This is a genomic window from Parabacteroides timonensis (assembly GCF_900128505.1).
Taxonomy (GTDB): Bacteria; Bacteroidota; Bacteroidia; order Bacteroidales; family Tannerellaceae; genus Parabacteroides; species Parabacteroides timonensis.
The window spans coordinates 1,778,891-1,836,561 of record NZ_LT669941.1; the positions used below are offsets into that span (position 1 = coordinate 1,778,891).

The window sequence follows — 57,671 nt, forward strand, 5'->3', positions numbered from 1 at the left end:
GAGGATTTCACACGGCAGACCAGCGAGTTCAGCGGTGGCTGGCGGATGCGTATCGAACTGGCCAAATTGTTGCTGAAGAAGCCCGACGTGTTGCTGTTGGACGAGCCGACCAACCATCTGGACATCGAGTCGATTCAGTGGCTGGAGGATTTCCTGATCGAGAACGGACAGGCGGTGGTTGTCATCAGCCACGACCGTGCGTTTGTCGACCACATCACCACCCGCACGATCGAGGTGACGATGGGTCGCATCTACGACTACAAGGTGAATTACAGCAGTTACCTGCAACTCCGCCTCGAACGCCGCGTACAGCAGCAGAAGGCTTTCGACGAGCAGCAGAAGATGATTGCCGAGACGAGGGAGTTTATCGAACGTTTCAAGGGGACTTATTCGAAGACTTTGCAGGTGCAGAGCCGCGTCAAGATGCTTGAGAAGCTGGAGATACTGGAGGTCGACGAGGAGGATACCTCGGCTTTGCGGTTGAAATTCCCGCCTTCGCCCCGCTCCGGTTCGTATCCGGTGACGATCGAAAACGTGGCGAAGTCGTATGGTGACCACACGGTGTTCCGCAACGCCAACCTGACTATCGAGCGGGGCGACAAGATTGCCTTTGTCGGTAAGAACGGCGAGGGTAAATCGACCCTGGTGAAATGTATCATGAAGGAGATCGAACACGACGGCACGCTGACGATGGGGCATAACGTGATGATCGGCTATTTTGCCCAGAACCAGGCTTCGATGCTGGACGAGAACCTGACGGTGTTTCAGACGATCGACGACGTGGCGGTGGGCGACGTGCGCAACAGGATAAAGGATTTGCTGGGCGCGTTCATGTTCGGCGGCGAAAATTCGGCCAAGAAGGTGAAGGTTCTGTCGGGAGGCGAGCGCACACGTCTGGCGATGATCAAGCTATTGCTCGAACCGGTCAACCTGCTGATCCTCGATGAGCCGACGAATCACCTGGACATGAAAACGAAAGACATCCTGAAGCAGGCGTTGCTCGATTTCGACGGTACGCTGATCGTGGTGTCTCACGACCGTGACTTCCTCGACGGCTTGGTGACCAAAGTCTACGAGTTCGGCAACCAGCGGGTGACGGAACATCTGGAAGGTATCTACGAGTTCCTGCAACGGAAGAAGATGGAAAACCTCAACGAGTTGGAACGTTCGAAAAAGAACTGATACGGTACGCCGCCTCCCCTCCCCGACGTATGACGGGACGGGCGGCAAAAGATACGGAAGGGCCGCGAAGCCCTTTCACACATGATGCCTACCTTTTCCGGAAGAGGATGCATGCTTTTTACGAAGCGGGTGCATGCTTTCGCGGAAAAGGCAGGCATCTTTTTTTTCGCCCGACGGAGGCCCGGCAGATCAGATCTTCACCCCGATGCTGAGACGCAGGTCGTAAGTGGAACGGTTCACGTCCTCGTGATAGCTGTAATGGGTGCGGCGGGAGAAATAACGGTTGGACAGGCTGATGTTCCACTTCTTGTCGGAAAGGTAGACGAGCCGCACCTCCATGACCGTCAGGCGCGAATGTCCCTTGTCGCCCTGCACGTTGAAGGTATGCGGGTCGACGGTCGAAAGATCCACGTCCGGGTCATATCCCTTCCAGGTGAAGATATGGTAGTTCTCGAGGTTCAGGAGGAAACCCCAGCGACCGTTGTAAGTCAAGCCCGAGAAAGCCTTTGCACTGTAACCGCTTCCCATGTTGTAATCGCGGTTGTCGAGGCGGAAATAGTCGGACGAGCCGCCCCCGAGCGCGACGCCGTTGAGGTAGAACGCACCGAAAGCATCCACCTTGTCGGCCGGTTCGGCACGTTTATAATAGATGATCCCCCCTCCCACGGCAGCGGCTTCGGAGATGCGGTAAGGCGAGACCTTGCCACCTTCGCTCGAACGCAGTTGCGAGTCGTAATAATCAAAGTGCTGGAAGATACCGGCGGTGAGCGTACGAGGGCCTTTCTCCCAGACGCGCTTTCCCCAGAGGGCACCGATGGCGTTCACCTGGGTGATGACGGGCTGGCTCGAAAAGAAGTCGAAACCGGCACGCAACTGGAACCACTCGTAGGGCGAATAGAACTTGTCTTCGAACGGGTCGCCGTAATCCAGCCGGAGGCCGACATGCATGCTCGTCGTCCCGTGACGCGAATGTTCCTGCTCGGCGAGGAAACGCGGGCCGGCGGTTACTATGAAGTTCACCGGGACATAGGCGTAGGTTCTCCCCTTGTGCGGCCTGTGCTTCCACGCCTCCCCTGTTATCACGCGGTTGATTCCCCTGATCGGTGAGATCAGGCCGGAGAGGATCTCGCGCCCCACACGTTCCGCGCCGCTCGAACGGTCGTCGATGAAAAGGTCGGACAAGCGGTAGGTGATCTCGCCCAGCTCCACGCCGCCAAAGGTGGTGGCCAGCAGATCGTTGATCGAAGGGGGTTCGTTCTCCATGAAGAATTCCCACATCAGGCTTCCGCCGGCCGCATAGGGGATCGACTGCCAGAAGTTGAGCCCGTTGCTACGGGCGGCATTGAAATACAATGATCCATGATAGGGATGCGCCACGAGGTTGGTCGAAAACATATCGGTGTCCCAGACCGGCCCGGTCTTGAAATTGCTCTTTATCGTATGTCCGTTGATACGTGCAAAGTCGGCGTTCAGCGCGAAACGGTCGAACGCCCAGATCCCCATGTTCAGGCCGAAGACTTCCGCGGCTGCCAACCAGGGCTTCTTCGGCATAAAATACGTGGAGTCACTCACGTAGTTTCTTGTATCCATTTTAGGGAAATGCTGGCCCCACATCCACTGGAGCGGAAGCAGGAGGAACAATCCCATCCATATAATCTTCTTCATTATCCTACAATCTTTTAGCCTGAGCCTGCATCATCCGTGCGATGCAAACTTATACATAATTAACAGTACAGCATTCGTTTGGTTTAAATTATTCTTTGGTTGTGTCACTAGAAAACACCCACAATCCAAAGGAAATACTTATTTTTGCAGAAAAAACAAAATGATAGATTTTATCACCTTTTGCGACTATACCGGAACTTTTGCGTTTGCAATTAGCGGTATCCGCCTCGCCTCCGCCAAACAATTTGATTGGTTCGGGGCCTACGTGGTCGGGTTGGTCACAGCCGTTGGCGGGGGTACGGTGCGCGATATACTACTCAACGCGACACCGTTCTGGATGGAACAGACTTCTTATTTAACAGTATCGGCGCTGGCTTTATTATTTGTTATCATTTTCCGGAAATACGTTATCCGGCTCAATAATACCTTCTTTATCTTCGACGCGATCGGTCTGGGGCTGTTCGTGGTGGTGGGTATCGCCAAAACACTCGAGTTCGGCTTCCCCATGTGGGTGGCTATCGTGATGGGGACTATCACCGGTTCGTTCGGAGGGATGATACGAGACATATTAATCAACGAGGAACCGTTGATTTTCCGGAAAGATATCTATGCGCTGGCCTGCGTCTTCGGCGGGCTTGTCTACTACCTCTGCATGCTGATCGGGCTCAGTCCTGCCGTCACGCAGTTCTCGTCGGCACTCGGAGTATTCCTGATGCGCATAATAGCGGTTAAATATCACATAAGCGTCCCGGTATTGAAGGGAGAAGAATAATTTATTACCTTTGCAGTATGACAGTAAACATGAACGATCAACGTGACAAGGCATCGATCCTGCTAATCTATACAGGCGGTACAATCGGAATGATTGAAAACCCTGAAACCGGAGTACTTGAATCTTTTAATTTCCAGCACCTCAGAGACAATATGCCGGAACTGAAGAAACTGGGCTACTCGGTGTCGACCATCCAGTTCGACCCGGTGATGGACTCGTCGGAAATGGGCCCGGAATCGTGGATGAAGATTGTACGGATTATCGCCGACAACTATACCCAGTACGACGGCTTTGTCATCCTGCACGGTACCGACACCATGTCGTTCACCGCCTCCGCCCTGAGCTTTATGTTGGAGAACCTGAGCAAACCGGTCATCTTCACCGGCTCACAGCTGCCCATCGGAATGCTGCGGACCGACGGAAAGGAAAACCTCATCACCGCCATCGAAATAGCCGCAGCCAAGGAGAACGGTGTGCCCATCGTGCCCGAAGTATGCATCTTCTTCGAAAACGACCTGTTGAGAGGCAACCGGACAAGCAAAATCAATGCCGACAATTTCAACGCGTTTCGTTCGTACAATTACCCGGCTCTCGCGCACGCGGGGATCTATATAAAGTATGATACCGGACAGATTTATCACTCGGTATCACGCAAACCGCTGAAACCTCATTACCTCTTGGACAGGAACATTGCGATACTTAAACTCTTCCCCGGGATCTCTCCCCAGGTAGTGGAAAGCATACTCAATATACCCGATCTGAAAGGGGTCGTGATGGAAACCTTCGGGAGCGGCAACGCACCGAGCTACGAGTGGTTCCTGACCATGCTCAAAGAGGCCGTCGACCGCGGAATTGTGATTGTTAATGTCACCCAGTGCAGCGCCGGCAGCGTCGAGATGCACCGTTACGAGACTGGGCATAAACTGCTGGAGGCCGGCGTGATAAGCGGGTTCGACAGCACGACGGAGAGTGCCGTCACCAAGTTAATGTTCCTTTTCGGCCACGGACTGACTCCGGAGGAAGTGAAGGATCACATGAACTGTTCGCTGATCGGGGAAGTGACGATCCCGGATGCGTTCCGTTCGTGATAATACTATGTAAAACAGAATGTGCCGCGAGGCGGAATAGAAAAACATGAAACTATCATTTCTTAGCTTAGCAAGTGGAAGCAGTGGCAACTGCTATTATCTGGGTACTCCCGAATTCGGGATACTGATTGATGCGGGTATCGGGATCCGAACCATAAAGAAGGTGTTGAAAGATAAAGCGATCGACTTTTCCAAAATCGTGGCCGTCCTTATCACTCACGACCATGCAGACCATATCAAGACGGTAGGCTGCCTGGGAGAAAAAATGAACCTGCCGGTCTACACCACCGCCGCTGTTCACCGTGGGATCGAAAAGAGCCGTTATGTGGAGGAGACGCTGTCTACCTCCCGCCGGGTTATCGAGAAGGAAGTGCCTTTCAGCATCCGCGATTTCAATATCATCGCCTTTGAAGTTCCCCACGACAGTACCGACAACGTGGGCTATTATATAGAATATGGTGAGCATAAGTTTACCTTCGCCACCGACGTAGGCCATATCACCGACACGGTGACCCGCTACATGCGCATGGCCAACCACCTGATTATCGAAGCGAACTACGACGAGGAGATGCTCCGTTTCGGAACCTATCCCGCCTTCCTGAAGGAACGTGTCGCCAGCCCGACCGGCCACCTCAGCAACCGCGAAGCCGCCGAGTTCCTGGCCGCCAACTACGATCCGAAACTGAAGGATATCTGGTTGTGTCACCTCAGCCGCGACAACAATCACCCGGAGCTCGCCTTCAAAACGATCGATATACGTCTTTTTCAGGAGGGAGTGCGCGTAGGTAAAGACGTCTCTCTCATAGCGCTTAAGCGTACTACTCCGTCCGATATTTTTGAATTCGAGTAAAATTCCTTCGAAAAAACCGGATGAAAAGTTTGCAAAGAAAAATTAAACCTCTATCTTTGCACCCGCAATCAGGAAACAACCTATTGCATGAATGACTTGGTAGCTCAGCTGGTAGAGCAAATGACTCTTAATCATTGGGTCGAGGGTTCGAGCCCCTCCCAGGTCACTCTATAAAGAAACCAACACATGTTGACTCGGTAGCTCAGCTGGTAGAGCAAATGACTCTTAATCATTGGGTCGAGGGTTCGAGCCCCTCCCGGGTCACAAAAGAGGAAAGGATAACAGCATTTATCGGTAAAACGGTGAATGCTGTTTTTGTTTGCAACCCAGCGTTACCTTCCCTTCCGCTTAATTCAAGTTGTGCCCATGTAATCCAACTTTTAGATTGATTTGTTGTTATATTAATATAACTAAAGGACATTTTTATGAAAACATTCATTATAACTCTAATTGCAATAATAATGACAACAACAATCAACGCACAGCAAAAAAGTTTTTATGACTTCACTGTGAAAACAATCGACGGAAAGGATTTCCCACTTTCCTCTTTAAAAGGGAAGAAAGTATTAGTTGTCAATGTGGCTTCCAAATGTGGCTTCACCCCACAATATGCCAAACTTGAAGAATTATACACCAAATATGAGAAAGATAACTTCGTAATAATCGGCTTTCCCGCCAACAACTTCCTCGGACAGGAACCCGGCAGCAACGAAGAAATCAAAAAGTTCTGCACATTGAATTACGGGGTCACATTCCCCATGATGGCGAAAATATCCGTGAAAGGAAAGGACATCGCCCCCCTTTACCAGTGGCTCACGCAGAAAAGCGAAAACGGTGTCGCCAATGCCAAGGTAGGCTGGAACTTCCACAAATTCCTGATCGACGAAAACAGCAACTGGGTCGCCTCCTACGGCTCGCCAACAGATCCGCTATCCGAAAAGATTGTGGACTGGATTGTGGAGTAAGTCATAGAAGTATATTTGCGTTTAAAACGCAATCTATTGCCATGTTGTTTGCAATGTTTTGCCATGTAGGTGGCAGAGTCCTGCCATAGGCATGGCAGAGGTCTGCCAATAGGGTGGCAAAGCTCTGCCAATACGATGGCAAAACCTTTTGCTTATGGTACCCACAAACAAAAGCCGCCCTATTCTCACGAACAGAGCGGTTGTTTGCCCTCTAAAGGGCTTGGGATACAACGTTATTAGATATGAGGATTAACGTTATAGAGTAAAAAGTATGATTTCACCAATTACATTCAAAAAAACTATTCTTACTTTTAATTTTTCCAATCTACAATAAAATCTGTTCCCGTTTTGTTACCCTTTTTCGGGGTATGCATTTCAACGGGAACTTCCCAGTCCGTTATAAAACCACCCGTATAATCCGGCTTGTAACTCGCCTCCTGGTCCTCTTTTTTACCTTTGGCAGAGTCTTCGCAAGCCCACTCTGGTGAAACACCACGTTTCCGTTTACCGGAAACCAACACTGATCTTTGTACTCTTTCGCCCCAGCCCGATAGCGGTGGAAAGAATTCGGTTTTAGTAAAAATCATTTCAACTATAATCATTTTTTAAACATTACTCAGCATGGCTGATAACAATCTCAAAAACTTTGATGTAAAGATATCCCCCTGAAACCACTATTTTACTACCATCTTCAACTATTTCAGTTACGATATTTATAAAAGCAGGCCTACCCTGCTGCAAAATCCTCCCAAAAAGACAAAACGACTCCCCGAACCTAAAATTTACTCATTTCATAACAATCTCGTTTTTATATTGCTGAAAACTGCCTATTTTTGGTTACCGGGAAAAACAACCCCAAACGGCTTCCAACATTTCCCGCATACCCGTTGTTCTATTGATATAAAAATAAATAGTATGAAGAATAAGACACACCAGAAAAGAGTTGCAGCTATACACGACATTTCCGGTTTCGGAAAATGCTCACTGACAGTAGCCTTACCTATTTTATCGGCCGCCGGCATCGAAACATCGGCACTCCCCACCGCCGTCCTCTCCACCCATACCGGAGGGATCAGCGGATACACCTACCGGGATCTTACCGACGACATGCGGCCGATCATGCAACACTGGAAATCACTCGACATCAAGTTCGACGCCATCTATACCGGCTTCCTCGGATCGTTCGAGCAACAAGATATCGTAAAGGAGTTCTTCGAACTGTTCAGGACAGACGACAACCTCATCCTGGTCGACCCCGTGATGGGCGACAACGGTGAACTGTATACCATCTTCACCCGCGAGTTCGCCGCCGGAATGAGGTCGGTTTGCGAGAAAGCCGATATCATCGTACCCAACCTGACGGAGGCGGCCCTGCTGCTCGACGAGCCGTTCAACGGCGGCCCTTATACCCACGCCTACATCGAGAGCACGCTGCGTAAGCTGGCCGACCTCGGGCCCAAACGGGTGGTACTGACCGGCGTCTTCTTCAAGGAGGATGAACTCGGCGCCGCCACCTACGACCGCGAAACGGACACGATCGAGTACGTTTTCACCCGCAAGATACCCGGCTACTACCATGGTACGGGCGACGTCTTTGCCAGTGCCTTACTTTCGGGTCTGGAAAACGGGTTCAGCCTCACCGAATCGGCTGCCATCGCCGTGAATTTCACGGCGGAAAGTATCCGGCGCACCTATGAAGCCAAGACAGACTACCGCTTCGGTGTTAATTTTGAACAAAGTTTCCCCGACTTTCTAAAAGAACTCAAACTCGTATAAAAGTTTTCGAATTTATTTTTCATCTTTGTGCTCCCATAACATGATTATAAACGTGAAAACCCCTAGATAACGATATGAGTAAAACTAAAATAGCTATCTCCGGTATAGGAGCTGTCGGCGGATATTACGGAGGTTCGCTGGCTGCTTATTACGAAAACTCCGATGAGGTGGACGTTTTCTTTATTGCCCGTGGCGAAAACCTGAAGGCCATCCGCGAAAACGGGTTACAGATCAAGAAATCGTACCGCCGGATAACCGCCCGTCCGACACTGGCTACCGACAATCCGGCCGAGATCGGCCCGGTAGATTACCTGTTGTGCTGCACCAAAAGCTACGACCTGGAGGACAACATCCGCCACCTGAGTCCCGTGATCGGGCCCGACACCGTGGTAGTGCCCCTGCTCAACGGAGCCGACATCACGGAACGGATACAACAATTACTGCCCGACAACCCTGTCTGGAAAGGCTGCGTTTACATCGGTGCCCGGCTGGTTGCACCCGGACAGGTGGAGAAATTCACGCTGAAGGACCGGCTTTTCTTCGGCGACAACGAGGGCGACCGCGCCAAACAGGAGGAGTTCCGCTCCTTACTGCACAGGGCCCGCATCCTGGTGACCAACCCGGCCGACATAGACGTCGAGATCTGGAAGAAATTCTTTATGATCTCCACCGCCGCCACCATCACCTCTTATTTCAACGAGCCGATAAACGACGTGATCGAGAAGCACAACGATTTCTTCATCACACTGGGGTATGAATTGAAAAGCATAGCCGAGGCCAAAGGGATAGAGTTGCCGGACGACATCGTATTCACGTCGATCCAGTCGCAGAAGATGATGCCGAACGGTTCGACCACCTCCATGCACAGCGACTTCCGCCGCGGAGGGTCTACGGAGATCGAGACACTGACGGGCTACGTCGTACGCGAAGCCGAGAAGGCAGGCCTGCGGGTTCCTACCTACCAGTTCATGTACAAAGGGCTGACGCGGTTCCCTTATCCGGGCAGAAACAGTTGACGTATCTGCAAACAGGCCTACGGCATATATAATAAAGTAAAGGTGCTGAAGCTATCCGATCCGGTTATTCCGGACGATAAACTTCAGCACCTTTTCTATCCCCTCCGGTCGGTCCCGGAAGATCGGTATGCCGCCTTTTCGTAGATCGGGCGGCAACCGGTAAGGAGACGGGATCAGTCCCCGATATACGTTTCCATGAACTTCGCGCCCGGTGCCGGAGAGATCGTGACGACCTGTGTATCGGCGGGCATGAGCACGGTCTGTCCCTGATGGACGAATATTTCGTTGCCTTTATTGTCACGGATGGAAGCCTTGCCACTCATGCAGATGTAGACTACGAAGGAGTCGAGCTCGGAGAAGTCGCGCACCATCATCGTGTCGAGATCCAGCAGGTTGGTGGTGAAGTACTTGCAGTCGGCCAGTTCGACCGTCGCGTTGGTATGGCCTTTGTAGTGCGTACGGTAGTCGGGCAGCAAGGTATAGTCTATCGCATCCTTAGCCAGCTCGGTGTGCAGTTCGCGTCCGTTACCGTTAGCGTCCTTGCGGTCGTAGTCGTAGATGCGGTAAGTAATGTTGCTGGTCTGCTGTATCTCGGCGATGAAGCAGCCGGCACCGATTGCGTGAACGCGTCCGGCGGGCAGGAAGAAAACGTCGCCCGGCGTCACTTCATAACGCTTCAGAACGTCCATGATGGTGTTGTTTTCCACCCGTTTCACGTACTCGTCGGCATCAATCTGCTGCGAGAAACCGGAATAGAGGGCGGCCCCCTTAGCTGCATTTATCACATACCACATTTCGGTCTTGCCGAAGGAGTTGTGACGTTTGCGGGCCAGTTCGTCGTCGGGGTGTACCTGGATAGACAGGTCATCACGGGCGTCGATGAACTTTATCAACAGAGGGAACGTCTCGCCGAACTGCTCTATCACCTTCTCTCCGACCAACTCTTTTCCATAGGTACGGATCAGTTCGTCAAGGTTTTTGCCAGCCAGCTCACCGTTTTCCACCACGGAAAAATTGCCGTCCACGTGCGAAAGTTCCCAACTCTCACCGATTCCTTCTTCAACCGGTGTGATGCCCTTGAACGGGCAGATGTCTGAGCCTCCCCAAAGGATCTTCTTGAGGATAGGCTTGAATGTCATCGGATATAACATAATGTGTTTTTGTTTAATGAATTACTTCTTTACTTTTACTTTTCTCAATACAACAGCACTGCGTGCGGGAATGTAAAGTTTAAGCCATTCTTTTTTCTCTTTTTTATACAATGGGTCAAATTGTGTAAAATGATGTATGGAGTCGTCGGCCAAACCGAAGCCACCGAAGCAGGTAGCATCCGTGTTGAGTACCACTTCGTACTCGCCTACGGGTACGAGGAAGCCATAGTCGGTATACGACTTCGAGGGGCTGAAGTTGAACACGAACACGAGGTCTTTACGCATATAGGCCAGGATCTGGTCGCCGTCGCTGTCCCACACCTTCTGGATGGGGGTAGACTGGAAGTTCTTCACACTGCGGATCAACCCGATCATTTCGCGGTCGAAGTCGCCCAGGTAATGGTACTTCAAATCCATGTTGTCTACCAGCTCCCACTGGCGGCGGGCGTATTTATGCGACCATCCGTTGCCTTCGCGCGGGAAATCGATCCACTCCGGATGCCCGAACTCGTTGCCCATAAAGTTGAGGTAGCCGCCGTTGATGGTCGAAGCCGTCACGAGGCGTATCATCTTATGAAGCGCGACACCACGTTCGACCATGAAGTTATGATCGTCCTTGTGCATGTGCCAATACATTTCCGCATCTATCAGACGGAAGATGATGGTTTTATCTCCTACCAAAGCCTGGTCGTGACTTTCGGCGTAACTGATTGTCTTTTCGTCAGCGCGACGGTTAGTCGTCTCCCACCAGATGGAGGAAGGATGCCAGTCTTCGTCTTTCTTTTCCTTGATGGTCTTGATCCAGTAGTCGGGGATGTTCATGGCCATACGGTAGTCGAAGCCATAGCCTCCGTCTTCATATTTAGCCGCCAGACCAGGCATACCGCTTACTTCCTCGGCGATGGTGATGGCGTTTTTGTTGACCTCGTGGATCAGTTTGTTGGCCAGTGTCAGGTAAGCGATGGCGTCGCCGTCCTGATGTCCGTTGAAGTAGTCGCCGTAGTTGCAGAATGCTTCACCCAGACCGTGGCTATAATAAAGCATCGAGGTGACACCGTCGAAACGGAAACCATCGAACTTATACTCCTCGAGCCAGAACTTGCAGTTGGAAAGGAGGAAGTGCAGGACTTCGTTCTTGCCATAGTCGAAGCAAAGCGAGTCCCAGGCCGGATGCTCGCGGCGCGAACCGCTAAGGAAATACTGGTTATAGGAACCGTCGAAACGGCCGAGGCCTTCCACTTCGTTCTTCACCGCGTGGCTGTGAACGATATCCATGATAACGGCAATTCCCATGCCGTGTGCGTCGTCTATCAACTGTTTCAGCTCTTCGGGCGTGCCGAAACGCGACGAGGCGGCGAAGAAGCTGCTCACATGGTAGCCGAAGGAGCCATAATAAGGATGTTCCTGTATGGCCATGATCTGGATGGCGTTGTAACCTTCGCGAGCGATGCGCGGCAGGATGTTGCGGCGGAACTCATCGTATGAACCCACTTTCTCCTCGTTAGTCGACATACCGATATGGCATTCGTAGATCAGCAGCGGGGCGGTGTTGGGTTTAAACCGTTTATTTTTGAACGTATACGGTGTGGCCGGATTCCATACCTGCGCACTGAATATCTTGGTGTTGTCGTCCTGTACGACACGGCGTATCCATGCCGGGATGCGTTCGCCGCTTCCTCCGTCCCACTCTACGAGCAGTTTGAAGAGGTCTTCGTGGTGCAGCATTTCTTCGGGGAGAGCTATTTCCCAGACGCCGTATCCCTGGCGTTTCATGCTATACCGTTCTTCTTTTTTCCAATCGTTGAACGTACCGATCAGATATATAGCGGTGGCATTCGGGGCCCATTCGCGGAACACCCAGCCTTTGTTGGTCTTGTGCAGGCCGAAGTACAGATAGCCGGAAGCCATTTCAGACAAGGTTTGTTTACCTTTGTTAGTCAGGATGTTTTCCTTTTCTATCACGTATTGATACCTTCCTTCTATCGCCTCCTTATAAGGGGCAAGCCAAGGGTCATTCTTTATTAGATTCAGCGACTCCATGATTATTTGAGATTGGTTTAGCGCAAAGATAAAAGAAAAAAACATACCGTATTGATATTACGGGGATATTTCTTAATTTTGCATCAAACCCATGCAATATATGAGTAGAGGAACAAAGAGTATCGCTTTTTACCTGGTGATGATCGTTGTATTCGGTTCGCTGATGTACTTCATCGCCAAGGAAGGAGAAAGCCAGCAGCTTGAAAGCGCCATCACGTCGGCCTACGACGCCCCGAAAGACCTCGGGGAAGGTTTCACCGTTTTCTGGGAACTGATGACCCACCATATACAGTCGCCCATCGGCATCCTGCTGTTGCAAATCATCACGATCCTGCTGACGTGCCGCCTGTTCGGTTGGTTGTTCCAAAAGATAGGGCAACCGACGGTGATCGGCGAGATCGTGGCTGGTATCGTGCTTGGGCCTTCGGTATTGGGGCATCTGTCGCCCGAAGTTTCGGGGTTCCTCTTCCCTATCGAGTCGCTGGCCAACATCACAATCCTGAGCCAGTTCGGGCTGATCCTCTTTATGTTTGCCATCGGGATGGAACTGGATATCACCGAGGTACGGAAAAAATTGAAGGAGACGATCCTTATCAGCCATACGAGTACGATTGTTCCTTTCTTCTGCGGGATGCTTACCGCCTACTTCGTCTACGACACCTACGCTGATAAAAGCACGCCTTTCCTATCCTTCGCCCTGTTTGTGGGCATCGCCATGAGTATCACCGCCTTCCCTGTGTTGGCACGTATCATACAGGAGAAGGGATTGACGCGTACGCATCTGGGGACGATCTCGCTCGCCAGCGCGGCCAACGGCGACATAACGGCCTGGTGCCTACTGGCAGTCGTGATAGCCATCGCACAGGCGGGTTCGATGCTGAGTGCGATCTACAATATACTCTTCTCGGTGATTTACATCGCTTTCATGTTCTTTGCCGTCCGGCCGTTCCTGAAGATGGTGGGACATATCTATCATAATAAGGAAGTGATCGACAAGGGTCTGGTGGCTTTTATGTTCCTTCTGTTGATTATCTCGGCTTACCTGACGGAGATGCTGGGGTTGCATGCGCTGTTCGGTGCGTTCATCGCAGGGGTGGTGATGCCGAGTAACGTGAAGTTCCGCAAGATCATGACCGAGAAGGTGGAAGACGTCTCGCTGGCGTTGTTCCTGCCTCTTTTCTTCGTCTCGACGGGGTTGCGCACGGAGATCGGGCTGTTGAACAGTCCGGAGCTGTGGTGGATGTGCGGGGTGTTCATACTCGTTGCCATCATCGGTAAGTTCGGCGGGGCGATGTTTTCCGCCCGTTTCGTCGGGGAGAGCTGGAAAGACAGCCTCTACATCGGGGCGTTGATGAATACGCGCGGGTTGATGGAGCTGGTGGTGCTCACCATCGGCTACGAAATGAAGATACTTCCGCCTTCGATCTTCGTGATGTTGGTGTTGATGACGCTCGTGACAACCTTCATGACCATCCCGCTGGTGTCGTTCATCAAGTTCTGCTTCCAGACGCGGGAGAAGATCAAAGAATACAAGGCGGTGGACGTGGCGGACGGGACTTTCAAGGTCTTGCTCTCCTTCGGACGTGCCGCCAACGGACAGATCATGCTGGATGTGGCCTACCAGATGTTTGCGCACCGCCGTCACCAGGTAGACCTTACGGCGCTTCACCTCACCGTCGGCTCGGATGTGAACCCGCTTCACACCGACAACTTCGAGGAAGTGAGCTTCGGCCCGATCCTTTACGGGGCAAAGAAGCTGGGGGTGAACATCGAAACGCGCTACGAGGTGTCGAACAACGCGGGTCAGGACATCACCGACATCGTCAACACCGAGGGTTTCGACTTCCTGCTTGTCGGCTCGGGCATATCCATGAGCAACCAGCCGGACGACATCGAGGCGAACCGTTACCGCACCTCTTTCTACAACAAGTACTTCAAACGTTTCAAAGCGCCCGAATCGTGGTTCTACCCCGGTGCGCTGCTTAAGGATAAGACGAAGATGTTCATCGGCAAGAGTAATTGCGACGTGGGCGTGTTTGTGAACCGTGGCTTCGTGAAAGCGAGCAACGTGATCGTGGTGATCGACTCCGAGCGCGACCTCTTCCTCCTGGATTATACCTCGACCTTGCTCAAGACAACGCACGGCACGGCAAGCATCCTCGACCGCAGCAGCTCGACCACGCCGGGCAGCGAAAAGATACAACATGCCATCCACCAGTTCACGGAATCCATCAAACAGGCTTCCCTCATCGCCGACAAGGACATGAGCGCAGCTACTTTCAACAGCTACAACTTCATGCTCATCAGCTACGACAGTTGGAACGACGTCTCGGAACATCGCCGCGAAGCTTTGCAGAAAATGCCGTCCACCCTGATCCTCAACCATAAGGAACGGACAGAGGAATGATGATAGGCTGACGACGTCGAAAGCAACAGAAAAAATAAAAAAGACGGAAGAGCGCATGCTTTGTAACAAGAACATGCGCCCTCTTTTTAAAAAGGAAGCGGGCTTTTAAAAAGGAAAATCCCCCACACTGTGGGGAGAATCTACATACCCCTATTTTAAACGCCGGATACAAGCTCTCCCCCCTTCCTCCTCCCCTCAAACGGAAGCTCCGAAAACCGCCCACCAAAAGCAGACTAAAACGCTTGATTATCATAACAATTAAAAATAATAACATAATACTTGCAAATATTGTAATATACAAGTACAAAACTTGTATATTTCGCTCAAATTCAAACGGTTTTAGCATACAAACATTAATAGTAAGCTTATATCATTAATATTAGCAAAAGAATTAGTTTTTTATAAAGTATAAGTTTATTTTTGCATTGTATTAGTTGTTGAATTACAACTATTAACCGACTTATAAACATTCAAAAAATTAAAATTATGAATGGAATACAATTTCAACAAAAATTATTGGGCTTACAAGAGAACATGATGAATTTCGCTCTTATGCTCACTGCTAACAGGGACGATGCCCAGGATTTACTGCAAGATACAGCACTTAAAGTTTTAGATAATCAGGATAAATTCGTTGACAACGTTAATTTCAAAGGTTGGGTTCTGACCGTTATGCGTAATATTTTCATCAATAACTACCATAAGGTGGTACGCGTACAAACGGTAGTAGACTCCAGCGTAGACCTCTACAACCTGGACGTGGTTAACGACTCCGGTTTCGACTCGCCCGACAAGGCGTACAACATCCAGGAGATCACCAAGGTAATCAACGCCCTGAACGATGACCTGAAGATGCCGTTCTCGATGTTCGTCAGCGGATACAAGTACAACGAGATAGCCGACAAGCTTGATCTCCCGCTCGGAACAGTTAAAAGCCGTATCTTCTTCGCCCGTCAGGAGCTCCAGAAGAATTTGCAGGATTTCAGATGATCAGAAGTAACAACAAATATAAAAAGGACTGTAGAGGTTTTCTCTACAGTCCTTTTTTTGTGGGGATTACCGATATCAATACCTGAACTTTATCAATTCAGTTTGAACCTAAGCCCTAGTTTCACGCCGAACGACATAACCTTCACCTTGTCGGTCACATTCGAGTTCAACATGCCGTTGTAAGGGATACCTTGTCCGACGATCTTATTCCCTTCCGGATGATAAGACGCCGGGGTCGACAACAGGCCCTGATCCTTCTTCTTTTTCATGTTGGTGAAGCCGTAGTCGATATAGCCGCCCAGCAGCAGGTCGGTGTCCTCGCCGAGGGCAACCATGAAGCCCAGTTCGGCCGTTCCGGCTAAACCCAATTTCAACTTGTTCTTGCCGCTCCAGTCGAGCTCCTTACCCGGGTCGCTGATCGTGCCGAACCCGTGATGAGGCACAGGCGACTCAGATGGCGAACCCACGTCCGAAGGGATATGCGGGTAGTAACCCGATACGTTCAGTTCGCTGGCCGCGTTACTCTGCACCTTGTATTTTGTCTGGACAGGAAGTTGCAGTTTAACCCCTAGTCCGGCATACAATCCCCAGTTTTCCTCTTCCCCGAAACGCGTCTGGTACATCGCCATCAGCGGGATATCCAACAGGAAAGCGGTCTGTTTCTCTTCCAGACTCTTCAGGCGGGCACGCAGCTCGAAGTCGCGCGGGTGTCCCGAGAAGTCGTCGTCGTCGGTCATTGTGCCCAGTTTCATGTATTTGTCGTCCGACATATCCCCCCTCAAACGGCCTACTGTGGCGTAGCGGGAGATTCCTACCCCCGTGGCAACCCCCCAGTGAGGGTTGAAGAAGTAGCTGTAACGGATATCGACTTCATAACCGAGCTTGCTGTCCCGGTTGCCTTTTTCCTGGAAACCTTCGATCCGGTAGTCCAGGTCGTAACGGAAGGAAGAAGAGCCCACACCGCCCGAGACAGTGAGGTAAGACGTTTTCGTGCGCGTCGTGTCGCGCTGCTCCTGTCGGTACTCACGCTGCTGTTGGCGGCGTTGTTGCTGCTCCTGGTGGCTGTACTGGCCGTGTTCCCTGCCACCCGTTCCCTGCTGGGCGGAAACGGTGGTGGACAGGATGCCGGCGGCAAACAATAGAATGGTTTTATTTATCTTGGAAATCATTGTTGTCATATCTGTTGGTTTATTTTACGATGATTTTATGGGTGGTGGACTTGCCTGTCTCGGTGGTCACCTTCACCACGTAACTTCCCGAAGCCATGTCGGCAGGGATCGTTGTTTCGGTGGTCAGAGTGGTCAGGCGCTCAAGCAGCTGTCCGTTCATGTTGTAGATCTCGATCACGGCCGATTCGGGAGCTTCGCCCGGTGTACCGAGGCTGACTGTGATCGGCGTGTTCTTCTTCACCATCGCCGGATATACCCGGGTGATCGGGAACTGGGTCAGCGTATCGAACGTGATCGGGCAGCTCACCACATAGGTGTCGTCCGCACGGTATGCCTGGATGTAGTAAGTACCCAGCAGCCCCTCCGGAACGGAGTAGTAGATGGAAGTGCCGTTTTTGTCGATCTTCTGACCGTCTTTGTACCACTGGAAGCGGACAAACTCGTTATCCTGATTCGTGATGTAGAGGAACTCGTTCCATTTCACCAGGATACGCAGGCCGTTTTTACCCACCGTTACCGTGCGGCTGCTCTCCATTCCGCAGTCGCCGTATACATCCACGTAGTAGATACCCTCCTTGTCCGGAGTCAGGGCTGCCGTGTAACGATCCGAAGTCGCACCCGGGATGGCCACTTCGTTGAAGAACCACTGGTAACTCAGGTTGACGCCCGTCGCTTCGACCGACAGGGTGAAGGCGTCGCCGTCGCAAACGTTCACCGACTGCGGCTGGCGGGTGATGGTGGTTGTCTCCAGCACTTCGATGTTGAACGGGTAAGCCTCCTCGCGATCCGGATCGCTCTTCAGGCGCACATAGATGTTGGCGTGGTAGATACCCCTCGGGATGCGATTGGCAACCGGAACGGTGATGTATCCCGGAGTCAGGTCTTTGTATTCGGTATCGCTGAAGCCGGCGGCAATCGCTTCATCCGTGAAACGGACAGCATACTCGATCGGATAGTCCGGATTCAGGGCGCTGACAGGGATTCTGAATTCGCCGTCCACGCTACAATACGGCGCCGTCTCGCCCACATAGATCATGCCTTCGTCGGTGATGACGATGGTGTGTTGGTAAGCAGGCTGGTTGTAATACTGCTCTGATGCGATGCTTTCGCCGTTGTAGAGCGTCAGCTTGTGTACATTATATATATAGGTACCGACAAGCGTATGGGCCTCCCCTTTGTTGAAGGTGTAACGTTCGGTTTTCAGGACGGCTTCGTCCAGCGGATAATGATAGCCGGCCGGAGTGGCGGTGTACTCTATTTCCCAACGGTCGTAGGTGACGTTGTTGAAACCGACAGGGCGGATCTGCACATACACCGGCGTCCCTTTGGTGACGGTGGTAGTGGTCAGGTTGTCCACATCCCGGAAGTCTTCGAGCTTGTTGGAGGCAGTGGAGACGGACCATTGCAGCGCGCCGCCCGGACCAGGACCGGGGCCTTCGCCGTCACCGATCACGATTGTGTGGCGGTAGGGCGAGTCGGCATAGTCGTAAGTCTCGATGGTCTGGTTTCCGTACATGTCATACAGGGTCAGTTTGGTGACGGTGTATATATAGGTTCCCTTTTCGGTATGAGCCTCCCGGTTGTTGAAGTTTTGACGTTCGGTCTTCAGCGTCGGGTTCATGCCGTAGTAGTGTTCGGCCGGGGTCACGGTGTATTCGACCGCCCAGCGTTCGAAGTTGATGCCCTCATGTCCGACGGGACGGATCTGGACGAAGACAGGTGTGCCGTAATTTACCGAAGTGGTTGACTGGTCGTCCACATCCTTGAAGTAAGGCTGTTCGCTCGTCACGGTGGAGACGGACCATTGCAGGGCCGGATCTTTCACGACCGGTTTGTCCTGGATAACCACCTTATGCGTACAAGAGGCGTTCCGGTAGATGTAGGTGGCCACTTCCGCGCCGTCTTTATACAGGAGCAGCTTGGTTACATTATAGTAGTAAGTGCCTTCGAGCGTGTGGGCTTCTCCTTTATTGAAGTCATAGCGCAAGGTTTTCCCGATAGCCTCTCCCATCGGATAGTGGTAGTCGGCCGGGGTGGCGATGTACTCGATCGCCCAGGTGTCGAAGTCGACATGCTCCAGTCCGATCGGGCGGATCTGCACGTAGACGGGCGTTCCGACCATGACGGTCGTCGTGGAATTGTTCTCCACATCGCTGAATTCATACGGGTCGGCGGTGGTTTGGGAAACAGACCATTGCAGCTTCAACGCGGAATTGGGCTCCCACTGGGCGTAAAGGTCGGTGTTCTCGGTGATGGTGAAGGTAGCTCCGGGCAGGTAAGCCGTACCGGTTCCGTCGGCCTTGGTCGTCCATTTCAGGAAGATGTAGTTCGGACGGTTGGGCAGGCTCGTGGCCGGGTAGGTGGCAACTGTCGCCTCTTCTGTTTCAACCAGTTGTAGATATGTCTGGTCGGGGCTGAAGTTGGAGTGATAAGTCAGGTCGTATCCGGCATCCCCCCATACGGCATAGAGGGTGAGGTTGGCCTCCACGTAGGTCAGGCTCTTGCCCACCGCATAGACAGGATCGGGCTCGGTGGCATTGGCCGTGAGGGCCCATCCCTTGAAGGCTTTGCCGTTGAGGGTAGCTTTTAGCGTGGTCTTGCCGTCGACAACGGTCGTTTTGCCGTCGATCGAGCCGATGGTATAGTAGTTGGTCGCCTTGTTTTCGGACGTTGCTTCGTAGTAAACCTCACCCACATAGTCGGTTTGCGGGGTTAAGCCGAAGACGCCTCCGTTGGCATTGTACTTCACCCACGACATTTCGATCGCTCCCTGGTCTTTATAGTTCTTGAAGTTTCGCTGGTCGGTAGCGGGCAACGCGGCCGAATAGTTGTAGGTGTTGTCCGCGATCCCTTCCGGTTTGATGGGGATGGTTTTTACTATTTCATCGCCTGCACCGGCTTTTATCCCGGACAGGTTGTTGGAGAAGCGGAAGTTCTTACCCAGCACAGTATCCTCGGTATAGTCCGGATTGCTGCCTTTGTCGACATTCAATACGTTTCTCGTACCGGCCGCAACGCTTGTCGAATTGGAGACATCTTTGTAATTACTTGCAGTGTTCAACACGCCGGATGCATTATAAACTTTATTTCCCAAGTATAAACACCCGTTGTTGGTGATACTGGCGACAATACCGTATTTACTATTTCCACTTAATCCGATCGCCCCGCCGCGCTGTTCAACCCGTGAGTTTTCATTTCCGGAAGTGTTGTTTACGAAGGAACAGCCTGTGATATTGTTTTTCATGATGCTGCTTCCGCCGTTGAGGAAGAACTGGATGGCTCCACCGGTCACATTCGCTCCTTCCAGCCCGTAGGCGCGGTTGTTGTAGAAGGTACAGCTGGTGATGTTGGTGGTCATTCCCTTCGTCCCGGTTACCTGTATCATCATCGCGCCACCGTCGTCATGGGCGAGGTTACTATCGAAGGTCGTTTTGTTGATATTCAGGGAAGCTCCGTAGGTACTGCCACCGGCGTCGATGATATAGATCGCGCCGCCGTCATAGGTATTCTGTACATCTATCCCTTCCCCATTCGTCTCGTTTTCCTGGAAAAGGCATTCGTTAATAGTCATATTTCCATAGAAATAATGCATGGCCATAGCACCACCACCGCCACCGAACGGACCGGAAAGGGTACATTTGTTTTTATTCTTCCGGAAAATGGTATTATTGATCGTCAGGTCGCCCATAAAGCCCTTAGACGAAATCGCCCCGCATTCGTAACCGGCACCGGTAGCGAGGTTGTTCTCTATGGTAGAGTTGTTGATCGTTATCTTCGAATAACCGGCAACCCAGATGGCTGCGGCACTGTTGTGTACCGTATTGTCATAGATTTTGACATACGAAAGGACGGTGGAAGCATCTGCGGAAGTGTTGATGTTTATCGCACCGCCAGCGGAATTGTAAAACTCCATCTTCTCCAAAACCAGTTTACCGTTGGACGCACTCTGGTTGAGCAACTGGCTGTCCCCCCTGTCGCCATCCATCTTAAGGTTCCTGATCGTGAGCGTTTTGTCACCCGATCCGTTGATAGTGATTTTACCCCCTTTCCAGATCTTGCCTTTCCCGTCGACGGTCACGTTAACCGTTGGCATCGCCAGCGTGGCATCTCCGAACACGAAGCTACCGGATAAAGTGATAACCTCTCCTTCCGAAGCTCCTGAGACTGCCGTCTGTAGCTCCGCAACGGTGCTGACTTCCCGCGCAACGGCAGAGTGAACCGGAAAAAAGGTCACTAACAAAAAGAGAAACAAAGGGATGAATGGTTTATAACCATAGTTACATTTGATAGATGTAACACACCTTGCCAGCCGCCGGCCAGCAATCAACAAAGTAATACTTTTACTCATAATTCAAATAAAATAAAGTTCTATAAAATATCTTCAACCCGAAAAATAAAAGGGGCCTCACACTCTTACACTATTGTTAAAATACGCTATCGAATCGGGACAAATTTACTTTTTTCTCACAGCATTTACCGTTAATTTAAATAGATTAACGCGGCTTTGAAATTCAAAAGGATTATAGTATACATTTATACCAATACCTTTTACAATTCGATCAGATAAACACAAAAGCAGCGGACAATATTTCACATATATTAATACATCATATAAAAAAAGAACTTTTATACAAAAAAAGAGGCTGTCCCAAACACTGGAATAGCCTCCTGATAAGTAATTTATTATACTGAGAACTAGAATGTCACATCTATGCCACCCATGAACACAGCCTTGGGCATCGGAAAACCGTAATTGATCGTATAACGGGTAGCCGTCAGGTTCTCCCCTTTCACAAACAGGTTCAAGCCTTTGTCGCGGCTGCCGAACCGGTAGGCGGCACGGGCGCTGAGAACGGTGTAATTTTCCTTGACTTCGGAAACCCCTTCTAAGGGCACTCTCACATAAAGATCATATACCGATTGTAAATTCGCGTTGAAAGTGAAGCGTCCGGGAGCATAGGTTGCACCCACGTTGAGCTTATGGGCCGGGGCAGCCAAGAGCGGCTTGCTGGTATGCAGGTAGCTGTAATTCATATCGACGCTGAGGTTTCCGAGGATCTGGTAGCGGCCCTCGAACTCGATACCTTTGTTGGTGAAGGTTCCGACATTACGATTTTCCTTCGGAAAATCATTCGGAGGATTTACCATGACAGCCTCGATCATATTCTTTCCGTCGATAAAGAAAGCCGTCACCTCGCCATACAAGCGTCCATCCAGGAACGACTGTCCGACAGCAAGCTCGTAATTCAACATGTTTTCCGGTTTCAATTCGTCGTTGGCCGCCCCCCACATATACATCTCGCGGATATTAGGACTGCGGAAACCTTTCGAGAAAGAAGCACGGATCACATTGCCCTCCAGCGGACGGAAGGTAAGGCCTGCCTGCGGAACCCATTCGCCCCCGAACACACTGTTATGCTCGTAACGCACACCAGCGTTGATGCTTAACATATCGAAGAGGTCTTGTTGCATGATGACGTAGCCGGCCACTTCGTTGACAGATTTGTCGATCAGTTCGCCTTTCGGGCCGCTGATGCTGTCGTTCCACGCATGTCCGCCCCAGTTTTTATAGTCGATACCGGCCGTAAAGGTGTTGCCTTCGACGAGACGGAACGACTGGTAAAGCAGGACACCTGTGTTATGATCGTCCGAACGGAAGAGGTATGAGCGGGGTGTTCCGCCGGGCTTGTAGCCATCATTCACCTCGTGATTTCCCCAGTTGTAGAACACACGCAGGGCACCGCTTGTCTTTTCGTGATGGTTTTCGAGCGCGAAAGAGGTCGTACCGCGCAACACGTCTACCAGGTAGTCGAGCACCGGTTCGTCGATCGTACCGGGGTTCTGGGTCTTGAACTTGGCCAGACTCAGGTCGCCCGTCACGCGGTAGTGATCGTTTATCTTATACCCCAGGTTGGCAAAGCCGTTGGTGATATGGAATTTGGAGTTGGGCCGGTGGCCGTCCGTACGGTCGTGGTTCACGGAAATGAAGCTGCTGAAGTTGCCGAGGTTGTAACCGTTGTTCACCATATACTTCTGCGTGTTGTAGGAACCGTACATGATACGTGCCTGAGTGCGCCGTCCCTGCTGCTTATGGTGACGGGTGATGATATTCACCACGCCGCCCATCGCGTTGGAACCGTACATCAAGGAGCCCGGGCCACGGATCACTTCCACCCGTTCCACGTCGGAAGCCACATAGGTGTCGGGTAGCGCATGTCCGAAGATACCGGCCCACTGCGGCTGTCCGTCGAAGAGCATCAGGACTTTGTTGCCCTGCCCTACGCCACGGATGTTGACCGTCCCGGCCGATCCGTCGTTCACCCCGAAGCCGGTGATGCCTTTCTGTGTCACAAAGAGTCCGGGGACACGCTGCGAGAGCACCGGAAGCAGGGCCGACTCGCTGCTGGCCTCTATCTCGTCGCGCTCGATCACCGAGATGGAAAGTGGGACGCTGTTGCGGTTTACCTGTATCTTGTTGGCCGAGATCACAACGCCCTTCAAGTTGATAAGGCTGTCTATTCCCAGCGGTTCGATGGGTTCTACCGGTTCGGAGGAGTAGGCTAACGTACTGAACAGTAGCCCCGGAATGAGTAAAAATCCTTTCTTCATAAATTAACTTGTATAATATTTGTCATCTGTTTCGCGGCACAAAGTAACACAAATAAACAAAATCGTGTTACTTTGGATGCAAAAAAATATAATTAATCGGCCCGGCTCATCACCAGTTTGCCGTGTTTAATCCCCTTGATGGCAGTCAGTTTATCCGACAGTTCGGTCAGGCGGTGGGCAGTTCCCATCACGGTAACGATATGAAGGCAGAAATTCTGATTGACATAATATTGGGAGGAAGAGAGTATCACATCCTGGTAATCTTGCTGGATACTCACGATCTTTGAAGCGATGGCGGTCTTCTCCTGGTCATACATGATGATGATAGTGCCGGCCACGATGTGATTGCATTGCCATTTCTTCTCGGCCACGTTCTTTTCTATCAGGAAGCGAATGGCCTGTGAGCGGTTGGCAAAGCCATTTTCGTCCACATACTGGTCGAGCGATTCTAACAGGTTGTCTTCGAGGGAGACGCCAAAACGTTTTATCGACATAGGTTGCTTCATTTATTTTGAGCGGTAAATATACTATTTTATTACCGATACAAAGGTAAGGGAGCCAAAAGAAATAATGTAATATAAATTACAGTTATTATTACCAATATTACTGATTTGGTGAATTTTCAGAAATTCCTTCCCGTATCCCACCACAGGCGGATGCCGCAATGGTCGGGACCTCCGAGGGCATTGACCAGGGCGGTGTACTGCTGGGGGTTGGAGGCCTTGATACCAACCATGAAGTTCAGGCGGCGGGGGCCCAGGTTGGTGTCGACCGTCCCCTGGCTGGCATTCACCAGAACGGGGAAGAGACGCGGATAACCCGTGCGACGCTGTTCGGCCCAGGCTTCGCAGCCTTCGGGGTAACAGGCGATCCATTTCTGGGTGATGATCCGTTCGAGCTTCTCTTCGTCCGTGGCCGTTTCGTCCCAGGCCGGCGTTATGCGGCTCATGGCCTGTGCGTCGAAGGCGGCGTTGAAGGCATCCCGATACCCTTTCGGTGTACGGGTACTGTTGAGGTAAGGCATCACATCGCCGGCACTCCACTGCGCAAAGGAGGCTCTCACGCCATTCTCGTAGCAGGCCTGCACGTCCTCGGCCGACCATTTGCGCAGGGCTGCCTCGGCACGCAGGAACCAGACTTCGGCGGCGGTCATCAACACTGCGTCGGTCGATTGGGTGATGGTGCTCTTCGAATGTTCGCTGTAATTCTTATGGTTGAAACCCGTTCCCTGACGCATGCCCTTGAACGTGCCGCCCACGCGCACGATCTCCTCCCCTTTGCCGCCGAGAGCCTTCTTGAAGTAGTGGGGCAAGCGGGGATCTTCATAGCCTCCCATATACGACTCAAGGTTAGCGTTCATGATGGCACTGCCCCAGGCTACGCTGATCTCCCCCAGGGGATTGTTGTAGCCGCTGCCGGCGGTCGAGACGGCTACGATATCGTCGTCGTTCTCCAGTAGTCCGCCCCTGTCGGCCAGGGCCTTATGTGCCTGTGAAGCGGCCAGCTGAGGGTCGGCCATCGCGATGCGGACAGCCAGGCGGAGACGCAGGGAGTTGGCGAACCTGATCCACTCGTCGTAGGTACGTTTGGCCTTGGGCATGAGGAAATCGAACTTGGCAAAGTTCTCCACCTTCGGGTTTTCCTCCTGGTATTCGCGTATCTTTTCGATCCCGATGTCGAGGTCTTTGAAGAAAGCGCGGTAGGCCTCGGCCTGGGTGTCGGGCATCGATCCGGTTTTCGACCCGAACTGGGTGTAAATAATGGGCCCATACAAATCGGAAACACGGTGCATGCTTTCTACTTTTAGGATGCGTGCTATTCCGAAAAAGGATGCATACTTTTCTTCGGTGAGTTCTTCAGACTTCAGGATTTCGGGCAGGACATAGCCGTAGGTGTTCTCCCAGAACGCACCGTTCCAACCGTCCTGCATGTTATAGATGGTGTTACCCCTTCCTTCGATGTAGGGGCTGAAGTCGTGGAAATAGCCCGCGAACATGTCGGCACCGAGGTTCTGCATCACCTGAAACGTCCAGTTCTTCCCCCCGCCCCAATCGTAGTTGAAGTAGATTCCCTGCTGCACGACTTTGAGGGGGAGCCCGTACTTGTTGAATTCCTGTTCCTTGAGGTCGTCGGGAAACCCGGTCCCGTCGGTGTTGTACGACTCGAATTGTCCGGTACACGAGGTCAACCCCAGCCATCCGGGCATCAATATCAGGGCGATATAGGCGGTTATCTTTTTCATTTTCGTCTGTGGTGATTAGAAAGAAAGTTTCACGTTAAATCCCAGGTTCCGGGTGGTCGGCATACCGAACACGTCGATGCCCTGGTTGTCATTGTTGGTCGAGAGCACGGCATCGGGGTCGAAAGGTGCCGATTTATGGAAGAAGAAGAGGTTGCGACCCACGAGCGAAAGCTGCACCTCCTGCAAGAGTTTCGTCTTTTCCAACAGCCGCTTCGGGAGCGTGTAGCCGAGCGAAAATTCGCGGAGACGGATATTTGTCGCGTCATACATATAATATTCGGTGCAACCGTTGCGGCCGCTCACGATGGTATAGAACTTGGAAGGATCGAGGTGCGTGCCTTCGAGGTCGACATAGCCCGTGTTGCGCGCTTCGCCCGATGCGAGGCTGACTCCTTTTTGGTCCATATCGGCCTGCGTTTGCGAGAGCACGTCGCCCCCGAAACGTCCGTCGATCAGGAAATAGAGGCTGAAACCCTTGTAGGTAAAGGCGTTGCCCCACCCGAGCATAAAGTCGGGGGTGCTGTTGCCCACCTTCTCGGTGTTTCCGGAACCGATCACGACCGGGATCTGGTCGCCGTCTTCGTCTTTGGTGTAGACGATCCGGCCGTTCTCGTCACGCTTGAAGGCCTTGCCGTAGATGTCGCCCATCGCTCCGCCTTCGACCAGCCGCATGGAGTAGGAAGAAGAAAAACCCTCGTCGCCATAAATGAAGGTCTTGAGGTCGGGATGCAGCGCGATGACTTTGTTTTTGTTGGTGGAGAAGTTGAGTAAAGTCTTCCACCTGAAATCGTTCGTCAGCAGGGGGATGACGCCGACGCTGGCTTCTATTCCCTGATTGCGGATGTTCCCCGCGTTCACATAGTAGTACTTATAGGTAGCCCCGGCGGACGAAGGGAGCGTGAAGAGCTGGTTCTTCGTGTTCGTCTTGTAGAAGGTAAAATCGAAATCGAAGCGGTAATCGAAGAGTTTCCATTCGGTACCTACCTCCCACGAGGTGCTCATTTCGGGCTTCAGCTCGTCGAAAGGGGCGCCGGAGTTGGTCTGGATCGCTCCACCGGCTATAATCAGGTCGTTGCTTCCGGGGATAGGGTTGCTGAGGAAGAGGGGCAGGTCGTTGCCGACTTTACTCCACGAGCTTCTCAACTTGCCGAAACTGACCCACTGAGGCATTTCCAGGGAATTGTTCAAGATCCACGACAAACCGATCGAGGGATAGAAAAAACTTTTGTAACGGGTGTAGGCCAACGTCGACGACCAGTCGTTGCGTGCCGACAGGTCGACGTAGAAACTTTCCTTCCAGCCTGCCTGTGCGGTGGCGAAGAGCGACTGGATGACGCGGCGTTCGTTGATCTTCTGGTTGATATAGGCGGCGGTAGACATGATGATGTTGGCCACCGTGAAGAGGTTCGGGTAGTACAGCGAGGCGGTTTTCGAGTCGAGCCTCAGCGAGTTGACCGTCCGGCTGTTGATGCTTCCCCCCAGGGCGGCGGTGAAGGTGATGTCGTCCCATTTCTTGTTTGCCATCGCCATCGCGTCGCCATAATAGAGGGTTTCCGTATAATTGAAGTCGATGTAACGGCCGTTAGCCCCCGCCAGTGCGGGCGAGGTGGAGGCATACATTTTCTCCTGGAATGTGTCGTGTGCGTAATCGGCTGTGCCGCGTGCCTGCAGGTTCAGCCAGTCAGTCACCTTGAGGGTGGCGGTCAGGGAGGCGATGACGCGGGTACGTTTGTCGTCATTCACGACACGGTTGGTCAGCCAATAGGGGTTCTGTTCCATGTCGAGCTCGCCCGTTGTGTACCAGTTCTGCTCCATCAGGTTGCGCTTTTCGTTGAAGGTTTCGAACTGGTCGCGATACACGCTGATGTCCTCGCCGCGCGGGAAACGGTAGAGGCCGACCAGGGGATTCATGTAATAGCCGCCCGAGGCGGGACGGTCTTTGATGCCCTGTGTCATCAGGTTGACGTTGGCATCCAGCTTGAGGTAGTCGTCGAAGAAGCCGGCAGACTCGCGGAAATTCAGGTTATGCTTTTGCAGTTTGTTGTGTTCGACAATCCCCCGGGCGGTGGTGTTGGCATAAGAGAAGTAGGTTTGCATCTTCTCGTTGCCGGTAGTGAGCGAGAGGGAGTTGATAGCCGTCAGGCCGTTACGGAAGAAACCGCCAACGTTGTCGTAGTCAGCCAGTTCGGAACGTTCGCCCCAGCTGGTATTTGTCTCACGGTTCATGCCGTAGTCGTTCTGGAACTTGGGGAGGCTGACGGCACGGTCGACCGTCAAGCTGGACGAGAAGGTGACGCGTTGCACGTCGGCATGTCCCCTCTTCGTGGTTATCAGGATCACCCCGTTGGCGGCCTGCGAACCGTATAAAGCGGCGGCGGATGCACCTTTGAGGATACTCATACTCTCGATATCGTCGGGGTTGAGGTTTGAAATGCCGTCGCCACCGTCGCGGTTGCCGGCATCAGCTGTGCCCCCGATGGCCGAAATGGCCTGTTCGTTGCTGCTGTTCAGCATCGGGATACCGTCGATCACGTACAACGGCTGGTTGTTTCCCGACACAGAACGGTAGCCGCGGATGATGACCCTTGCCGAGTTTCCGAGGCCGAAAGAGGTGCGGTTGATCTGTACACCGGCGGTTTTACCGGCCAGCGTCTGGATAAAGTTGAACTCCTTCACGCGTACCAGTTCATCGCCTGCCACAAACTGGGTGGCGTACGGCAGGGAGGCTTCCTGCTTGTGAAGTCCGAGGGCGGTCACGATCACTTCGCCCAACTGTTGGGAGTCCTCCGCCAGTTGGATACGCAGGACACGTTCGCCGTTGTAATTGATTTTCTGGGGAAGGTAACCGATATACGACACTTGCAGGGTTGCCTTGGGCGGCAGGTCGAGCATGAAGTTGCCGTCAAGGTCGGTCACAGTGCCGCGGCTGGTGCCTTTGATGAGGATATTCGCGCCGATTATCGGCTCGCCAGCCTTGTCGGTCACGGTACCGGCCACCTGCCTGTTCTGGTTTTCCTGCATACGGATGACGTATTCCCTGTGATTCAAAATGATTTGTTTATTAACGACCGTGAAGGCGATGTCGGTATCTTTGAACAGAAGGTCGAGCAGGTCGAGTAGCGAACGGCCTTGCAGACGCTCACGGACGGGAGCCGACAGGTCGATCACCCGGGCGTCATATATAAAGGAATAAGCAGTCTGTTGTTCGATTGCGTCCAATACTTCGGCCAGCGTTTTCCCGTAGACATCCGTTTTAAGCACAAACGGATCGTCATGAATAACTTGCCCTTGCAACCCGACACACAGAAGCAAACCTAGCAGAAGGATGTAAATTTTCATAGAAACGTTATTTATCATGCTCTCTAATCAGAACTTATTTCGGGTAAATGTACACAATTATTGAAGAAATACAACTTTTCCAACTAAAAAAACTCGCCCGAAGGCTCCATCTTCACAGAAAGAGCACTTCAAGCGAGTGACACATCAATTATGTTGAAATGATATTAAATCATATTTTTTCGGGGTTATTCAGCAGACGTACAGTAGTTTGCGTTTTTATCCCACCATAGGTTGGCTGCCACGTTGTCCTTGCCACCCAACATCTGGACACCTCTGTTGTATTCATCTTTGTTTACCAGGCTTTCCTTAACCGGATACTTGATACGTTTGATGAAATTCTTCGGATCTTTGATATCTTTCGAATAACCTCCGAAAACGGTTTCATCCCTGTAGATAGCAACATCCAGGCGAGGCAAGTTGAGGCGGCGTTTGTCGCTCCATCCTTCCCAGGACAAGTCGGGAGTACCGGCAATGTACTTCTGGGTGATGATCTTTTCAAGAGCTGTGTTACCTGCTCCGGCCTGGTCGTCATACTTGGCACTTGTACCGGCCAGGTTCTTTTCTGTCGATGCCAGGTATTCGTCGGCTTGACTGCCTACACCCCACTTTTCGAAAGAAGAGCGTACGCCTTCTTCGTATTCGTGCTTGGCATCGCCTGCCAAGATACCGCGGGCAAACAATTCAGCTTTCAGGAAGCATACTTCTTCGTATAGGAAGACGTCGTACGGGCGTGAGTTGTACTTGCCACCGTCTTTCACCAGATAACCCAGTTCGGCATAGTTCTTTACCACATAGTCGCCCTTGTTCTGTTCTTCCGAACGAGCGCCGTACGGCAGACCTTGCCAGTTACCGCCTGTGATAGAAGGCTGGAAGATCTTCGGAGCACGCGGGTCAACCTTTGCAGGATGCACGGATGATACAGGGATCGGAGCATCGCCTGTCAGCGTAGGAGTCGTATTTTCCACACCTGCCGGCCATGCTACACCACCAATGTTCGTTACCAGTTTCTCAAACGATTTCGACATATTCAACGGGCCACCCCAGGTGATCTGGAACATGACGTAGTTGTAATCCTGTCCCCATGAGCCGTCAGCCTTCGGAGGCATGTAAGCATTCTGTTTCGAGTTGCTGATCAAGCCGCCGTCAGCATTTATCGCTGCCTGGGCTTGTGTCTTACAAACGTTGGGAGCCACTTCGGAAACCCGGAGAGCCAAACGCAGGCGAAGTGAATTAGCGAAGCGCTTCCAGGCATCATTGTCGCACTGGTATACGATATCGTTGCTCTTGTCCGTGAAGATACTCTTCGCGCCGGAAGTGAACATCTTCGGAGCTTCGTCGAGTTCAGCGAAATACTCCGTATAGATATCCTCCATCTCACGGTACGGAGGGTTGGCCTCCGGATCATCGCTTGGTTTGGGGAAAGGCATCGGACCGAACAGGTCGGAAGCCATAGAGTGTACATACACACGCCAGATACGTGCGAAGGCAATCGTATTTGCATAGTCTTCAGCATCCCCACGGGCCGAGAGGTCGCGGATCACAATATTCAGGGAAGCAAGCTGTTTGAGGTATTGTTCCCAGATAACCAGGTTCCACCCATCGTTCTGAACGTAGTTGGCTGTCGACCAACCGCCTCCATCGACTACCATCTGCGAGTACAAGTCAACCTGCAAGGCCTTTAAACGCTGTTCTACATCACCATCAATAATTTTACCGCCACGCACGGTACCGAGCAGGCGAGGCTCGTTCATATTATAATCGACATCGTTGGATGGCTTGTTGGGATTATCGTTCAACCCCGTCAGATCGCAACTGGACACGCCCAGTAAAAGAAGTGAACAAGCAGCTAATATCTTAACATTTTTCATAACAATTCTTTTTAAAATTAGTAGATTTTTAGAAGGCCACATTCAGGTTGAAACCTAAGCTACGCATAGTTGGCATAGAACCGTATTCAATACCTTGTGCATTACCAGAGGTGTAAGCAGCTTCAGGATCGAACCCTTTGGTCTTACTGTAGATCATAAACAGGTTGCGGGCAACGAAGCTCAGCTTTAATCCTGTGAACGGAGTCTTTGAAAGCAATGACTTCGGCAGGCTGTATCCTAGGCTCAATTCGCGCAAGCGGATATTCGTAGCATCATACATCCAGGCTTCAGTGATACCGGAAATACTTGTCCAGTACTTTTCGGCGGATACCTTCTGTGAATTCGGAGTACCGCTAGCCAGCATGCCAGGAACGACTAAACCGTCCTCACGTCCGTCGAGTGTCATTTCCAAAGAACCGTTGTTAGTACCCTGACGAATAGATCCCATATATACATCGCCTCCCTTACGCATATCGATCATAAAGTTCAAAGAGAAGTTCTTATAGGAGAAAGAGTTGTTCCATCCCAACATCCAATCCGGTTGGTTATTACCCAACAGTACCATGTCTTCCGTACGCAAAGGCACACCTTCCTCACCGATCAGTATATTGCCATTATCGTCGCGTTGGTAAGCATATCCGTAGATATCGCCGAAAGCACCACCTTCGTGAGCCACGATTTTCAGGAATGTAACGGAAGGATCGCTCAGGATCTGTTCCTTTGTATCGCTAGTCAGCGAAACCACTTTGTTCTTATTCTTCGACCAGTTCAGTTGAGTATCCCAAACAAAACCTGATTCAGTCATCACCGGAGTGGCGTTAAGTGCGATTTCAATACCCTTATTCTCGATATTACCTGCGTTAATCATCTTCTTCTTGAAGCCGGTTGCAGAAGGGACATCGATCTTTAGGATCTGGTCTTTTGAGTTTTTCTTGTAGTAAGCCAGGTCGATACCTACGCGGTTGTTGAAACCTTTCAGCTCAAGACCTAATTCCCAAGAGTTGATCGTTTCGTTCTTCAGGTTGGGATTAGCCATCCAATCCTCGTTATTGGCACTGAAAATACCACCTTTGATATCGTAGCCGATCTTATAATAGTCGCGCAACATGTACGGATCGGTATCGTTACCAACCTGTGCCCAAGATGCACGAAGCTTACCGAAAGAAAGGAAACCGGTGTTACCACCCATCTTATTGATCATCTGTGTAAAGATCCAGCTTGCACCCACTGACGGGTAAAAGTAAGAAGCATTGTCCTTAGGCAAGGTAGACGACCAGTCGTTACGGGCTGTCAAGTCCAGGTACAGGTAATCGTCCCATGACATAGAAGTCGTTGCGTAGATAGAATTGATCTGCTTGCGTGTCTTTTCATACTCGCCACCATGTGTCTTACCGTTTGCGATAGCGTGGAAATCAGGGATGATGAACTCGCCGGAGTTCTCGGTATAAAGAGCGGTAGAGCGATACATGATGTTACCACCTACTGTACCCACGATACCGAAACGATCCCAGTTACCTTTGGCTGTCAACAGGAAGTCGGAGTTGATTTCGTTAAATTTTTCTGATTTGGCCTGCATACTACCGTTAGTTTCCCAGTACGGTGTACCTGTTCCACGAACCCATTCATACTGAACGGTGTAGTTATCCATACCTGAACGCAGCTTCAAGCTCAACCAGTCGGTGAACGTAAAGTCCAAAGCAGCGAAGCCGATCAAACGGTCTTTCTTATCGCTGTTGGTCATACGATAGGCAGACCAGAAAGGACTCTCAGCATTTGTCTTATGGTCGATCAGGAAACCGGCAGCAGAACCATCGGCACGTTTCCAGTTGTTGGCTTCATAACCAGAATAATCAGAGAAACCCACACTACGCGGCATGCTCAGGTAATTCAGGAAGATGTTGTCGGGGTCGGTAGCCAACTTGATACGGTTGTTGGTATGCTGGTTGATATAGTTTACTTTCATGTCGGCAGATAACCATTTGGCCAATTTAACCGTTGAACGCAAATTGATAGAGGTACGGTCGAGGCCGCTGTTAGGAACTACACCTTTGTTGTCGAGGCGGGTCACACCTGCACGGAAGGTAATATCTTCAGAGCTCTTGCTGATATCGACACTGTTCGTCCAGGAAGTACCGGTACGCAGGAAGTCTTTATACAAATTGTTGTCGCGAGCGGCATAACCGAACGAACCTAAAGCCATATCTTTTGTCGATCCGTCCATCTTCGGACCCCAGCTTCCGTATACATTATTATTATATACACCGGCAGCGCCTTGTCCGTATACGTTCTGGAAAGTCGGAGTTTGCATCGGGTCTTCAGCCGTAAAGTTCAAATTGTAGTTTACGCCTACCCCTTTCGACTGTGAGCCTTTTTTAGTTGTAATCATCACAACTCCGTTACCGGCACGGCTACCATACAAAGCGGCTGCGGCCGGACCTTTCAGGACAGACATGCTCTCGATATCGTCGGGCGAGATATCCGACATACCGGAACCTTTATCCACATTACCGTTACCGTAGAAATCGTCGGTACCACCGCTGAAGTTGTCGATAGGCACACCGTCGACTACAACCAACGGCTGGTTGTTGCCCGCGATAGAGTTGTTACCACGGATCACGATACGGGTAGAACCACCTACACCGGTACCATTCTGTTTGATCTGCAAACCGGCCACTTTACCGGCCAATGCGTTGGCTACGTTGGCGTCGCGCGTCTGGGTGAGTGATTCCCCTTTCAGCTCCTGCATCGAATATCCCAACGCTTTCTTTTCGCGCTTGATACCCAAGGCGGTAACCACTACCTCCTCAATATTTTGTGTGTCTTCGCTTAATTGTACATCGATTTTAGTCTTTCCGTTGATCGCCACCGTAACGGTTGCGTATCCTATATAACTGAATTGCAGTTCTTTTCCACCTTCTACATCAAGAGTATAGTTACCATCTACATCGGTGATTGTACCAACTGTGGTACCGGGTACCAAAACACTTACGCCGGGAAGTCCGAATCCATCATTCGTGTCCGTCACTACACCGGAAATCTGTTGAGCACTCAGGTTACAACATGCAACCAGTGCCACGATAATACCCAGTAATTTTCTTAATTCTGAGTAGTTCTTAAATAAAGAGTATCTCATATCATTTTTATTTAGGGTTACAAAGCATGCACAATGTGTGTATCATAACTTTGTGATTTTTAATAAATTAAACAATAGAAAATTAACGCTGTTCGTTTGGAGACAGCACATGAAGGTCTTATTCCTAAGTCTGTTTCATAGGCAATCATATCGTTTTAGAATTAATACTAGTTATCTATTTTGTTATTTCAATTATCGGTATTTCAGGCGTTTGACCGGAAGTAACGGGTGTTTTCTGTATCTTATATTTTATGCCGGAGGCAAGTTGGAGGTATTCCATCACCTGAGGTAGTTGTTCATCTTTAAACCTCGCCGTAATGATCGAATGGAGAGCCGTCGAGTCTTTGACCATGAATCTCACGTGGTAATGCCTGCTCAACACTTTCAGCACCTCATCCATCGGATGATTGCGGAAGACGATTGTCCCGTCTTTCCAGGCCGTTTCGTGGTCGGTATTCACCGTTGCGACGTCTAACTGGCCGGTAGTTTTCGTAAAGGTTGCCTTTTCGTTCGGTTTTATCTTACGGGAAACGTCCTGTCCGCCAAGCGAATGTACCGATACTTTGACCGACCCTTCGACCAGAGTCGTTTCGATTTTATCTTCATCGGCGTAGGCTGCGACATTGAAAGTTGTTCCGAGCACTTCCACCGCATATTCGGAACCGGCCTGTACGATAAACGGTTTCTTTGCGTCGTGCGTCACTTTGAAATAACCTTGTCCTTCGAGAACGACCCGGCGGTTGCCAGCCACGAACTCAGACGGGTACTTCAACGAGCTGGCCGCATTCAACCATACTTGCGAACCGTCCGGCAGGTCGAAAGCGGAGACGACTCCCGGGTTGGTGCGCACTTCAACCATGCGCACCTCTTCTTTGCCTCCCTGCACCCATAGGTATGCAGATAAAACTAATATCGGGAAAAATAGAATGGCTGCCGTCCGCTGCAAAATTGAAATAACCCGATGCAGACGCGCCTTCTTATTTAGTACCTGAACCTGAGATTTGAAACGCAGCAAGGCCTGGTCGGGGTCGACCGACTGCATCACCCGTACGCGTTTTACCACTTCGTGGGTGAAATAAAGTTGTTCCAGGAGCCTGGCATTCTCAGGAGAAGCAGCCTGCCACTCTTCGACAGCCGTCACACCGCTAGCCGGTAGGGTTCCGTCTATGTACTGTAATAATATGTCTTCGTTAATTGTTTCCATATTCTTCTGCTTCTATTATTAATACAATTCAGACAAAGAATGTACTAAACAGAAATGTAACTTTTTTAAGAAAAAATTCAAAATCTTTTCCGAGATCCGACTTGTTATGTAGATACACAGAGAGTTACCATTAATAAAAAAGAATATGAAAAAGATTGTTTTGCTCCGCCACGGCGAAAGCGCCTGGAACAAAGAGAACCGTTTTACGGGATGGACCGACGTAGATCTGACTGAAAAAGGAATAGAGGAAGCCTGCAAAGCCGGTGATTTATTACGCAAAGAGGGCTTCGTTTTCGACAAAGCCTATACATCTTATTTAAAGCGTGCTGTCAAGACATTAAATAATGTACTCGACCGGATGGACCAGGACTGGATACCGGTGGAGAAAAGCTGGCGTCTGAACGAGAAGCATTACGGCGCATTGCAGGGCCTCAACAAAAGCGAGACGGCCGAGAGATATGGCGACGAACAGGTATTGATCTGGCGCAGAAGCTACGATGTGGCCCCACATGCCCTGAAAGAGGACGACCCGCGTAACCCACGTTTCGAGATCCGTTACAAGGAGGTGCCCGACAAAGAGCTGCCGCGCACGGAATCGCTGAAAGATACCGTCGACCGCATCCTCCCCTACTGGAAAGAGGTAATCTTCCCTTCGTTGAAGACTTCCGACCAGATCCTGGTGACGGCCCACGGAAACAGCCTGAGAGGTATCATTAAATATGTACGCAATATCCCGGACGAGGACATCGTTCACCTGAACCTTCCCACCGCCGTGCCTTACGTGCTTGAGTTTGATGACGACCTGAACCTCGTGAAGGATTATTTCCTCGGCGACCCCGAAGAAATCAAAAAGCTGATGGAAGCTGTCGCCAACCAGGGAAAGAAAGCGAAATAACAGCCTCTTATTAAATTTCAAAGCCCAGAATAAATAAAAAATTCCGGGCTTTGTCTCTTCAATCAAGAAATAATTGATTATGTTTGTAGGGAACAAAAAAACTAAATACTGTGAATACGGAAAATGAACTGACCTTACATCTATTGAAAGCGGGCAACGACAATGCCTTCGACACAGTCTACAAGCAATACTACCGGGGGCTGTGTGCCTTCGCATCCCAATACGTAGCCGAAACGGAAATAGAAGAAATCGTACAGGAGGTAATGATGTGGCTCTGGGAGAACCATGCCTCGCTGGTTCCCGAACTCTCCATCAAATCCTTACTCTTTATGATGGTGAAGAACAAATGCCTGAATCACATCTCCCACAACCAGATCCGCCAGCGGGTACATGAAAAGCTTTACGCCAAATTCGAAAACCAGTTCGAAGATCCCGACTTTTACATAGAGAACGAATTGATCGCCTTGGCTGCCAAGGCGATCCGGGAGCTCCCGGATGATTATAGAAAGGCCTTCGAAATGAACCGTTTCGACAACCTTACCTACAACGAGATCGCGGAGAGAACCGGCGTTTCGCCCAAGACCGTGGCCTATCGTATCTCACAGGCGCTCAAAATCCTGCGGGTAGAGTTGAAAGACTATATGCCGCTGCTCATGGTCTTATTGAACTGACCGCCGGCAAAGCACGCACCCTCCCGACGGAAACGTCGCACCCTTTTCCCCGAAAGCATGCATCCTCTTACAAAAAAGGATGTACCCTTCTGCGCCCGCCCCGAAGCAGAATCAAATCAAAATATTCGTGAGGATAAACAAAATATAACCATACCTGTTTTATAAATAGGGCGCCCCTCAAATAAAAACAACAAAAAGAAGAAGAAAATGAAACGTACATACTTAATGATATTATTCGCCGTGCTGGCTACCGCTGTGTACAGCCAGACCGACGACAAAGGCTATGAGGAAGGAAAATATGTGTTAAAAGGCGTGTCAGGCCTCAACCTGTCGCAAACAGCCATGACCAACTGGTCGGCCGGCGGCGAAAACTCCGTAGCCGGAAACGCCTACCTCAACGGCTCGCTGACGCACAAAAGCGGCAACTGGCTCTGGGTGACCAACCTCGTACTCGACTACGGGTTGACGAAAACCAAATCGCAGGGCATGCGCAAGAGCACCGACAAGATCGGACTCTCCACCCAGCTCGGCTACTCGACCAACAATGTCTGGTACTACACCCTCATGGGCGACATCAACACCCAGTTCGCCAAAGGCTACAACTACCCGGACAAGGAACATTACATCTCCAACTTCTTCGCACCGGCCTACTCCAACATCTCGCTGGGTATGGAATACCGCCCGAAGAGCAACTATTCGGTCTACCTCTCGCCCGTATCCGCCAAGATGACGTTTGTTGAGGACGATTACCTGTCCGAAATCGGAGCCTTCGGAGTCGATCCGGGCGACCGTTTCAAGATCGAATGCGGCGCCTACCTCAAGGCACGTGCCGAAATGCCCCTGATGGAAAACGTCAGCCTCATCACGACGGCCGACTTCTTCACGCCTTACAGCAACCAGTTCGGCAACATCGACGTCAACTGGGATATGCTCATCAGCATGAAGATCAACAAATTCCTCTCGGCAACGCTCAACACGACGCTGAAATACGACAACGACGTCAAGACCTTCGACGACAACGGTACGAAACACGGCGCAAAAGTACAGTTCAAAGAGATACTGGGCGTGGGCCTGGCCTACAATTTCTGACCGGAAACAAGACCCAGACAGCGTTTTTAATAAAAAACCTGCTGCAATCGGTTGCAGTATCCAAAAGAAAGGAGTAAATTTGCACGACGAAAACAAATATGATTAGAAATGATCAATAAAATCAAGGCTCTGCTACAAGAAGTGGAGAACATGAAGGCAGCAAATGCCGAAGAGCTGGAAGCTTTACGCATCAAATACCTCAGCAAAAAAGGAGAAGTATCCGCGCTGATGAATGATTTCCGCAACGTGGCGGCCGATCAGAAGCGTGAAGTAGGACAGTTCCTCAACCAACTGAAAGAAACGACTCAGAATAAGATCAACGAACTGAAAGAGAGTTTCGATAACGTGCAGACGGGCAACGACGACATCGACCTGACCCGTACCGCTTATCCGGTTGAACTGGGAACACGCCACCCGCTTTCTCTTGTTAAAAAGGAAATATGCGACATCTTCGGACGTCTGGGCTTCAGCATCGCAGAAGGCCCCGAAATTGAAGACGACTGGCATGTATTCTCATCATTGAATTTTGCCGAAGACCATCCTGCACGCGATATGCAGGACACGTTCTTCATACAACATAATCCGGACGTGCTATTGCGTACGCACACCTCATCCGTACAGACCCGCGTGATGGAGACACAGCAACCTCCTATCCGCATCATCTGCCCGGGACGCGTGTACCGCAACGAGGCGATCTCTTACCGCGCACACTGCTTCTTCCACCAGGTGGAAGCCCTGTATGTCGACAAGAACGTGTCGTTTGCCGACCTGAAACAGGCCCTGCTCTTCTTTGCAAAAGAAATGTTCGGCCCGGAAACGAAAATACGTCTGCGTCCCTCCTACTTCCCCTTCACTGAACCGTCGGCGGAAATGGATATTTCCTGCAACCTCTGCGGAGGCAAAGGATGCGCATTCTGCAAACATACCGGCTGGGTGGAAATCCTGGGATGCGGTATGGTAGACCCGAATGTTTTGGAAAGTTGCGGTATCGACAGTAAAGTATATACCGGCTACGCCCTGGGAATGGGTATCGAACGTATTACAAACCTGAAATACCAAGTAAAAGACCTAAGAATGTTCTCAGAGAACGATGTTCGTTTCCTGAAACAATTTGAATCAGCCAATTAAATTGGAAACCTAAATCATTTACCATCTTCCCCGGGCCTTTAACCAGCCCGGGGGAAACACACAAAGGAGGATAATATGATAAAGGTTTTATTTTTAATTGCAGGAGGCGCAATCGGATCGGCACTACGCTATGGAGTTTCCATGTGGGTGCAACGAACGATGCTGCACTCCTTTCCCTTCGGGATACTTTCCGTTAACGTGATCGGTTCCTTCCTTATCGGATTTTGCTGGAGCCTGGCCGAATATCACAACCTGTCGCTCAACGCAAGAGCTTTTCTCTTCACCGGACTTTTCGGCGGATTTACCACATTTTCGTCGTTCGCACTCGATACAATGTCGCTGATGAAAACCGGCGAATATAAACTTGCAATACTGAATATACTGGCTAGCAATATCTTAGGACTACTTGCCGTCTTTTTGGGTTTGCTGCTTGGAAAAAATACATTATCTTTATTGAAATAAAGTATGCGTAAAGAGGAACGATATAAAGGTGTACTCAACTGGTTCAACGAAAACGTGCCGGTTGCAGAAACGGAGTTGCACTACGACGACCCCTACCAGTTGCTTATTGCCGTGATCTTGTCCGCCCAGTGCACCGACAAGCGGGTCAATATGATAACCCCGGCCCTATTCGAGGATTTTCCCACCGCTGAGGTGATGGCGGCCTCCACACCCGAGGTCATCTTCGAATATATCCGTAGCGTCTCCTACCCCAACAACAAAGCGAAACACCTGGTCGGAATGGCCCGGATGCTGATCTCCGACTTCGCAGGCGTGGTGCCCTCCGAGATCGACGAGTTGCAGAAACTGCCCGGCGTGGGACGCAAAACGGCCAACGTGATCGCCTCTGTCGTCTACAACAAGCCGGCCATGGCGGTAGACACCCACGTGTTCCGCGTAGCCAACCGCATCGGACTGACCAACAACAGCAAGACTCCGCTCGAGACGGAACGCGAACTGGTGAAACATATACCCGAGAAAATGATCCCGATCGCCCACCACTGGCTCATCCTTCACGGACGTTACACCTGCATCGCCCGGAAACCCAAATGCGAAGAATGCGGCCTCAAGCCCTGGTGCAAGCATTTCCTGACGACAAAAACGTAAAACATGAAAGACCATAGGCGGGAAATAGTAATTTTTATTCTAACTGCTCTCGCTACACTGTCGGCAGTCTATTACTTTTTCGGTGACATGAAAGAGGGTATAAACGTGGCGCAAACGGATCTCTATACCCTGACCGCTCCGTCGCCCGAAGCCATCCTGACCGTGAACCGCCCGGCTGTCTTTGTGAGCATGATACTATCCAAGAAGCCTGTATATCAAGCCTTCGCATCGGAGATTCCGGAGATATTCCTGTCTATCATCAGGAAGAACAAGGAGCTTTCCGCCCTGCAACTCTCATTTCACACGCAAGGGGTGGTGATGTATGCTAAAGCCGACAAAAATACAGTAAGTCACATCGAGAGCGAAATACTGAGCAGTACCTTCGCCTCATTTGCGCCCCAAAAGCAGACCAAAGGGGAGATTACGTTCATTTATTTTCCGGATACCGACAATCGCTTTTTCGGATATTATCAGTACAACGGTATCTGGGTAGCCAGTTACAGCAAAAAACTGCTCGAAGAGGTGGCCGACATACAAAAGAATCAGAAGAACTACTTGCAGAAAGAGCAGGTGAAACTGCGCAAGACCCTCGACAAAAACGCGCCGCTCAACCTCATGATACAGTCCGAAAAACTCAACCTCTATGTCAGGACGGGCGACTCTACCCTTTGGAAGATAAGCGACAGATGGCTCGGAGCCGACCTGTTCGAAAGCGAAGGCAGCATCTGTTATTTCAGCAGCCTGCCTTATCTCGCCCCGGCCGACACGCTCTACCGCACCGTCGCCGATACGCTCTCGCTACGGCTCGAACAGCGTTTCCCCCAACTCCATATCTCCAGCCAGAGCTATGAGGAGGACGGAAAAGTGTTTTATACGGGATGCACTTTCTAGTTGACAGTTGATAGTTGACAGTTGACAGATATGAATTACTCATAGTCGCTGTTCCGTCTCTTCCAACTGTCAACTGTCATCTGTCAACTGTCAACTGAAAACGCTCAGCCCATCATACGCAAAATGCACATGTGGGGGTAATTCTTTTTCTATTTCGGCATGTAGTCCGATCCGGTGACTCATATGGATCAGGTAGGCTTCTTTCGGCCGGATACGCTCGACGTTGGCCAAAGCCTGCTCCAGACTCTCGTGCGTGGGATGCTCTCCCCGTCGCAACGCTGCTATAATCAGGACATCCAACCCTTCCAACTTGGCATATTCCTCTTCCGGAAGTGATTTCAGATCGGTCAGATAGGCCATATTTCCGATCCGGTAGCCCAGGATGGGCAGGCTGCCATGCATCACGCGGATAGGAACAATCGTCAGTCCGGCAGCCACGAAGGGCGCAGTGCCGATCCGGTGCATCTCCAGGTTTGGGACGCCCGGGTACTTATGTTTGCGGAAGACGTAAGGGATACGTGTCTCGATGGCTTCGGCCACGGAGTCTTCAGCATAAATATCGACTCCCTTTTCGCGGCAGAAAGGACGCAGATCGTCCAGCCCCCCTACATGGTCATAATGCTCGTGCGAGATCAAAACGGCGTCCAGATGGTACGTCCTACTTGTTATCATCTGCCAACGGAAGTCTGGGCCACAGTCCAGCAAAATGCGTTTTCCTTCCGTCTCCACCAGCACCGAAGTGCGCAGACGCCAGTCGCGGGGGTCTTTACTCGTACAGACTTCGCACTGGCAACCTATCTCGGGAACCCCGGTTGAAGTCCCCGTCCCCAAAAAAGTAATTTTCATTATCCTACATATTTAACCTCCGGCATGATCTCTATGCCGAAACGATCTTTTACGGCGGCACGGATACTTTCGGCCACCAGCGCGATCTCGTGTCCCCTGGCCTCTCCCAGGTTGACCAGGACAAGCGCCTGTTTCTCGTAAACCCCTACCGACCCGTGCGACTTACCTTTAAACCCGCATTGCTCGATCAGCCAGCCGGCAGGTACTTTCACCTTGCCTTCACCGGCAGCGTACGACGGTATTTCCGGATACTGCGCCTTCAGTTTCTCGAACTGTGCGGCAGCAATAACGGGGTTCATGAAGAAACTGCCGGCATTGCCCAGCTTCTCAGGGTCGGGAAGTTTCTCCCGACGGATCTTGACGACGGCTTCCCGGATGGTTGCCGGTGTGATCTCCGGATAATGAGCCAGTTCCTCCTTCAGGTTTCCGTAGTTGACGGAGAGGCGGGGGTGTTTATCCAACCGCAGTGTTACGTAAGTAACAATGTGCGGATCGTTATGTTCGTTTTTGAAATAGCTGTTGCGGTAACCGTACTGGCATTCGGCATTTGTGAAGGTATGCTTTGCGAATGTCAGCTGGTTGTATGTCTCCACGTTTTCGATCACGTCTTTGATTTCCACACCGTAAGCGCCAATGTTCTGGATAGCGGCAGCACCGGCCTCGCCGGGTATAAGCGACAGGTTCTCGATACCTCCCCACCCTTTCGACACGGCGTAGGCCACTACGTCGTCCCACTGTTCGGCGGCTCCTACGCGCAGGTAGGCATGATCGTCCGTTTCCTTCACCAGGGTGATCCCTTTTATGGCCGAGTGCAGGATGATCCCGTTGAAGTCGTTTATAAATAACAGATTACTCCCACTTCCTATGTGTAACGACAAACACTCCTGGAAATACTCATCATGTAAAATACGTCCCAACTCCTCTTCATCCGCATACTCCATGAACCAACGCGTTTTGACCGGCAAATGGAAAGTGTTATGCTTTTCCAACGAGTAATTTTCTTCTATCCTCATAATCTCTCTGTTTATTTATTGCAGGACAAAAGTAGTTATAAAATCGGGAATTCAGAATGCAAAATCGAAAATTACACGTCTCCCCCCGACCCAACATTATACCCAAAAGGGACGTTGCAGTATGCCGGAAGGAGACGCCAAGCACCATATATTATAGGTATATGCCTACATTATATATATAGTATAAATATTTTCTGTTTTTACAATGTGTCTACTATCTCTCTTTGTTTCGTAAAATAAATCATCCGTTGTATCTCTCCGCTTTGTGAAATCAGTGTGGAATATCGTTTCAAAGACTGTATCCACTCTTTCTGCGCACGGCATATTTCCGGGTGCTGCGAATCCATATAATTGATCGCATACAGGCGGTACATCGACAACTGGAAACTGCCTTTCTCGATAAAGCTATAAGTCGCTTCAAAATTGATGTTCGACAAATAGAGGTAAGATTGTTTCCCGTTGGAGAATTCGCCGGAGGATGCTACATGCTCCAGGTCATCCAACAGGCGGTGAAGTTCGTTCTTCATCACTTCGATGTCGTCATCCGACAGCATATTCAGCCCGGCAAAATATTTTACCTCCCGCACAAACGACTGTACAAGGTTGTTATCCAAAATAGTATATGTCACCGGCACCTGGCGTATCTCCTGTGCCAACTTTCGCTGCGACTCCAGCACCTTCTCCGGAACCACGACATCTTCCATGCTTCCCGTCATCTTCATTCCGTTATTCTGATGCAACCATCTGCACAGGCGGAACTTTGTTATACGCTCGAACGGCGAGTAGAGCGTGTACGGAATAATGTTGCACGCCGTGCTGACCATCGACTTCGGATCATCTTTGATAAAGGTGAACAGCTTAAGATAGCGTTTGATGATATCATGGTAGTTGTCGATATGGCTCACTCCGTCAGCCACATTCAGATTAAAGATGGCCCCTTCCGCCCGGTTGGTCCCGACAATCTGATCCAACGAAATACCCAGACTCTGGGACAATAATGATACCTCATAAAAAGTAAACGGAACTTCTCCACGCAACCGACGGTATACAGCTTCCTTTCCTATAGATATTATATCCATAATATAGTTAGCCAAATTTGTCTCTTCCGGGAGATGTTCCCTCATGGCTTTTATAAGCCCGTTATTCAATGCATCTTTCATAACTATTAGTGTGTTGTTTTTTACTGTTTCTACTCATGTTTTTCATAAAAAAATTACCAGTCCAGTGTATCCAAATGGCATAAGGCCTTGTTTTTGTTTCGATTACCGCAAACAGATACTAATTAACGTTTTTTGTTTCTCTAATCGTAACAAAAGCCTGCAGCTATTGTTTAATAAGAAATGAACGCCATTTTTCTTGTCTGCAAAAAGACACCATTTAAAAGATAGTATGGCTTACATTTGCAATGTATATAATCATTAAAAAGAAACACTCATGAACAAAGCAGAACTTATCGAGGCCTTAGCAGATAAGGCAGGGTTACAGAAACAGAAAGCAAAAAAAGTATTGGATGCTTACATCGAGATCGTAACCGAAAAAATGTCACAAAAAGAGGAAATTACTCTTATTGGTTTTGGTACACTGATACCTAGACCTCAAACAAGTCGCCTGGCTCGTAATCCAAAAACTGGTACTCCGGTACAGATTCCAGCCAGAACAACGGTAAAGTTCAAACCCGGTAAATTCTTGCTGGAAGCGATGAACGGCACTGGCGAGAAAAAATAATATGATTTGTTTTTATAACTTCCTTCATGCCTTATGCATGGGGGAAGTTTTTTTCACCTCCTTTTCTCTTATTATATCACTTGTGCAAAAATACATATAGTATTTTAGTATTTCGAGGTGATTTTAAAGTATACCCAAGCAGCTCGGTTCTAATTAAACAACCGAATACATATCCCCACTTCTTTTTTCGCAATATTCAAATCCGAACATCCCATTTTGTTTCGGAATACGAAACTTTGTGCCTACCTCTGGATTTTATCAACAAACATTTGTATGATGCTCTAATTATATATAATTTCGACTCCGAAAAAAATAAATGTCCGGCATATACAAAACATTCACATGAAAATAGTTAATCTGGGAGAATCAAACTCCATATTAAATAGGTTCGTTTCTGAATTACGGGATGTAAATATTCAGAAAGACAGTCTTCGTTTCCGCAGAAACATCGAACGGATAGGCGAAATTATGGCTTACGAAATCAGTAAAGATTTTTCTTACAGCCAAAAAGATATCCTATCTCCACTCGGAATCGCCCCTATGAATACTCCCGACGATCGGGTCGTAATCAGCACCATCCTACGTGCAGGCCTCCCTTATCACCAGGGATTCCTGAGTTATCTTGATTATGCGGAGAACGCGTTCGTATCTGCTTACCGGAAATACAAGGATCGCCTGAACTTCGACATCCATATAGAATATATTGCTTCCCCGAGATTAACAGAGAAAACCCTGATCATCACCGATCCGATGCTAGCTACGGGTAGTTCGATGGAACTGGCTTACGAAGCCTTGTTGACAAAGGGACATCCGTCACACATCCATGTGGCTTCCATCATCGCCAGCAAGCAGGCTATCGAATACCTGCAAAGGAAAATGCCGGATGATAAAACGACCATCTGGATCGCCGCCCTCGATGACGAGCTGGACGATCACTCCTATATCATTCCCGGACTGGGAGACGCCGGCGACCTGGCATACGGAGAAAAAGAATAAGAACTAACGGGGTAAGCAGAACCAGAAACAGGAACCTATACCGATCTCTGATCTTACCCCGATCTTTCCCTTCATCTGTTCCACAATACTTTTACAAATAGAAAGCCCCAGGCCTGTTCCTTGTTTGAATTCATTTCCTTTATAGAAACGATCGAACACATGTGCACGCACTTCTTCCTTCATCCCGACTCCGGTATCTGTCACCGTAAACTCTATTTCATCGGGACGGATTTCGTATCCTAACGTGATCGCACCCTGCTCCGTGTATTTAATCGCATTATTTATGAAGTTGGCAAACAACTGATTCAACCGGGTATGATCGAAGTTAAATATACAGGGCTCCAGATCCGGAGAACAACAAAGTGCTACACCTTCCCCTACTTTTATACTCATCGAGCGAACTATTTCTTCCAGAAACTCTTTCAAAGAGATATCTACCGGTTTGAATTCGATCGTATTGGCTTCAATCTTTGCCAGATCCAGAATATCCGAGATCAACTGGAGTAAAAGCTCATTATTCTTTTGGATGATATTCACAAACTGCAGCTGTTCCTCTTTATCTTCCGTATCTACCAGCAAGGTGGAAAAGCCGACGATAGCATTCAGAGGCGTCCGAATTTCATGACTCATATTTGCCAGGAAGGCAGATTTCAAACGGTCGAGCTCTTCCGCCTTCTCTCTTTGCAGTTCGGTTTCCTTCAGTTCCGTGATATCGTAATTAACACAAATAATTTCCAACTTATCCGGTTCGCTGGATTGAAAGTTATGCATGATATTTACACGTATCCACTTCCAACCATCTTCTGCACGAACACGCAGTTCCTTGCGTATACTGGTAGCCAATCCTTTTTTTACTTTTTCAAAAAAGTCTAATATTATGTTGCGATCATCCGGATGTACGGCTTCATATACACCGACAATCTTCGGCAGAGGTGTGCCGTCTTTCTCTCCGAGATTTTGATACCACTGGCTAATGGCATAGCCATCGCAGGTCAACAAATCATATTTAGCATATCCTACTTTGGCAAAACGGCTCACCAACGTAAAGAAATACTCAAACTCCTCTATACGATTGTAGGCTATTGTTTTATCCGTGTTATCCAGATTTATGAATAAATAGTTTATCAGTTCGCCTTTATTATCATAGAGCATACACACTTTTGAAAGCAAGTCGATTACTCCCAGTTTACGGGTCGGATAGTAATTATTGGATACTACCTTTGTGAACGGATAACTCAAGCGGAAGGAAACAGCTTTCTTTTTCCGCATCTTATCCAAAACATCTTCCGGCACAACGGGATTCTCAAAGATATTGATGCCCAGAACATCTTTTTTAGATTTCAGGCCAAAGATCTCTATATCCTTTTTATTTATATCGACAAGGTAACCGTCTTTATCATAGAGTTCTATCCCGACAGGTATGTTGGTATAGATATTACGCAACAGCTTCTCACCCCGATCGAGTGCCTCATTGATCCTTGCCATTTTAGTTATGATGCTGATAATGTTGGCAATGGATGAAAACCATTGATAATCTTCCAGACTCCAGATACGATTCCGGTCCATAATATCAATTCCGATATATCCCCAGGCCTTATTCTTTATGACTAAAGGAACCAATATCAGGGAAAGCGATCCTCTAAGCTGCAAGTAACGTTTTTCTTCGGCAGCTTCAGGGGGCAATTCATCCAGATGGTTAATCAGTACCGGATAGAAATTTTGTATTTTCTTTGTGGACCAGGGTAATGTCGACACAGGTATCTCCTGTAGAGACGAGCGGACAGAGGTTACTCCCTCACTACATACTTCATAAGTGCAACTCAGTGTCTGCTGGCTGTTATTATACTCCATTATGCAGGCACGCCCCTTAGCTCCAATCGAATACAATATCTCCGAAAGGACCAGATGGATCGATTTAGGCAAATCACTCGTTTGAATAAAAGAGTGTAGCGAACGCGAGAGGCTTCCCAAATGCCTGAGCAAATTATCTTCCTGATTGTTTACGTGTAGCTTATCCCCATCTTCATTATAAGGAAGTAGCTGCAAGATACCCAACACACTTATCTTCCCGTCGGGAGCGATCTCACGCTTACATATTTTCGAACGGACGAATTTAAATCCGTAACAGGTTTTAAGGGGAAACACCTGTTCATAGATACCTATTTCTTTAAAGAAAGCAAACTCACTGGCAATCCTGCTCCTGTAATCTTCACGAATCAAGGCCAGAAAATCCGGAATCGGGATTTCTCTGTCACTTAACTCCAGCAGACCTACCAAAAAGTCTGAACATATATAATTCCCTTTGGTAAAATCGACCTCCCACCAACCAACCTGGGCGTTGTCCAACAATAACTGATATTGCTCTATATCCATTTGCACTCATCGCTTAAACATGCACAAAATACGTTATAATAAACCAGATCAGCAAATTTTAATCACTTTAATATTCAAGGGATTCCAAAGATTTGTGTTAAAAATAAAAGCGGAGACCGATAAGATCGATCCCCGCTTTCCCCAAAAAGAATATAATCTTATTTCAATTCCTTGATACGGATATTACGGAACTTCACCGGAGAGCCATGTCCCAGGAAGCCGATATGTCCTTTTTTGTTGAACAATCCCGGATGCTCCTTGCCGTCGGGAGTCCCGTTCTTCACCGCATCACGGATGTTACCTTCGAGGATAACCACGCCATTTACCGTTACACGGATGTTATCTCCGTTAGCCACAATCTCTTCTTCGTTCCATTCGCCAACCGGCTTGAATGCCTTGTGGTGGTCAGGATTCGTCGGGATAATTCCGTAAACGGAACCATGATGCTGATATTTGGTAATATCCTTATAGATAGGATGTTCACAATCAAGAATCTGGATTTCCATACCAACGTAAGCGGCATCGCCTTCCATCGGAGTACGGATACCTACACCGTTGTTGGCACCGGGAGTCAGCTGGAACTCGAAACGGTAAACGAAGTTACCGAATTCATCCTTCGTGTACAGGTTTCCGCCATAACTCTTGCTCGGTATCATAGAGATACAACCGTCTTCGATCGTATAATCTACCGTATTACCAGTCCACTGGTGCATATTGGTTCCATCAAACAATACCTTGAAACCTTCTTTTTGTTCCTCGGCAGACAGTTTGAACGGTTCCTGACGTTCCAATTCCTTTACATATATATTACGGTAGTAAACCTTGCTTCCGTGCGCCTGCAATTCCAGTTGTTCAACCGGGAAGATAGGCTGTTTACGATCCCAATAGTTTTCAAGGATCACATCGTCCACCACTTTTTCGCCGTTGAGGACAACCGTTACACGGTCGCCAACCATCTTGATATAGAAGCTGTTCCATTCGCCCAGCTTGTTGTCTGCCACCTTCGAAGGTTTGCTTTCGTTAGTCTGGTTATTGTACAAACCTCCTGAACCGACCTGCGCACCTACGTTTACACGAGCGGTATCCCAAATCTGTACCTGTGGAGTTCCACGCAGGTAGATACCAGCATCTGCCTCAGGGCCGGCCGGGTCGAGCATCCAGTCCACATACATTTCAAAGTCACCATATTGTTTGTCGGTACACAGGTTATCGTAGCCGGTACCATCGAACACTAACATTCCGTTTTCAACCTTCCAGTCGCGACGCATGTTTTCATCCGCCTTTTCCTGAGCTTTCGCCAGTTGAGCCGGTTTCATCTTGGCACGGGCGATCGGGTTTTCAACCAAACCTTTCCAACCAGTCAGGTCTTTGCCGTTGAAGATGGAAACAAAGCCTTCACCCTGCGGCATTTCCGCCAGATGTTTCTTGATGGCTTCCTTCTGATAACCGGCATCCGGGTTATCAAGCACCTGCATAACCTTGTTAAGCAAGTCACGCACATTGGTTCCCGTATAGTCCTTATTTCCCAAAGCGATATTCATAACCGCGTTGGCCGCTGCCTGCTGAACAGGTTTCTGATTGAGGAATTCGCCGGCATACAGCATACCCAGGAAGGTACCAGTCCGTTCGATCTGACGCAGGATCGTAATTTTTTGTTCATCTGTCTTTGCTATTTCCATCGCTTTACGCAGACCCAACAAACGGTTTTCGCCCGTAAAGACCGGATTAGAGACAAGCTGTACATAGGCTTTCAGGGCCCGGTCGAAATAAGCGGATGAAGAAGTATCCTTGCAGATGGCATACAATTCGTCGGCCGCTTCGATACCTTTCCAGTTCAACAATGCTTCGAAAGCTGCATCGCGGTCATCGCCTTTTCCTTTATGGAAACCGTCGACGATAGTAGCCAATGCATCCTTTTCGCCGGTTGTGGCCAAAACGATATAATAAAGGTGCTTCTTATCGTCGCCAGCCTGAAGCATACGGCGGGTAATTGTTTCCATTTGTTTTTCAGGAGACATAGAAGAAATAGCAGAGATCACAGCCTGCTGTATCGGAGCAACGGCGGAAGCTTCGGCAGTTTCCAGCATACCACAAAGGTTAACCAGATCGCCTTCCGAAACAACATCCTTCAAAGCCATATAGGCAGCTTTCTTCACTTCGGGAGAACCTGATTTGATTAGTTCGAGTACTGTCGTGAGGTTAGAAGTCGCTTTGCGCATGGCCAGCAATTCGGCCCCGGCAATCTTTCCCGCATCCGTTGCGGAAGGGATCACGCGAGCTACAGCCTGGTCGATATCTCCCTTAAAGGCAGCGAGGGCATCCTGTCCCAACAATATAATATCTTTATTATCGCTTGTCAACAGATCGGCAAGTACAGGTATCGCCTGCTTGTCTCCGATCTTCACCAAAGTCCAGACCGTTGCCTGTTTTACGTCGAAGTCCGTACTTTTCAACTGAGCCAGCAATACCTGCATGGCCGTCAGGTCGAAGCGCAGTTCCAGATTCTTGATAACGTCATGCTTGGTCGGGCATTTCGCTTCACGTCCGATCCAGTTGACGATATCCACCTTCACTTCCGGTTTAGCCTTTTGCATTGTCTTCATGACTTCGATATAAAGATCTTTATCTGCAAAGCCCGAAGCATAATTGAGAGCCGCATTACGGTATTCCTTGTCTGTATCTTTCAGGGCCGAGAGCAACAGCTTGGTACTGTTTTCCTTCTTCAGCGACAGCAGAATCTGCAAAGCAGCATCGCGGGTCTGTGTCTTTCCAGCCTTGGTTGCCTTCTTCAACAAATCGTTAGCGGCCTTCTCTACTTCCTTCACGTCGCCTTGCGCTGCAACACGTTTCAGCAGGGCGATGTAGGCTTCGTTGGCATTTGTATTTGTCATCGTATAACCGGCAGCGGCGGCAGCTTCCGACATTTCCTTGATGGAGGCTTTCGTTCCTACGCGGCTCAGGGCATGCAAAACTGTTTTCTGCATGTTCTCGTCGCCTGCCCCCAACAGGGCTTTCAGCAAATCTTCCGCACCTTCCACCTGTGCTTCGCCGATGGCTACAATAATATCTTTCTGAGTTTTCGGAGTTCCCATACGGCGCATCAGTGCCGCTTTCAACGCCTTACCGGCATTCTCGGTTCCGATGGCAGCCAGGGCACGGGAGGCCGGACCGCTCAGGCTCTCTTCATTCAGGTAAGAAGACAGGGCATCGATACATTCATCCTGTCCAAGTATCTGCAACTGACGGATAATGAACGCTTTCGTTTCGCGTTCGTTCACCATGTCAAGTGCTTTCAGGTAAGCATTGGCCGTAGCCAGGCGGGCACTTTCTTCGCCTTTAGCCATCACATAATGTGTCAGGCCGCTCAGGGCGTAATCTACCTGGGCGTTACTTCCCTTGCCCGGGGCATTAATCATATTGACCAACATCAGGACACCCTCTTCACCGGTTCCTTTCAGGTCGCTGATCAGTTTATTGTATTCAGCCTGTTGCTCCGCAGGCATCTGGGCCAGTACATCTGCCGCAGTTGTTTTAGCGGTACGGTTTGCCGGCGACTGGGCCATCAATACGCTGCCGAATAACAGCAAGCTAGCAATCGATATATATGCTTTTCTCATTTTATTCTCTTTAATTTTCAATTGTCAATTCTCAATTTTCAATTAACTAAATGTTCCAGGGAGCACGCATCGGCTGATCCAGCAAACGATTAGCGGCCTCATCATTAATAAACTCAAGTTTAACAGGGTCAAATTCCAGCGTACGGTTCAGACGAAGAGCAACGGCCCCCATATTTACGATTGTCGACGAGCGGAAACCGTTTTGCTCGTTCAGGGCGAACGGCTGGCGGGTACGGACGCATTCGATAAAGTCTGTCACCTGTGGTTCCGGTTCCGGATAGTCGGCCAGTTTCTTCTCCCAGTCGGGGATGTCGCACACAAAGTTCTTGTAAACGTTGCCGTTAGGACCGGAAATATAAGGCGTGTTCGGATCTCCGTAGTCGCCACCCCAAAGAATGATCTGACAACCGTCTTCATAGGTGTAAGTGATGGAACGCCAGGTTCCTACTGCATCCGGGTGTTGCTGTGGAGCATCTACTTCCACCTTCACTGGGCTGGTGTGGTCTTTTCCTAAGAAATACTGTACGGGGTCAATATAATGCTGGCCCATGTCGCCCAGTCCGCCACCGTCATAATCCCAGTAACCACGGAAAGTCTGATGCACACGGTGTGCGTTGTAAGGCTTGTAAGGAGCCGGGCCTAACCACATATCGTAGTCGAGTTCGGCAGGAACGGATTGCGGTTCGAGATACTCTTTACCCACCCAGTAGAACTTCCAGTCGAAACCGGTGTGCTTACTGATAGTCACCTTCAACGGCCAACCGAGCATTCCGCTCTGAACCAGTTTTTTCAACGGCTTCACCGGTGTACCCAATCCATAGAACGGGTCGGCGAAACGGAACCAGGTGTTGAGGCGGAACATACGACCGTTCTGCTTAACGGCCTCCATTACGCGCTTGCCTTCGCCGATCGTACGGGTCATCGGCTTCTCGCACCAGATGTCTTTCCCGGCTTTAGCGGCCTCCGTCGACATGATCCCATGCCAATGGGGAGGCGTAGCTATATGCACAATATCTACGTTTGGATCGAGAATCAGATCACGGAAATCATGGTAAGCTGCGATCTTGTCCTTCACCAGCTGTTTTCCTAATTCAAGATGTTTTTTGTCGACGTCGCACACAGCGACCAGGCGTGTTCCGGCATAGTTCACGTGTCCGCGTCCCATACCGCCAGTTCCGATAATACCTTTAGTCAACTGATCACTTGGAGCAATAAAGCCTTTTCCAAGCACGTGGCGCGGCACAATAGTAAAGGCCGCAATACCTCCCAGAGTTTTAAGGAAGTCCCTTCTGTTTGTTCTCATAGTATGATTAATATATGTAAATGATTAGCTATTATTTTCGTTTTTCATGTCAAAAAAAGACATTAGAAAGCAAATGCCATTTCTAATGTCTCACAAAGATATTATTTATCCAATAACTCTTGCAAATATTTACGAGTTTTTATGACATAGTCATGCTGGGAGCCATTTAACTCACATTCAATTGTTACAGCACCCTGAAAACCCTGTTTCTTTAATTCGGCAATTACAGCAGGAAAATCCACATCACCAGTAGGAATAGGAACTTCTGCACCTAACTCATATGGATTATTGGGATCCGGATATTTACCGTCTTTTGCATGAAATTCCTTGATTAACGGACCAAACAGCTTCACCGCATCCAAAGAATTTGCTTTTCCGTACATCAACAAGTTCGCCAAGTCGCAATTGATAAAAACATTTCCAGTTCCTATATCTTTCAATGCACGGATCAGGGTAGTTGGCGTCTCCTGTCCCGTTTCAAAATAAATCATAACATCACGCTCTTTAGCATAAGTTGCCAAATCCTGCATTACCTTAATAAAATCCTTATATTGTCCGGAAGAGGGATCTTCGGGTATAAAACCAAAATGAGAATGCATAGCCGGAATATCAGCCATTGCACAAAAATCAATCATTTCATGATATACTTTTATTTTTTCAACTCGTTCCTCCACCGGAACCAAACCTATTGTAGCCGGTCCTTTCCGAAAGTTCCATACATTTTTACTGCCAGGCACACCGACTAGCGTAGTCACCTTGATATCATGTTTTTTTGAGGCTTCTTTTACCTTTTCGGCAAAATCTTTCGTCAGCGTATTTTTCCGGTAATTGATCTCGCACGAACCGAATCCCTGGTCATGCAGGTCTTTGAAGCTTTTATCGACATCACTCAGATCATACTGGATCACACCGATCGTGATTTTGTCAACGGCCTGTGCCGTTGTAAAAACAAACAACAAGACAAAAAACAATAATGACAATTTAGTTTTCATACATTTATCAGTTAAGTTTATAGAGTCAAAACAACTAAAAGGAACTATGCTATCATTATTCATTCCTCATTCGACACATATTCATACAATTATCAGCAGAGTCAATATTTGTATGATCAGTTATCTTATTACAAAGATAGCTCAAATGCCGAACAAATACTTTCGCACAGTTCCTTTTATTTTCAATTAATACCCGGGATTTTGAGTTAAACCGGGATTTAAAGATATCTCACTATCCGGTATAGGTAACAAATTGTTTTTATTCAAATCATAACCATTGGGAAATTTTACTTCTATCAATTCACCTAAACCACCAACCACATTACATGGATAAAATTCAGGACCGGCATTCCAACGTTTTATATCATCCCAAAATTGTCCCTCCAGAGCCAGTTCAATTCGCCGCTCATGCCGTAATACTTTACGAGCTTCAACCTGTCCTAATCCCTTCTTGATCAAAGGCATTTTGACATCATCGCGTTCCGTACGAATCCGGTTGATCAAATCGATAGCACCATCTATATTCGAATTTGTCTCAATCATAGCTTCTGCTCTGCAAAGTAGTACATCTCCATAACGTAAAATCATAAAGTCGAGGGGTGATTGATTTGCTACCACCTGCATCGTCTCAATCGTATATTTACGTATGCCGAAACCCACTTTTTGCCCTGTATGGTTCTTTATTTCAACCGGATATAATTGCCCTTGGAAATAGGCACCAGGACGCAAAACCGTAAAATCCAAACGAGGATCTCTATTCTTATAGGGATCAGACGGATCTACGGGGGAACCGTCCAATGTTTCATATTCGTCAACTAATAATTGAGTCGGAGCAACTGAATTGGAACCATCCATTCCATATTTCAAATTTTGAGGCTGCCAATGCCGGTCAAACGAACTCCCTTGGGAGAAAGCACCATCCATAAAGCAAAGGGAGAATAATGTTTCGCTATTTCCTTCATTCTCATACTGAAATAATCCATAGTAAGAGGGGAATAATTTATACTTTCCAAGAGCATCGATCTTATTACAATACTCCAACACCTTATCCCACTGAGAGGTATATAAATATGACTTCATCTTCATTCCATATGCTGCTCCTAACGTAGCATGCCCGTTCGCAACAGCATCTTTCGGAAGCCGCTTAATCGCCTCATCAAAATCGGCATGTACTTGGCCCCAAACTTCTTCTGCTGAAGCCCGCGTTACATTACGCCCTTCTTCCGAAGTAAGTGTTTGTGTAATAAGAGGAACTCCACCATACGATCTGACCAGCAAATTATAAAAAACACCACGCAAGAAATAAACTTCTCCCAGCATCGTTTCTTTTTCAGTTTCATCCAATCCTTCTATCTTATTGATATTTTCAAGGAAATAGTTTGCCCGATAAATCCCACGATAACAAAACTTCCAGCGCTCTGAAACGATTGCCCCGGAACCTGAAAAGATGGATCCATCACCGACCTGCATATGCTGCCCTTCCCAATGCGCCCACTGATAAGCATTCGGGGTACAGGCATCTTCACCTCCTCCATATCCATATACATAATCATTCCTTAAGACATTATAAACTCCATTTAAGGCCAGAGTCGCATCTTCGGGAGTTGTCCAAAACGTTTCACTTGTAATCTTATCATCCGGAAGGATATCCAAATAATTCTCACAACTGCTAAACCCTAATGTTACGAAGGATAATATTATTGTAGCTATTTTTTTCATATTTCTCTATATTAAAATCGTTCAACATTAAAAAGAGAGATTTAAACCTATCGAAAAAACACGCGGTATCGGATAATGTCCATACCCGTCAGCAAAGGTGTCTCTTTCCGGATCAAATCCTTCATATTTACTACTTACAAGAGTAAATACATCTGTTGCATTTACGTACACATAACATTTCTGTAAAAACATCTTATTTGCCAAAGCCGTAGGCAAAGTATATCCTAACTGAATATTTTTCAACTTAAACCACGACATATTACAAGCCCAAAAGGATGATTGCTGTCTATTCCAAGTATCATTTACTTTTATTTGAGGCAACTCATTGGACGGATTTTCTTTTGTCCATGCATTACGCCATCTTTTCGTAATCGTACCGCCGGAAATACCTAATGGTTCAGTCCAGGCATTCTGAAAATAACCATGCACACCGGCAATTCCCGCAAACTGGAAATTCAAATCAAAGTTTTTCCAAGAGAGGCTACCATTGATACCATAGGTAAATTTAGGTATCGTATTTCCAATTTCCTCCTTATCCCTGTAATCAAGTTTGCCATCGCCATTCACATCCTTATATTTCAAGTCGCCGGCTGTCGGCACATATCCGTTGTCATACATATGCTTCTGCGCTTCTTCGTCTGTCTGGTAAACACCTTCCTGGATGAAACCATACAATGTTTTATAAGAGTACCCTTCACGGATCAGATAAAGTTGATCAGGAGATTTCCCTCCTCTGAATTTGGTCACTTCATTATCCACATACGTCAGATTAGCACCTATACTGTAGCTGAAGTCAGAAGTAGCTATCTGATCCTGCCAGTTGACATTTAACTCCAAACCTGTATTTTTCATTTCTCCTACATTTTCAAAAGGAGCCGTCAATCCACCTAATACTGTCGGGATAGGAAGTTGCACAATGATATCAGATGTTTTCCTCACGAAATAATCGACTTCTATATTTAATTTATTTTTCAGAAAACCCAAATCCAATCCTATATCTGTAGTTGTGGTTGTCTCCCAGGTGATCATCGGATCAACCAAACTCGTAATAGCAGCTCCGGGAGCCAGTGTATTGTTGAAATTATAGCTGTTTTCATAATCCTGCGTCAACACCGTCAAATAAGGAAAATAGTCACCATTACTAGGGTTGGCAATATCGCCGATATTCTGATTTCCTAGTTTTCCCCATGAAGCACGGATTTTCAGGTTATCAAAAACACCCATTTTTTTGATGAACTCTTCTTCTCCTAAACGCCATCCGGCAGAGAATGAAGGGAAATAGCCCCAACGATTTCCTTTAGCAAAACGGGAAGATGCATCCGCTCTTAAATTGACTTCAGCAAGATACTTTCCCATCAAGGCATAATTAATACGCCCAAAATAAGAAAGCATACGCCATTGATATTTGTTTCCCGTTGCGACCGGATTCATTGTTCCGGAACTAACCTGATGTAAATCTCCCTTCGATGGATCAGTTTTAGATGCTTCCGTCACCCGCTTGGTTAAAGCTTCCTGTTGATATCCAAGCAGGGCAGACACATCATGTATATTGCCAAAGGTTTTATTAAAATTAATATTGGCAAAAAATGTGGAGTAAAACTCATCTGATACTTTACGATAAACATTCAATGTGGAAGGAAAATCCAACGGTTTACTTTTATTAGAACCATTGAGATCGGTATAACAATAATGAAGCTGATTATATTTATCTTGATTATTATTGTTATACTGGCCACTATATTGTGCTGTCAAGCTCAATCCTTCCATAAAGTCGATCGTTGCATAGACATTCCCTTTCATGAAATTATTAATAGATTGATTCTGCCCGTTATACAAATCA

General features: G+C 49.1%; 40 protein-coding genes and 2 tRNA genes (2 of these 42 running past the window's edge). 20 read left to right on the top strand and 22 right to left on the bottom strand.

The window, feature by feature from the left end; genetic code table 11:
• Positions 1–1,182, top strand: the 3' portion of a protein-coding gene (locus tag BQ7394_RS14805) for an ABC-F family ATP-binding cassette domain-containing protein (protein WP_075560047.1). The gene continues 462 nt to the left of window position 1, outside the view; 1,182 of the gene's 1,644 nt are visible here — the last part of the coding sequence; the start codon falls outside the window, past its left edge; the stop codon is at positions 1,180–1,182.
• Positions 1,183–1,371: 189 nt separating this feature from the next.
• Here BQ7394_RS14805 and BQ7394_RS14810 read toward each other — a convergent pair whose 3' ends face one another.
• The gene (locus BQ7394_RS14810; RefSeq protein WP_075558142.1) at positions 1,372–2,847 is read right to left on the bottom strand and encodes a DUF3943 domain-containing protein; all 1,476 of its coding nucleotides are present in this window, start codon (positions 2,845–2,847) and stop codon (positions 1,372–1,374) included.
• 160 nt (positions 2,848–3,007) lie between these two features.
• Here BQ7394_RS14810 and BQ7394_RS14815 point away from each other — a divergent pair, with 160 nt between their 5' ends.
• The 6 genes from BQ7394_RS14815 (at position 3,008) to BQ7394_RS14840 (ending at position 6,522) form a co-directional block, all read left to right on the top strand.
• A complete protein-coding gene (locus tag BQ7394_RS14815; RefSeq protein WP_075558143.1) occupies positions 3,008–3,619 on the top strand; it encodes a trimeric intracellular cation channel family protein in 612 nt (203 codons plus the stop codon).
• A gap of 29 nt (positions 3,620–3,648) precedes the next feature.
• Positions 3,649–4,707 carry an asparaginase gene (locus BQ7394_RS14820; RefSeq protein ID WP_394333713.1) on the top strand — a complete coding sequence of 353 codons (1,059 nt, stop codon included), beginning with the start codon at positions 3,649–3,651 and terminating at the stop codon, positions 4,705–4,707.
• A 46-nt stretch (positions 4,708–4,753) separates the two neighbouring features.
• Complete coding sequence (locus BQ7394_RS14825; protein ID WP_075558145.1) at positions 4,754–5,557, top strand: MBL fold metallo-hydrolase; 804 nt, start codon at positions 4,754–4,756, stop codon at positions 5,555–5,557.
• A 93-nt stretch (positions 5,558–5,650) separates the two neighbouring features.
• Positions 5,651–5,723, top strand: a tRNA-Lys gene (locus BQ7394_RS14830).
• A 25-nt stretch (positions 5,724–5,748) separates the two neighbouring features.
• Positions 5,749–5,821, top strand: a tRNA-Lys gene (locus tag BQ7394_RS14835).
• Between the two features lie 161 nt (positions 5,822–5,982).
• A complete protein-coding gene (locus BQ7394_RS14840) occupies positions 5,983–6,522 on the top strand; it encodes a glutathione peroxidase (protein ID WP_075558146.1) in 540 nt (179 codons plus the stop codon).
• A gap of 311 nt (positions 6,523–6,833) precedes the next feature.
• Here BQ7394_RS14840 and BQ7394_RS14845 read toward each other — a convergent pair whose 3' ends face one another.
• Entirely contained in the window at positions 6,834–7,109 is a 276-nt protein-coding gene (locus BQ7394_RS14845) for a hypothetical protein (RefSeq protein WP_075558147.1), read from the bottom strand.
• Between the two features lie 328 nt (positions 7,110–7,437).
• On the opposite strand from BQ7394_RS14845, the gene BQ7394_RS14850 reads away from it, so the two are divergent.
• Together BQ7394_RS14850 and BQ7394_RS14855 are read left to right on the top strand one after the other, a co-directional pair.
• Positions 7,438–8,298, top strand: coding sequence for a pyridoxamine kinase (locus tag BQ7394_RS14850; RefSeq protein WP_075560048.1), 861 nt, complete (start codon positions 7,438–7,440; stop codon positions 8,296–8,298).
• Positions 8,299–8,372: 74 nt separating this feature from the next.
• Positions 8,373–9,314, top strand: coding sequence for a ketopantoate reductase family protein (locus BQ7394_RS14855; protein ID WP_075558148.1), 942 nt, complete (start codon positions 8,373–8,375; stop codon positions 9,312–9,314).
• A 173-nt stretch (positions 9,315–9,487) separates the two neighbouring features.
• Here the strand turns inward: BQ7394_RS14855 and BQ7394_RS14860 are convergent, their stop codons facing one another.
• The gene (locus BQ7394_RS14860; RefSeq protein WP_075558149.1) at positions 9,488–10,465 is read right to left on the bottom strand and encodes a type I phosphomannose isomerase catalytic subunit; all 978 of its coding nucleotides are present in this window, start codon (positions 10,463–10,465) and stop codon (positions 9,488–9,490) included.
• A 21-nt stretch (positions 10,466–10,486) separates the two neighbouring features.
• Positions 10,487–12,505: an alpha amylase C-terminal domain-containing protein gene (locus tag BQ7394_RS14865; protein WP_075558150.1), complete on the bottom strand. Its 2,019-nt coding sequence runs from the start codon at positions 12,503–12,505 to the stop codon at positions 10,487–10,489.
• Positions 12,506–12,605: 100 nt separating this feature from the next.
• Between BQ7394_RS14865 and BQ7394_RS14870 the strand changes: the two genes are divergently transcribed.
• On the top strand, positions 12,606–14,912 hold the full coding sequence (locus BQ7394_RS14870; RefSeq protein WP_075560049.1) for a cation:proton antiporter: 2,307 nt from the start codon (positions 12,606–12,608) through the stop codon (positions 14,910–14,912).
• Positions 14,913–15,398: 486 nt separating this feature from the next.
• Positions 15,399–15,902: an RNA polymerase sigma factor gene (locus BQ7394_RS14875; protein WP_075558151.1), complete on the top strand. Its 504-nt coding sequence runs from the start codon at positions 15,399–15,401 to the stop codon at positions 15,900–15,902.
• Positions 15,903–15,994: 92 nt separating this feature from the next.
• Here the strand turns inward: BQ7394_RS14875 and BQ7394_RS14880 are convergent, their stop codons facing one another.
• From BQ7394_RS14880 to BQ7394_RS14920, 9 genes are all read right to left on the bottom strand, one after another.
• The gene (locus BQ7394_RS14880) at positions 15,995–17,080 is read right to left on the bottom strand and encodes an outer membrane beta-barrel protein (RefSeq protein ID WP_075558152.1); all 1,086 of its coding nucleotides are present in this window, start codon (positions 17,078–17,080) and stop codon (positions 15,995–15,997) included.
• 10 nt (positions 17,081–17,090) lie between these two features.
• Positions 17,091–21,419, bottom strand: a complete 4,329-nt coding sequence (locus BQ7394_RS14885; protein WP_075558153.1) for a T9SS type A sorting domain-containing protein — start codon at positions 21,417–21,419, stop codon at positions 17,091–17,093.
• A 347-nt stretch (positions 21,420–21,766) separates the two neighbouring features.
• On the bottom strand, positions 21,767–23,680 hold the full coding sequence (locus BQ7394_RS14890; protein WP_075558154.1) for a TonB-dependent receptor plug domain-containing protein: 1,914 nt from the start codon (positions 23,678–23,680) through the stop codon (positions 21,767–21,769).
• Positions 23,681–23,772: 92 nt separating this feature from the next.
• Complete coding sequence (gene nikR / locus BQ7394_RS14895) at positions 23,773–24,174, bottom strand: nickel-responsive transcriptional regulator NikR (RefSeq protein ID WP_075558155.1); 402 nt, start codon at positions 24,172–24,174, stop codon at positions 23,773–23,775.
• Between the two features lie 128 nt (positions 24,175–24,302).
• Positions 24,303–25,922 carry a SusD/RagB family nutrient-binding outer membrane lipoprotein gene (locus BQ7394_RS14900; protein WP_075558156.1) on the bottom strand — a complete coding sequence of 540 codons (1,620 nt, stop codon included), beginning with the start codon at positions 25,920–25,922 and terminating at the stop codon, positions 24,303–24,305.
• A 15-nt stretch (positions 25,923–25,937) separates the two neighbouring features.
• A complete protein-coding gene (locus BQ7394_RS14905; protein WP_075558157.1) occupies positions 25,938–29,261 on the bottom strand; it encodes a SusC/RagA family TonB-linked outer membrane protein in 3,324 nt (1,107 codons plus the stop codon).
• A 185-nt stretch (positions 29,262–29,446) separates the two neighbouring features.
• Positions 29,447–31,129, bottom strand: a complete 1,683-nt coding sequence (locus tag BQ7394_RS14910; RefSeq protein ID WP_075558158.1) for a SusD/RagB family nutrient-binding outer membrane lipoprotein — start codon at positions 31,127–31,129, stop codon at positions 29,447–29,449.
• A 28-nt stretch (positions 31,130–31,157) separates the two neighbouring features.
• On the bottom strand, positions 31,158–34,262 hold the full coding sequence (locus tag BQ7394_RS14915; protein ID WP_082211944.1) for a SusC/RagA family TonB-linked outer membrane protein: 3,105 nt from the start codon (positions 34,260–34,262) through the stop codon (positions 31,158–31,160).
• Between the two features lie 175 nt (positions 34,263–34,437).
• On the bottom strand, positions 34,438–35,466 hold the full coding sequence (locus BQ7394_RS14920) for a FecR family protein (RefSeq protein ID WP_075558159.1): 1,029 nt from the start codon (positions 35,464–35,466) through the stop codon (positions 34,438–34,440).
• A gap of 145 nt (positions 35,467–35,611) precedes the next feature.
• On the opposite strand from BQ7394_RS14920, the gene gpmA reads away from it, so the two are divergent.
• The 7 genes from gpmA (at position 35,612) to BQ7394_RS14955 (ending at position 41,247) form a co-directional block, all read left to right on the top strand.
• Complete coding sequence (gene gpmA, locus BQ7394_RS14925; protein WP_075558160.1) at positions 35,612–36,361, top strand: 2,3-diphosphoglycerate-dependent phosphoglycerate mutase; 750 nt, start codon at positions 35,612–35,614, stop codon at positions 36,359–36,361.
• Positions 36,362–36,471: 110 nt separating this feature from the next.
• Positions 36,472–37,032 carry an RNA polymerase sigma-70 factor gene (locus BQ7394_RS14930; RefSeq protein WP_075558161.1) on the top strand — a complete coding sequence of 187 codons (561 nt, stop codon included), beginning with the start codon at positions 36,472–36,474 and terminating at the stop codon, positions 37,030–37,032.
• A gap of 207 nt (positions 37,033–37,239) precedes the next feature.
• Positions 37,240–38,121, top strand: a complete 882-nt coding sequence (locus BQ7394_RS14935; RefSeq protein ID WP_075558162.1) for a DUF3078 domain-containing protein — start codon at positions 37,240–37,242, stop codon at positions 38,119–38,121.
• A gap of 108 nt (positions 38,122–38,229) precedes the next feature.
• A complete protein-coding gene (locus BQ7394_RS14940; RefSeq protein ID WP_075558163.1) occupies positions 38,230–39,249 on the top strand; it encodes a phenylalanine--tRNA ligase subunit alpha in 1,020 nt (339 codons plus the stop codon).
• A 75-nt stretch (positions 39,250–39,324) separates the two neighbouring features.
• Positions 39,325–39,711, top strand: coding sequence for a fluoride efflux transporter CrcB (crcB, locus tag BQ7394_RS14945; RefSeq protein ID WP_075558164.1), 387 nt, complete (start codon positions 39,325–39,327; stop codon positions 39,709–39,711).
• A gap of 3 nt (positions 39,712–39,714) precedes the next feature.
• A complete protein-coding gene (nth, locus tag BQ7394_RS14950) occupies positions 39,715–40,356 on the top strand; it encodes an endonuclease III (RefSeq protein ID WP_075558165.1) in 642 nt (213 codons plus the stop codon).
• 3 nt (positions 40,357–40,359) lie between these two features.
• Positions 40,360–41,247 carry a hypothetical protein gene (locus BQ7394_RS14955; RefSeq protein ID WP_075558166.1) on the top strand — a complete coding sequence of 296 codons (888 nt, stop codon included), beginning with the start codon at positions 40,360–40,362 and terminating at the stop codon, positions 41,245–41,247.
• A gap of 90 nt (positions 41,248–41,337) precedes the next feature.
• Here BQ7394_RS14955 and BQ7394_RS14960 read toward each other — a convergent pair whose 3' ends face one another.
• The 3 genes from BQ7394_RS14960 to BQ7394_RS14970 form a co-directional block, all read right to left on the bottom strand.
• On the bottom strand, positions 41,338–42,093 hold the full coding sequence (locus BQ7394_RS14960; protein WP_075558167.1) for an MBL fold metallo-hydrolase: 756 nt from the start codon (positions 42,091–42,093) through the stop codon (positions 41,338–41,340).
• Positions 42,093–43,106 carry a UDP-N-acetylmuramate dehydrogenase gene (gene murB, locus BQ7394_RS14965; RefSeq protein ID WP_075558168.1) on the bottom strand — a complete coding sequence of 338 codons (1,014 nt, stop codon included), beginning with the start codon at positions 43,104–43,106 and terminating at the stop codon, positions 42,093–42,095. Before murB ends, BQ7394_RS14960 begins: the two co-directional genes overlap by 1 nt.
• A gap of 200 nt (positions 43,107–43,306) precedes the next feature.
• A complete protein-coding gene (locus tag BQ7394_RS14970; protein ID WP_075558169.1) occupies positions 43,307–44,266 on the bottom strand; it encodes a hypothetical protein in 960 nt (319 codons plus the stop codon).
• 274 nt (positions 44,267–44,540) lie between these two features.
• Between BQ7394_RS14970 and BQ7394_RS14975 the strand changes: the two genes are divergently transcribed.
• A complete protein-coding gene (locus BQ7394_RS14975; protein ID WP_007652950.1) occupies positions 44,541–44,831 on the top strand; it encodes an HU family DNA-binding protein in 291 nt (96 codons plus the stop codon).
• Positions 44,832–45,173: 342 nt separating this feature from the next.
• Entirely contained in the window at positions 45,174–45,827 is a 654-nt protein-coding gene (gene upp, locus BQ7394_RS14980; protein WP_075558170.1) for a uracil phosphoribosyltransferase, read from the top strand.
• Between the two features lie 3 nt (positions 45,828–45,830).
• Here the strand turns inward: upp and BQ7394_RS14985 are convergent, their stop codons facing one another.
• From BQ7394_RS14985 to BQ7394_RS15010, 6 genes are all read right to left on the bottom strand, one after another.
• Positions 45,831–48,200 (bottom strand): sensor histidine kinase, encoded by a 2,370-nt coding sequence (locus BQ7394_RS14985; protein WP_075558171.1) that lies wholly within the window; start codon positions 48,198–48,200, stop codon positions 45,831–45,833.
• Between the two features lie 158 nt (positions 48,201–48,358).
• Complete coding sequence (locus tag BQ7394_RS14990; RefSeq protein ID WP_075558172.1) at positions 48,359–51,817, bottom strand: DUF1080 domain-containing protein; 3,459 nt, start codon at positions 51,815–51,817, stop codon at positions 48,359–48,361.
• Between the two features lie 46 nt (positions 51,818–51,863).
• Entirely contained in the window at positions 51,864–53,120 is a 1,257-nt protein-coding gene (locus tag BQ7394_RS14995) for a Gfo/Idh/MocA family oxidoreductase (protein ID WP_075558173.1), read from the bottom strand.
• A 101-nt stretch (positions 53,121–53,221) separates the two neighbouring features.
• Positions 53,222–54,112, bottom strand: coding sequence for a sugar phosphate isomerase/epimerase family protein (locus tag BQ7394_RS15000; RefSeq protein ID WP_075558174.1), 891 nt, complete (start codon positions 54,110–54,112; stop codon positions 53,222–53,224).
• Positions 54,113–54,298: 186 nt separating this feature from the next.
• Positions 54,299–55,831, bottom strand: a complete 1,533-nt coding sequence (locus BQ7394_RS15005) for a RagB/SusD family nutrient uptake outer membrane protein (protein ID WP_075558175.1) — start codon at positions 55,829–55,831, stop codon at positions 54,299–54,301.
• Positions 55,832–55,858: 27 nt separating this feature from the next.
• Positions 55,859–57,671, bottom strand: the 3' portion of a protein-coding gene (locus BQ7394_RS15010) for a TonB-dependent receptor (RefSeq protein ID WP_075558176.1). Its footprint extends 1,592 nt past the window's final position; the window shows 1,813 of its 3,405 coding nt (coding positions 1,593–3,405); the start codon falls outside the window, past its right edge; it ends in the stop codon at positions 55,859–55,861.

What these genes read in the sequence shown, in the direction of transcription:
- BQ7394_RS14810 (WP_075558142.1), bottom strand. Translation starts at nt 2,847, where the DNA reads ATGAAGAAGATTATATGGATGGGATTGTTCCTCCTGCTTCCGCTCCAG.
- BQ7394_RS14815 (WP_075558143.1), top strand. Translation starts at nt 3,008, where the DNA reads ATGATAGATTTTATCACCTTTTGCGACTATACCGGAACTTTTGCGTTT.
- BQ7394_RS14820 (WP_394333713.1), top strand. Translation starts at nt 3,649, where the DNA reads ATGAACGATCAACGTGACAAGGCATCGATCCTGCTAATCTATACAGGC.
- BQ7394_RS14825 (WP_075558145.1), top strand. Translation starts at nt 4,754, where the DNA reads ATGAAACTATCATTTCTTAGCTTAGCAAGTGGAAGCAGTGGCAACTGC.
- BQ7394_RS14840 (WP_075558146.1), top strand. Translation starts at nt 5,983, where the DNA reads ATGAAAACATTCATTATAACTCTAATTGCAATAATAATGACAACAACA.
- BQ7394_RS14845 (WP_075558147.1), bottom strand. Translation starts at nt 7,109, where the DNA reads ATGATTTTTACTAAAACCGAATTCTTTCCACCGCTATCGGGCTGGGGC.
- BQ7394_RS14850 (WP_075560048.1), top strand. Translation starts at nt 7,438, where the DNA reads ATGAAGAATAAGACACACCAGAAAAGAGTTGCAGCTATACACGACATT.
- BQ7394_RS14855 (WP_075558148.1), top strand. Translation starts at nt 8,373, where the DNA reads ATGAGTAAAACTAAAATAGCTATCTCCGGTATAGGAGCTGTCGGCGGA.
- BQ7394_RS14860 (WP_075558149.1), bottom strand. Translation starts at nt 10,465, where the DNA reads ATGTTATATCCGATGACATTCAAGCCTATCCTCAAGAAGATCCTTTGG.
- BQ7394_RS14865 (WP_075558150.1), bottom strand. Translation starts at nt 12,505, where the DNA reads ATGGAGTCGCTGAATCTAATAAAGAATGACCCTTGGCTTGCCCCTTAT.
- BQ7394_RS14870 (WP_075560049.1), top strand. Translation starts at nt 12,606, where the DNA reads ATGAGTAGAGGAACAAAGAGTATCGCTTTTTACCTGGTGATGATCGTT.
- BQ7394_RS14875 (WP_075558151.1), top strand. Translation starts at nt 15,399, where the DNA reads ATGAATGGAATACAATTTCAACAAAAATTATTGGGCTTACAAGAGAAC.
- BQ7394_RS14880 (WP_075558152.1), bottom strand. Translation starts at nt 17,080, where the DNA reads ATGACAACAATGATTTCCAAGATAAATAAAACCATTCTATTGTTTGCC.
- BQ7394_RS14885 (WP_075558153.1), bottom strand. Translation starts at nt 21,419, where the DNA reads ATGAGTAAAAGTATTACTTTGTTGATTGCTGGCCGGCGGCTGGCAAGG.
- BQ7394_RS14890 (WP_075558154.1), bottom strand. Translation starts at nt 23,680, where the DNA reads ATGAAGAAAGGATTTTTACTCATTCCGGGGCTACTGTTCAGTACGTTA.
- nikR (WP_075558155.1), bottom strand. Translation starts at nt 24,174, where the DNA reads ATGTCGATAAAACGTTTTGGCGTCTCCCTCGAAGACAACCTGTTAGAA.
- BQ7394_RS14900 (WP_075558156.1), bottom strand. Translation starts at nt 25,922, where the DNA reads ATGAAAAAGATAACCGCCTATATCGCCCTGATATTGATGCCCGGATGG.
- BQ7394_RS14905 (WP_075558157.1), bottom strand. Translation starts at nt 29,261, where the DNA reads ATGAAAATTTACATCCTTCTGCTAGGTTTGCTTCTGTGTGTCGGGTTG.
- BQ7394_RS14910 (WP_075558158.1), bottom strand. Translation starts at nt 31,129, where the DNA reads ATGAAAAATGTTAAGATATTAGCTGCTTGTTCACTTCTTTTACTGGGC.
- BQ7394_RS14915 (WP_082211944.1), bottom strand. Translation starts at nt 34,262, where the DNA reads ATGAGATACTCTTTATTTAAGAACTACTCAGAATTAAGAAAATTACTG.
- BQ7394_RS14920 (WP_075558159.1), bottom strand. Translation starts at nt 35,466, where the DNA reads ATGGAAACAATTAACGAAGACATATTATTACAGTACATAGACGGAACC.
- gpmA (WP_075558160.1), top strand. Translation starts at nt 35,612, where the DNA reads ATGAAAAAGATTGTTTTGCTCCGCCACGGCGAAAGCGCCTGGAACAAA.
- BQ7394_RS14935 (WP_075558162.1), top strand. Translation starts at nt 37,240, where the DNA reads ATGAAACGTACATACTTAATGATATTATTCGCCGTGCTGGCTACCGCT.
- BQ7394_RS14940 (WP_075558163.1), top strand. Translation starts at nt 38,230, where the DNA reads ATGATCAATAAAATCAAGGCTCTGCTACAAGAAGTGGAGAACATGAAG.
- crcB (WP_075558164.1), top strand. Translation starts at nt 39,325, where the DNA reads ATGATAAAGGTTTTATTTTTAATTGCAGGAGGCGCAATCGGATCGGCA.
- nth (WP_075558165.1), top strand. Translation starts at nt 39,715, where the DNA reads ATGCGTAAAGAGGAACGATATAAAGGTGTACTCAACTGGTTCAACGAA.
- BQ7394_RS14955 (WP_075558166.1), top strand. Translation starts at nt 40,360, where the DNA reads ATGAAAGACCATAGGCGGGAAATAGTAATTTTTATTCTAACTGCTCTC.
- BQ7394_RS14960 (WP_075558167.1), bottom strand. Translation starts at nt 42,093, where the DNA reads ATGAAAATTACTTTTTTGGGGACGGGGACTTCAACCGGGGTTCCCGAG.
- murB (WP_075558168.1), bottom strand. Translation starts at nt 43,106, where the DNA reads ATGAGGATAGAAGAAAATTACTCGTTGGAAAAGCATAACACTTTCCAT.
- BQ7394_RS14970 (WP_075558169.1), bottom strand. Translation starts at nt 44,266, where the DNA reads ATGAAAGATGCATTGAATAACGGGCTTATAAAAGCCATGAGGGAACAT.
- BQ7394_RS14975 (WP_007652950.1), top strand. Translation starts at nt 44,541, where the DNA reads ATGAACAAAGCAGAACTTATCGAGGCCTTAGCAGATAAGGCAGGGTTA.
- upp (WP_075558170.1), top strand. Translation starts at nt 45,174, where the DNA reads ATGAAAATAGTTAATCTGGGAGAATCAAACTCCATATTAAATAGGTTC.
- BQ7394_RS14985 (WP_075558171.1), bottom strand. Translation starts at nt 48,200, where the DNA reads ATGGATATAGAGCAATATCAGTTATTGTTGGACAACGCCCAGGTTGGT.
- BQ7394_RS14990 (WP_075558172.1), bottom strand. Translation starts at nt 51,817, where the DNA reads ATGAGAAAAGCATATATATCGATTGCTAGCTTGCTGTTATTCGGCAGC.
- BQ7394_RS14995 (WP_075558173.1), bottom strand. Translation starts at nt 53,120, where the DNA reads ATGAGAACAAACAGAAGGGACTTCCTTAAAACTCTGGGAGGTATTGCG.
- BQ7394_RS15000 (WP_075558174.1), bottom strand. Translation starts at nt 54,112, where the DNA reads ATGAAAACTAAATTGTCATTATTGTTTTTTGTCTTGTTGTTTGTTTTT.
- BQ7394_RS15005 (WP_075558175.1), bottom strand. Translation starts at nt 55,831, where the DNA reads ATGAAAAAAATAGCTACAATAATATTATCCTTCGTAACATTAGGGTTT.